Origin of the sequence: Marinovum algicola, from assembly GCF_900109145.1 — a bacterium.
GTDB lineage: Bacteria > Pseudomonadota > Alphaproteobacteria > Rhodobacterales > Rhodobacteraceae > Marinovum > Marinovum algicola.
This window is the reverse complement of the sequence record NZ_FNYY01000034.1, coordinates 1-45,191: the sequence shown is the minus strand read 5'-3', so window position 1 is coordinate 45,191 and position 45,191 is coordinate 1. Positions and strand designations below refer to the sequence as shown.

Annotated in this window: 40 protein-coding genes and 1 tRNA gene; 9 read left to right on the top strand and 32 right to left on the bottom strand. The window is 64.1% G+C overall.

Annotated features, from left to right (window positions below; genetic code table 11):
• Positions 1 to 165 precede the first annotated feature (165 nt).
• From tuf to rpsL, 4 genes are all read right to left on the bottom strand, one after another.
• The gene (gene tuf, locus BMW90_RS24760) at positions 166 to 1,341 is read right to left on the bottom strand and encodes an elongation factor Tu (protein ID WP_074835899.1); all 1,176 of its coding nucleotides are present in this window, start codon (positions 1,339 to 1,341) and stop codon (positions 166 to 168) included.
• Positions 1,342 to 1,432: 91 nt separating this feature from the next.
• The gene (fusA, locus tag BMW90_RS24755; RefSeq protein WP_074840296.1) at positions 1,433 to 3,550 is read right to left on the bottom strand and encodes an elongation factor G; all 2,118 of its coding nucleotides are present in this window, start codon (positions 3,548 to 3,550) and stop codon (positions 1,433 to 1,435) included.
• 18 nt (positions 3,551 to 3,568) lie between these two features.
• Entirely contained in the window at positions 3,569 to 4,039 is a 471-nt protein-coding gene (gene rpsG, locus BMW90_RS24750; RefSeq protein ID WP_048532943.1) for a 30S ribosomal protein S7, read from the bottom strand.
• 12 nt (positions 4,040 to 4,051) lie between these two features.
• A complete protein-coding gene (rpsL, locus tag BMW90_RS24745) occupies positions 4,052 to 4,423 on the bottom strand; it encodes a 30S ribosomal protein S12 (RefSeq protein ID WP_005862801.1) in 372 nt (123 codons plus the stop codon).
• Positions 4,424 to 4,795: 372 nt separating this feature from the next.
• Between rpsL and BMW90_RS24740 the strand changes: the two genes are divergently transcribed.
• On the top strand, positions 4,796 to 5,620 hold the full coding sequence (locus BMW90_RS24740) for a putative rhamnosyl transferase (protein ID WP_074840294.1): 825 nt from the start codon (positions 4,796 to 4,798) through the stop codon (positions 5,618 to 5,620).
• On the opposite strand, the gene BMW90_RS24735 is transcribed toward BMW90_RS24740, so the two are convergent.
• The 6 genes from BMW90_RS24735 to rplJ form a co-directional block, all read right to left on the bottom strand.
• Positions 5,567 to 6,454 carry a DMT family transporter gene (locus BMW90_RS24735; RefSeq protein WP_074840292.1) on the bottom strand — a complete coding sequence of 296 codons (888 nt, stop codon included), beginning with the start codon at positions 6,452 to 6,454 and terminating at the stop codon, positions 5,567 to 5,569. The genes BMW90_RS24740 and BMW90_RS24735 overlap by 54 nt on opposite strands.
• Before the next feature lie 180 nt (positions 6,455 to 6,634).
• On the bottom strand, positions 6,635 to 10,873 hold the full coding sequence (gene rpoC / locus BMW90_RS24730; RefSeq protein WP_074840290.1) for a DNA-directed RNA polymerase subunit beta': 4,239 nt from the start codon (positions 10,871 to 10,873) through the stop codon (positions 6,635 to 6,637).
• Between the two features lie 79 nt (positions 10,874 to 10,952).
• Positions 10,953 to 15,089, bottom strand: coding sequence for a DNA-directed RNA polymerase subunit beta (rpoB, locus tag BMW90_RS24725; RefSeq protein ID WP_048532947.1), 4,137 nt, complete (start codon positions 15,087 to 15,089; stop codon positions 10,953 to 10,955).
• A gap of 534 nt (positions 15,090 to 15,623) precedes the next feature.
• Complete coding sequence (locus tag BMW90_RS24720) at positions 15,624 to 16,265, bottom strand: PEBP family protein (protein ID WP_074840288.1); 642 nt, start codon at positions 16,263 to 16,265, stop codon at positions 15,624 to 15,626.
• Positions 16,266 to 16,440: 175 nt separating this feature from the next.
• On the bottom strand, positions 16,441 to 16,821 hold the full coding sequence (gene rplL / locus BMW90_RS24715) for a 50S ribosomal protein L7/L12 (RefSeq protein ID WP_048532949.1): 381 nt from the start codon (positions 16,819 to 16,821) through the stop codon (positions 16,441 to 16,443).
• Positions 16,822 to 16,892: 71 nt separating this feature from the next.
• On the bottom strand, positions 16,893 to 17,411 hold the full coding sequence (rplJ, locus tag BMW90_RS24710) for a 50S ribosomal protein L10 (RefSeq protein ID WP_074840298.1): 519 nt from the start codon (positions 17,409 to 17,411) through the stop codon (positions 16,893 to 16,895).
• Between the two features lie 403 nt (positions 17,412 to 17,814).
• Between rplJ and BMW90_RS24705 the strand changes: the two genes are divergently transcribed.
• Positions 17,815 to 20,085 carry a polysaccharide lyase family 7 protein gene (locus BMW90_RS24705; RefSeq protein WP_074840285.1) on the top strand — a complete coding sequence of 757 codons (2,271 nt, stop codon included), beginning with the start codon at positions 17,815 to 17,817 and terminating at the stop codon, positions 20,083 to 20,085.
• A 61-nt stretch (positions 20,086 to 20,146) separates the two neighbouring features.
• On the opposite strand, the gene BMW90_RS24700 is transcribed toward BMW90_RS24705, so the two are convergent.
• The 7 genes from BMW90_RS24700 to secE all read right to left on the bottom strand — a co-directional run bounded on the left by BMW90_RS24700 (position 20,147) and on the right by secE (position 25,539).
• Positions 20,147 to 21,964 carry an ATP-binding protein gene (locus tag BMW90_RS24700; protein WP_074840283.1) on the bottom strand — a complete coding sequence of 606 codons (1,818 nt, stop codon included), beginning with the start codon at positions 21,962 to 21,964 and terminating at the stop codon, positions 20,147 to 20,149.
• Positions 21,961 to 22,464 (bottom strand): putative pterin-binding protein, encoded by a 504-nt coding sequence (locus BMW90_RS24695; protein ID WP_074840282.1) that lies wholly within the window; start codon positions 22,462 to 22,464, stop codon positions 21,961 to 21,963. The genes BMW90_RS24700 and BMW90_RS24695 overlap by 4 nt, the downstream gene beginning before the upstream one ends.
• Before the next feature lie 129 nt (positions 22,465 to 22,593).
• On the bottom strand, positions 22,594 to 23,292 hold the full coding sequence (rplA, locus tag BMW90_RS24690; protein ID WP_048532953.1) for a 50S ribosomal protein L1: 699 nt from the start codon (positions 23,290 to 23,292) through the stop codon (positions 22,594 to 22,596).
• Position 23,293: 1 nt separating this feature from the next.
• Positions 23,294 to 23,719 (bottom strand): 50S ribosomal protein L11, encoded by a 426-nt coding sequence (rplK, locus tag BMW90_RS24685; RefSeq protein ID WP_048532954.1) that lies wholly within the window; start codon positions 23,717 to 23,719, stop codon positions 23,294 to 23,296.
• 163 nt (positions 23,720 to 23,882) lie between these two features.
• A complete protein-coding gene (gene nusG / locus BMW90_RS24680; protein ID WP_048532955.1) occupies positions 23,883 to 24,416 on the bottom strand; it encodes a transcription termination/antitermination protein NusG in 534 nt (177 codons plus the stop codon).
• A gap of 180 nt (positions 24,417 to 24,596) precedes the next feature.
• On the bottom strand, positions 24,597 to 25,238 hold the full coding sequence (locus BMW90_RS24675) for a hypothetical protein (RefSeq protein WP_074840280.1): 642 nt from the start codon (positions 25,236 to 25,238) through the stop codon (positions 24,597 to 24,599).
• Between the two features lie 103 nt (positions 25,239 to 25,341).
• Complete coding sequence (gene secE / locus BMW90_RS24670; RefSeq protein ID WP_048532958.1) at positions 25,342 to 25,539, bottom strand: preprotein translocase subunit SecE; 198 nt, start codon at positions 25,537 to 25,539, stop codon at positions 25,342 to 25,344.
• 178 nt (positions 25,540 to 25,717) lie between these two features.
• Here secE and BMW90_RS24665 point away from each other — a divergent pair, with 178 nt between their 5' ends.
• Together BMW90_RS24665 and BMW90_RS24660 are read left to right on the top strand one after the other, a co-directional pair.
• Positions 25,718 to 26,521, top strand: a complete 804-nt coding sequence (locus tag BMW90_RS24665) for an HAD-IIB family hydrolase (protein ID WP_074840278.1) — start codon at positions 25,718 to 25,720, stop codon at positions 26,519 to 26,521.
• The gene (locus BMW90_RS24660) at positions 26,514 to 27,740 is read left to right on the top strand and encodes a glycosyltransferase family protein (RefSeq protein WP_074840276.1); all 1,227 of its coding nucleotides are present in this window, start codon (positions 26,514 to 26,516) and stop codon (positions 27,738 to 27,740) included. Before BMW90_RS24665 ends, BMW90_RS24660 begins: the two co-directional genes overlap by 8 nt.
• Before the next feature lie 9 nt (positions 27,741 to 27,749).
• Here BMW90_RS24660 and BMW90_RS24655 read toward each other — a convergent pair whose 3' ends face one another.
• Both BMW90_RS24655 and BMW90_RS24650 read right to left on the bottom strand, forming a co-directional pair.
• Positions 27,750 to 29,495, bottom strand: a complete 1,746-nt coding sequence (locus BMW90_RS24655; protein ID WP_074840274.1) for a sugar phosphorylase — start codon at positions 29,493 to 29,495, stop codon at positions 27,750 to 27,752.
• A 235-nt stretch (positions 29,496 to 29,730) separates the two neighbouring features.
• Positions 29,731 to 29,806, bottom strand: a tRNA-Trp gene (locus BMW90_RS24650).
• A gap of 439 nt (positions 29,807 to 30,245) precedes the next feature.
• Between BMW90_RS24650 and BMW90_RS24645 the strand changes: the two genes are divergently transcribed.
• Together BMW90_RS24645 and BMW90_RS24640 are read left to right on the top strand one after the other, a co-directional pair.
• A complete protein-coding gene (locus BMW90_RS24645; protein WP_048532963.1) occupies positions 30,246 to 30,482 on the top strand; it encodes a hypothetical protein in 237 nt (78 codons plus the stop codon).
• A 381-nt stretch (positions 30,483 to 30,863) separates the two neighbouring features.
• Positions 30,864 to 31,514: a hypothetical protein gene (locus BMW90_RS24640; protein WP_074840272.1), complete on the top strand. Its 651-nt coding sequence runs from the start codon at positions 30,864 to 30,866 to the stop codon at positions 31,512 to 31,514.
• Between the two features lie 172 nt (positions 31,515 to 31,686).
• Here the strand turns inward: BMW90_RS24640 and rpsU are convergent, their stop codons facing one another.
• Positions 31,687 to 31,893 (bottom strand): 30S ribosomal protein S21, encoded by a 207-nt coding sequence (gene rpsU / locus BMW90_RS24635; protein ID WP_005614280.1) that lies wholly within the window; start codon positions 31,891 to 31,893, stop codon positions 31,687 to 31,689.
• 309 nt (positions 31,894 to 32,202) lie between these two features.
• Between rpsU and BMW90_RS24630 the strand changes: the two genes are divergently transcribed.
• The 3 genes from BMW90_RS24630 to BMW90_RS24620 are packed head-to-tail and all read left to right on the top strand — an operon-like array spanning position 32,203 to position 34,560.
• Positions 32,203 to 32,895, top strand: a complete 693-nt coding sequence (locus tag BMW90_RS24630; protein WP_048532966.1) for a COQ9 family protein — start codon at positions 32,203 to 32,205, stop codon at positions 32,893 to 32,895.
• A 10-nt stretch (positions 32,896 to 32,905) separates the two neighbouring features.
• Positions 32,906 to 33,892, top strand: a complete 987-nt coding sequence (locus tag BMW90_RS24625) for an NAD(P)H-quinone oxidoreductase (RefSeq protein WP_074840270.1) — start codon at positions 32,906 to 32,908, stop codon at positions 33,890 to 33,892.
• On the top strand, positions 33,889 to 34,560 hold the full coding sequence (locus tag BMW90_RS24620; RefSeq protein WP_048532969.1) for a class I SAM-dependent methyltransferase: 672 nt from the start codon (positions 33,889 to 33,891) through the stop codon (positions 34,558 to 34,560). Before BMW90_RS24625 ends, BMW90_RS24620 begins: the two co-directional genes overlap by 4 nt.
• Before the next feature lie 10 nt (positions 34,561 to 34,570).
• Here the strand turns inward: BMW90_RS24620 and BMW90_RS24615 are convergent, their stop codons facing one another.
• The 12 genes from BMW90_RS24615 to BMW90_RS24560 form a co-directional block, all read right to left on the bottom strand.
• Positions 34,571 to 35,182, bottom strand: a complete 612-nt coding sequence (locus BMW90_RS24615; RefSeq protein WP_074840268.1) for a hypothetical protein — start codon at positions 35,180 to 35,182, stop codon at positions 34,571 to 34,573.
• A 130-nt stretch (positions 35,183 to 35,312) separates the two neighbouring features.
• A complete protein-coding gene (locus tag BMW90_RS24610; protein WP_074840266.1) occupies positions 35,313 to 35,981 on the bottom strand; it encodes a phosphoribosylanthranilate isomerase in 669 nt (222 codons plus the stop codon).
• Between the two features lie 10 nt (positions 35,982 to 35,991).
• Positions 35,992 to 36,342, bottom strand: coding sequence for a LapA family protein (locus BMW90_RS24605; protein ID WP_074840264.1), 351 nt, complete (start codon positions 36,340 to 36,342; stop codon positions 35,992 to 35,994).
• A gap of 9 nt (positions 36,343 to 36,351) precedes the next feature.
• The gene (gene ihfB / locus BMW90_RS24600) at positions 36,352 to 36,633 is read right to left on the bottom strand and encodes an integration host factor subunit beta (protein ID WP_048533965.1); all 282 of its coding nucleotides are present in this window, start codon (positions 36,631 to 36,633) and stop codon (positions 36,352 to 36,354) included.
• A 324-nt stretch (positions 36,634 to 36,957) separates the two neighbouring features.
• Positions 36,958 to 38,637: a 30S ribosomal protein S1 gene (gene rpsA / locus BMW90_RS24595; RefSeq protein ID WP_048532974.1), complete on the bottom strand. Its 1,680-nt coding sequence runs from the start codon at positions 38,635 to 38,637 to the stop codon at positions 36,958 to 36,960.
• Positions 38,638 to 38,883: 246 nt separating this feature from the next.
• Positions 38,884 to 39,981 (bottom strand): hypothetical protein, encoded by a 1,098-nt coding sequence (locus BMW90_RS24590; RefSeq protein WP_074840263.1) that lies wholly within the window; start codon positions 39,979 to 39,981, stop codon positions 38,884 to 38,886.
• A gap of 4 nt (positions 39,982 to 39,985) precedes the next feature.
• A complete protein-coding gene (locus BMW90_RS24585; RefSeq protein ID WP_074840261.1) occupies positions 39,986 to 40,984 on the bottom strand; it encodes an aldo/keto reductase in 999 nt (332 codons plus the stop codon).
• On the bottom strand, positions 40,981 to 41,598 hold the full coding sequence (locus tag BMW90_RS24580; RefSeq protein ID WP_074840259.1) for a (d)CMP kinase: 618 nt from the start codon (positions 41,596 to 41,598) through the stop codon (positions 40,981 to 40,983). Before BMW90_RS24580 ends, BMW90_RS24585 begins: the two co-directional genes overlap by 4 nt.
• A 26-nt stretch (positions 41,599 to 41,624) precedes the next feature.
• Positions 41,625 to 42,974 (bottom strand): 3-phosphoshikimate 1-carboxyvinyltransferase, encoded by a 1,350-nt coding sequence (aroA, locus tag BMW90_RS24575; protein WP_074840257.1) that lies wholly within the window; start codon positions 42,972 to 42,974, stop codon positions 41,625 to 41,627.
• 218 nt (positions 42,975 to 43,192) lie between these two features.
• Positions 43,193 to 43,906: a tRNA (guanine(46)-N(7))-methyltransferase TrmB gene (gene trmB, locus BMW90_RS24570; protein ID WP_074840297.1), complete on the bottom strand. Its 714-nt coding sequence runs from the start codon at positions 43,904 to 43,906 to the stop codon at positions 43,193 to 43,195.
• 138 nt (positions 43,907 to 44,044) lie between these two features.
• The gene (locus BMW90_RS24565) at positions 44,045 to 44,665 is read right to left on the bottom strand and encodes a DUF998 domain-containing protein (protein ID WP_048532980.1); all 621 of its coding nucleotides are present in this window, start codon (positions 44,663 to 44,665) and stop codon (positions 44,045 to 44,047) included.
• Positions 44,666 to 44,882: 217 nt separating this feature from the next.
• Positions 44,883 to 45,191 (bottom strand): IS5/IS1182 family transposase (locus BMW90_RS24560; RefSeq protein ID WP_074840255.1); only part of this gene is annotated, 309 nt, incomplete at its 5' end.

Here is a 45,191-nt window from a genome sequence, read left to right as displayed (position 1 = left end):
ATCAGGTCCGGGACGGGGCTGCGGGTGGCCTCGCGTCCCGGCCCCGCGCCGGGGCCTCGTGGTGGGGATGCCGCACCTGGCATCGGGCACAAAAAAGCCCGGCGACCCGCAGGGGCCGCCAGGCTGGAAGTGCTGTCCCGGGTCAGGCCCGGGACGGGATCGCGATCACTCGATGATCTTGGAGACGACGCCCGAGCCCACGGTGCGGCCGCCTTCACGGATGGCGAAGCGCAGGCCTTCTTCCATCGCGATCGGGGCGATCAGCTCCACGGTGAACTTCAGGTTGTCGCCCGGCATCACCATCTCGGTGCCCGAGGGCAGCTCCACGGTGCCGGTCACGTCGGTGGTCCGGAAGTAGAACTGCGGGCGGTAGTTGGCAAAGAACGGCGTGTGACGGCCACCTTCGTCCTTGGTCAGGATGTAGCTTTCCGCCTCGAACTTGGTGTGCGGCTTGACCGAACCCGGCTTGCAGAGAACCTGGCCACGCTCGACGCCCTCACGGTCGACACCGCGCAGCAGCGCGCCGATGTTGTCGCCGGCTTCACCGCGATCGAGCAGCTTGCGGAACATCTCGACACCGGTGCAGGTGGTCTTCTTGGTGTCGCGGATGCCGACGATCTCGATCTCGTCGCCAACGTTGATCACGCCACGCTCGACACGGCCGGTCACAACCGTACCGCGGCCGGAGATCGAGAACACGTCCTCGATCGGCATCAGGAAGTCCTGGTCGACGGCACGGGCCGGCTGCGGGATGTATTCATCCACGGCCGCCATCAGTTCCTTGATCTTCTCTTCGCCGATTTCCGGGTTGTTGCCTTCCATCGCCGCCAGCGCCGAGCCGGCGATGATCGGAATGTCGTCGCCCGGGAAATCGTACTCGGAGAGCAGTTCGCGGACTTCCATTTCCACCAGCTCGAGCAGCTCCTCGTCGTCGACCTGGTCGACCTTGTTGAGGAAGACGACCATCGCGGGGATGCCGACCTGACGGCCGAGCAGGATGTGCTCGCGGGTCTGCGGCATCGGGCCGTCGGCCGCATTCACCACCAGGATCGCGCCGTCCATCTGGGCGGCACCGGTGATCATGTTCTTGACGTAGTCGGCGTGGCCGGGGCAGTCGACGTGGGCGTAGTGCCGCGCCTCGGTCTCGTATTCCACGTGGGCGGTCGAGATGGTGATGCCGCGGGCTTTCTCTTCCGGCGCGCCGTCGATCTGGTCATAGGCCCTGAAGTCACCGAAGTACTTGGTGATCGCCGCGGTCAGCGTCGTCTTGCCGTGGTCAACATGGCCGATGGTGCCAATGTTGCAGTGCGGTTTGGAACGCTCAAACTTTTCCTTTGCCATGGTAGTGGCTCCCTTGATTTGGTCTTGCGGTGCGCATCAATGCGCACCCTACGGGGGGTTGTAGGGTGCGCCTTTACGGCGCACCGCTCGCTTATGCGTATTTGGACTGGATCTCGTCCGAGATGTTCTGCGGCACCGGATCGTAGTGATCGAACTGCATGGTGAACTGGGCGCGGCCCGAGCTCATCGAACGCAGGGTGTTGATGTAGCCGAACATATTGGCCAGCGGCACCATGGAGGCGATTGCCACGGCATTGCCGCGCGGCTCCTGACCGGTCACCTGGCCGCGACGCGAGGTCAGGTCGCCGATGATGCCACCGGTGTATTCTTCCGGGGTCACCACTTCGACCTTCATGATCGGCTCCAGCAGCTTGGCGCCGGCTTTCTTCATGCCTTCGCGCATGCCCATGCGGGCGGCGATCTCGAAGGCCAGAACGCTGGAGTCCACGTCGTGGAATTTACCGTCAACCAGAGCCACCTTGAAGTCGATCACCGGGAAGCCTGCCAGCGGACCGGAGTCCATGACCGACTTGATGCCCTTTTCGACGCCGGGGATGTATTCCTTGGGAACGGCACCGCCGACGATGCGGCTCTCGAAGGAATAGCCTTCGCCCGGCTCGGTGGGCGTGATGATGAGCTTGACCTCGGCGAACTGACCGGAGCCACCCGATTGCTTCTTGTGGGTGTAGGTGTGCTCGACCTCGTGACCGATGGTCTCACGATAGGCCACCTGCGGCGCACCGATGTTGGCTTCGACCTTGAATTCGCGCTTCAGGCGATCGACGAGAATGTCGAGGTGAAGTTCGCCCATGCCCTTCATGATGGTCTGACCGCTCTCGATGTCGGTCTCGACGCGGAACGACGGGTCTTCCGCCGCCAGACGCGCCAGGCCGGCCGACATCTTCTCCTGGTCGCCCTTGGTCTTGGGCTCGACCGCGATCTCGATCACCGGATCGGGGAAGGTCATGGTTTCCAGCACCACCGGATCGGACTTGTCGCACAGGGTGTCACCGGTCGTGGTGTTCTTCAGCCCGCCAAGCGCGATGATGTCGCCGGCATAGGCTTCGGAAATCTCGTCCCGGTTGTTCGAGTGCATCATCATCATCCGGCCAACGCGCTCGGTGTTGCCCTTGGTCGAGTTCAGCATCGAGTCGCCCTTGTTGAGCACACCCGAATAGATCCGCACGAAGGTCAGCGAGCCGACGAAGGGGTCGTTCATGATCTTGAACGCCAGGCCCGAGAACGCCATGTTGTCATCCGCGCGGCGCGGGATGTTGCGGGTCTCGGTCTCGTCGCCGGGCTTGAAGCCCATGTAGTCGACCACATCCAGCGGGCTGGGCAGATAGTCGATCACGGCGTTGAGCAGCGGCTGGACGCCCTTGTTCTTGAAGGCGGAACCGCCCAGAACCGGAACGAAGGACAGCGACAGCGTGCCCTTGCGCAGCAGTTTGCGCAGGGTGGCCACGTCGGGCTCTTCACCTTCGAGGTAGGCTTCCATCGCGTCGTCGTCCATTTCGACGGCCGCTTCGATCATCTTGCCGCGCCATTCCTCGGCCACGTCCTTGAGGCTGTCGCGGATCTCTTCCTGGAACCAGGTCGCGCCGAGGTCTTCGCCCCGCCAGACCCATTCCTTCATGGTCACCAGGTCGATCAGGCCTTCGAGCTCGTTCTCGGCACCGATCGGGATGCCGACGGGCACGGCGGTGGCGCCGGTGCGGTCTTCGATCATCTCGACACAGTTGAAGAAGTCGGCGCCGATCTTGTCCATCTTATTGACGAAGACGATGCGCGGAACCTTGTAGCGGTCAGCCTGACGCCACACGGTTTCGGTCTGGGGTTCGACACCGGCGTTGGCGTCGAGCACACAGACGGCACCGTCGAGAACCGCCAGCGAACGCTCGACTTCGATGGTGAAGTCGACGTGGCCGGGGGTGTCGATGATGTTCAGGCGGTGCTTGGGGCTGTCGGGTTCGGTGCCGTTCTCGGTGCGCTCCCAGAAGGTCGTGGTCGCGGCCGAGGTGATGGTGATCCCGCGTTCCTGCTCCTGCTCCATCCAGTCCATGGTGGCGGCGCCATCGTGCACCTCACCGATGTTGTGGGATTTGCCGGTGTAAAACAGGATCCGTTCCGAGCAGGTGGTCTTGCCTGCGTCGATATGGGCCATGATGCCGAAGTTGCGGTAGCGGTCGAGCGGATAATCGCGTGCCATTGGATAAAGCCTCTGAATTTACCAGCGGTAATGGCTGAACGCTTTGTTCGCGTCGGCCATCTTGTGGGTGTCTTCGCGCTTCTTAACAGCAGAACCGCGGGAATTGACAGCATCCAGCAGCTCGCCTGCGAGGCGTTCTTCCATTGTGTTTTCGTTGCGGGCGCGGCTGGCGTTGATCAGCCAGCGGATGGCCAGCGCCTCGCGGCGCTCGGGGCGCACTTCGACGGGCACCTGGTAGGTGGCACCACCCACACGGCGCGAGCGGACCTCGACCGAGGGTTTGATGTTGTCGAGCGCTTCGTGGAACAGTTCCACCGGGGCGCGCTTGACCTTGCCTTCGATGCGGTCGAGCGCATTGTAGACGATCTTCTCTGCGACCGACTTCTTGCCGTCGATCATCAGGTTGTTCATGAATTTTGTCAGAACCCGGTCACCATATTTGGCGTCGGGCAGGACTTCGCGTTTTTCAGCGGCGTGACGACGAGACATATCCTGATCCTCTTACTTAGGACGCTTCGCGCCGTATTTCGAGCGGCGTTGCTTACGATCTTTGACGCCCTGGGTATCCAGAACACCGCGAAGGATGTGATAGCGCACACCGGGAAGGTCTTTGACACGACCGCCGCGGATCAGCACAACCGAGTGCTCTTGCAGGTTGTGGCTTTCACCGGGGATGTAGCTGATCACTTCGTAACCGTTGGTCAGGCGCACCTTGGCCACCTTCCGCATCGCCGAGTTCGGCTTTTTCGGGGTGGTGGTGTAGACACGGGTGCAGACGCCGCGCTTCTGCGGGCATTGTTCCAGGTGCTGCGACTTGGACCGTTTGACTTTCGGCTGCCGCGGTTTGCGGATCAGCTGTTGGATCGTTGGCATAGAGGTATCGTCTCCGCTTTCGCTCTCATTTCTTGCATGAGGGCGCCCCCATGCGGTGTTGTTCAGTCCCGCGCCCGCCTTCCCCGTGCATGCAGGGGGCTCACAAGCGCAAAATCCGCGATCACAGCCATTCCGAGGTCTGCGACGCGGTTGGTTATCAGAGGATCGGAGCGCTAACTGCCCGGATCTTGACCACTGCAATATGATGTCGGCACGCGGGATGGCCCCGAAACCGAGATGAGGGTGGCGTATAGGGGGAGTCGCAGGCCTTGTCAACAGCGCGCCCCGGGCGGTCCGGGCCGCTTGCCAAGCGCGGCGCGGCAATGCAAGGCTGCGGCATTGATTAGCACCCCCACAGGCGGAGAAAAAGCAGTGCAGGTCATTGGATTGTGCCGATTTTCCTATCCGGCGCTCGGCGGCTTCCAGGTCGAGCATGACAGCATCGAGGACCGCATCGCCTATCTCTACGCGCCCGCGCGCATGGAAGAGCGGTTCCGGCATTTCGAGGCGGTCACCCTGCCCGGCCTCAAGGCCCAGACCGACGGCGATTTCACCTTTCTGATCGTCGTCGGCGACCAGCTGCCGAAACCCCATGCCGACCGGCTGCATGACCTTGTCGCCGATTTTCCCCAGGCCCGGATCATTGCCCATCCGCCACGAGAGCATCGCCCGGTGATGGCCGAGGTGCTCAATGACGCCCGCCAGGATCTGGGCCAGCCCTGCCTGCAATTCCGCCACGACGATGACGATGCCATTGCGGTCAGCTTTGTTCAGCGCCTGCGCGAGGCGGCAGCCGATTGCCCCGGCCTGATGCGCGATCACCGGCTGGTGGGCTTCGACTTCAACCGCGGCTTCATCGCCCGGCCCGACAGCGGCGGCCTTCTGGCGCAGGAGACGGTCACCCCCTATTGGGGCGTGGCCCTGGCCATGGCGGTCAAACCCTGGGCGCGGCACACGATCATGAATTTCGGCCACAACCGGATCAACCGCTTCATGCCGACGGTCACCTTTACCCACGAAGACATGTTTGTCCGCGGCCACAACGACCACAACGACAGCCGTCAGGGCCGCAAGGTCACCAAGGTCGATCTCCGACGGCTCGACGGTGCCGGAGAGCGGCATTTCGAAACCACCTTCGCAATCTCATCGGACCGGGTACGCGAGATTTTTGCGGGAACGCCGCGCCTCGCGCCATAGGGTAAAGACCCCCATGGCCACCACGATGAAGGCCCCCAGCAGCGTCAGCGGCTCGGGCCAGTCGCCCCAGACCAGAAAGCCCAGGATCAGTGCCCAGATCAGCCCGGTATAACGAAACGGCGCGGTAAAGCTCACCTCGCCGACCCGCATCACCATCACCGAGCAGAGATAGGCCGCCAGGATGAAACCGGCCGCGACCACGATAAAGAGCGCGTTCAGCGGCGCGATCGGCTGCCAGCCGCCCGGCAGGCTGGCCAGCCCGGCAAATCCCATGACCGAAACCGCCCCCATGAACGACACCATGAGCGAGGGCACCTGAACCGACATCGCGCGCGTGGCCAGATCGCGCAGGGTGGAGCAGACAACCGCCACCAGAGCGAACAGTGTCGCGTCGGAAAACCCGTCCGGCCCCGGCCGCACGATCAGCAACATGCCGCCAAATCCCACCGCGATGGCGCTCCACCGCCGCCAGCCCACCGGCTCGCGCAGAACCAGCGCCGCCCCGAGCGCGACGCTCAGCGGCAGGATCTGAAGGATCGCGGTGACATTGGCCAGCGGCATGCGGAACAGCGCCGAGAGAAAAAACACCGTCGCCCCCACCTCGGTCAGCGAGCGCACGGCGACCAGGGCCCAGTCGCGCCGCGAGAGGCCGAGCCGCAGCGCGCCCAGGTACCGCGCCAGAAAGAACAGGAACAGGCTGGCGATCACCCCGCGCAGGAAGATCAGCTGAAACAGCGGCACCTCGCCCGCCGTCAGTTTCACGAAGGTATCGTTGAAGGTGAACCCCGCCATCGATCCCATCATCAACAGCGCCCCGCGCGTATTGTCCTGCATGTCTGCCCCTCGTCTTGCCCGATAAACGCCCGCAAAGGCCGCCCTTCCCGAGACGCGACGCTCGGGCCGGATCGGGCAGGCTCTTCCGGCTGAACCAGAACACTGCGCGCCGCTGACGCACAATGAAAAAACCCCGCCCGGTTCGCACCGGACGGGGCTGAAGCTGTCAGCGAGCTGCGATCAGTCGCGGCTGTCTTCGTCCATTACCGGCTGGGTAAAGGCATCGCCCCCCACCATGTCGTCCGAAGGTGCCGCCAGGGCGGCCGCCGCTTCCGCTTCCTCGCGGCGCGCGCCGATCACCACGTTGTCGCGGTCCTGGGCAATGCGGCGGACCTTCTGGGTCGCGCCACCGGTGCCCGCCGGGATCAGGCGGCCGACGATGACGTTCTCCTTGAGCCCCACCAGCTTGTCCTTCTTGCCCTGCACCGAGGCCTCGGTGAGAACGCGGGTGGTCTCCTGGAAGGAGGCCGCCGAGATGAACGACCGGGTCTGAAGCGAGGCCTTGGTGATCCCCAGGAGGATCGGTTCGCCCTGCGCCTCGCGCCCGCCTTTCGACAGCGCCTTTTCGTTGGCGGCGTCGAACTCGGCCTTGTCCACATGTTCGCCCTTGAGCAGCGTGGTGTCGCCCGAATCCTGGATTTCCCACTTCTGCAACATCTGGCGCACGATCACTTCGACATGCTTGTCGTTGATCTTCACGCCTTGCAGTCGATAGACGTCCTGGACCTCGTCGATCATGTAGTTGGCCAGAGCCTCGATCCCCATGATGGCGAGGATGTCGTGCGGCGCCGGGTTGCCGTCCATGATGTAGTCGCCCTTCTGGACGAAGTCACCTTCCTGAACCGGAATGTGCTTGCCCTTGGGCACCATGTATTCGACCGGCTCCAGGCTGTCGTCGGCGGGTTCGATCGCGATGCGGCGCTTGTTCTTGTAGTCCTTGCCAAAGCGCACATAGCCGTCGATCTCGGCGATGATCGCGTGGTCCTTGGGACGCCGGGCTTCGAAGAGTTCGGCCACACGCGGCAGACCACCGGTGATGTCCTTGGTCTTGGCGCCTTCACGCGGAATACGCGCCACGACGTCACCGGCCTTCACATCGACACCGTCATCGACCGACAGAATGGCGTCGACCGACATCGGATAGGTGATCGGGTTGCCCGCCTCGTTGCGCACCGGCTCGCCGTCGCCGTCGATCAGGATGATCTCGGGCTTGAGCTCGTTGCCCTTCGGAGCCGCACGCCAGTCGGCGACGATCTTCTGGGTCATGCCGGTGGCATCGTCGGTCTCCTCGCGCACGGCGACGCCGTTCACCAGGTCGACGTGACGGGCGATACCGTCCTTCTCGGCGATGATCGGCAGGGTATAGGGATCCCATTCGAACAGCTTGTCGCCGCGGGCCACCTGCTGGCCTTCCTTGACAAACAGCTTGGTGCCGTAGCCCAGCTTGAAGCTGGCCCGTTCGGCGCCGTGCTCGTCCTGGATCACCAGCTTCATGTTCCGGCCCATCACCAGGGTCTCGCCAAGGGCGTTTTCCAGTGTGTTGGCCGCCTCGAAGGCCACGACGCCATCGGTGCCCGCCTCCTGGAAGGACTGCTGACCACCCTGGGCAACGCCGCCGATGTGGAAGGTCCGCATCGTCAGCTGGGTGCCGGGTTCGCCGATCGACTGCGCCGCGATGATGCCCACCGCTTCGCCGGAGTTGACCATGGTGCCGCGCGCGAGGTCACGGCCGTAGCACATGGCACAGACGCCCTCTTCGGCCTCACAGGTCAGCGGGCTGCGGATGCGCATCTTCTGCACCCCCAGACCCTCGATGGTGTCGGCCATGCGCTCGTCGATCAGGGTGCCTGCCTTGCAGACCACGTCCTCGGTGCCGGGGGCCAGCACATCGTCGGCCGCGACACGGCCCAGGATACGCTCGCCCAGCGACGACACGATCTCGCCGTCGTTGACCGCCGCTTCCGCGGTGATCGCCCGGTCGGTTTCGCAATCGTGCAGACGCACGATGCAATCCTGCGCCACGTCCACCAGACGACGGGTCAGGTAGCCCGAGTTCGCCGTCTTCAGAGCGGTGTCCGACAGACCTTTCCGCGCACCGTGGGTCGAGTTGAAGTATTCAAGAACGGTCAGACCTTCCTTGAAGTTCGAGATGATCGGCGTCTCGATGATGTCGCCGTTCGGCTTCGCCATCAGGCCGCGCATCCCGCCCAGCTGCTTCATCTGCGTGACCGAGCCCCGGGCACCGGAGTGCGCCATCATGTAGACCGAGTTCGGCTCCATGACCGAGCCATCCTCGGCGTGACGTTCGGCCGAGATGGTCGACATCATCGCTTCGGTGACCTTGTCGTTACACTTCGACCAGGCATCGACGACCTTGTTGTACTTCTCACCTTGGGTGATCAGACCGTCCATGTACTGCTGTTCGAAGTCCTTCACCTGATCGCGCGTCTCTTCGACGATCGGCCATTTGGTGTCGGGGATGACCATGTCGTCCTTGCCGAAGGAGATGCCGGCCTTGAAGGCTTCCTTGAAGCCCATCGACATGATCTGGTCGCAGAAGATCACCGACTCTTTCTGACCGCAATAGCGGTAGACGGTGTCGATGACGCGCTGCACGTCCTTCTTCCGCAGAAGCTGGTTGACCAGTTCGAAGGGCGCCTTGGCATTCAGCGGCAGCAGACCGCCAAGCCGCAGGCGGCCCGGGGTGGTCTCGTAACGCTTCATCACCTCGAGGCCTTCGTCGTCGATCTGCTTGACCCGCGCGGTGATCTTGGCGTGCAGATGCACTTCACCGGCGCCGAGCGCGTGCTCGACTTCCTCGATCGAGGAGAAGGCCATGCCCTCGCCCTTCATGCCATCGCGCTGGATGGTGAGGTAGTAGAGACCGAGAATCATATCCTGCGACGGAACGATGATCGGCGCGCCGTTGGCGGGCGACAGGACGTTGTTGGTCGACATCATCAGCACGCGCGCTTCGAGCTGGGCTTCCAGCGAGAGCGGCACGTGTACGGCCATCTGGTCGCCGTCGAAGTCGGCGTTGAAGGCCGAACAGACCAGCGGGTGCAGCTGGATCGCCTTTCCTTCGATCAGCGTGGGCTCGAAGGCCTGGATGCCCAGACGGTGCAGCGTCGGCGCACGGTTCAGCAGAACCGGGTGCTCGCGGATCACCTCGTCGAGGATGTCCCAGACCTCGGGGCGCTCTTTCTCGACCAGCTTCTTGGCCTGCTTGACGGTCGAAGACAGACCCTTGGCTTCAAGCCGCGAATAGATGAACGGCTTGAACAGCTCGAGCGCCATCTTCTTGGGCAGACCGCACTGATGCAGCTTCAGTTCCGGCCCGGTCACGATGACCGACCGGCCCGAGAAGTCGACCCGTTTCCCCAGAAGGTTCTGACGGAAGCGGCCCTGCTTGCCCTTGAGCATGTCCGAGAGCGATTTCAGCGGACGCTTGTTGGCACCGGTGATGACGCGGCCGCGACGGCCGTTGTCGAACAGCGCATCCACCGATTCCTGAAGCATCCGCTTTTCGTTGCGGACAATGATATCCGGCGCGCGCAGCTCGATCAGCCGCTTGAGGCGGTTGTTCCGGTTGATCACGCGGCGATAGAGGTCGTTGAGGTCGGAGGTCGCAAAGCGGCCACCGTCCAGCGGCACCAACGGGCGCAGTTCCGGCGGGATGACCGGAATGACGGTCATGACCATCCATTCCGGGCGATTGCCGGATTCGAGGAAGCTCTCGACGACCTTCAGACGCTTGATGATCTTCTTGGGCTTCAGTTCGCCTGTCGCCTCTTTCAGATCGGCGCGCAGGGTCTCGGCCTCGGACTCGAGGTCGATGGCGGCCAGCATCTCGCGGATCGCCTCGGCGCCGATGTTGGCGGTGAAGGCGTCCATGCCATAGGCGTCCTGGGCGTCCATGAACTCTTCTTCGGTCATCATCTGACCGTAGGTGAGGTCGGTGAGGCCCGGTTCGATCACTACGTAGTTCTCGAAGTAGAGCACGCGTTCCAGATCACGCAGCGTCATGTCCAGCATCAGGCCGATGCGCGAGGGCAGCGACTTGAGGAACCAGATATGGGCGCAGGGCGCGGCCAGCTCGATGTGGCCCATGCGTTCGCGGCGGACCTTTTGCAGCGTGACTTCGACACCGCATTTCTCGCAGACGACGCCGCGATACTTCATGCGCTTGTACTTGCCGCAGAGGCATTCGTAATCCTTGATCGGGCCAAAGATACGCGCGCAGAACAACCCGTCACGCTCGGGCTTGAACGTGCGGTAGTTGATGGTTTCCGGCTTCTTGATCTCGCCATAAGACCACGAGAGGATCCGCTCGGGCGAGGCAAGAGACACCTTGATCTCGTCGAAGGTCTTGACCGGGGCGACGGGGTTGAACGGATTGTTGGTCAGTTCCTGGTTCATTTGATGTCCTCAAAACGGGAGGGTGCGGGGAAGGTCGGCAGGGCGGGCGTAGGGTGGGGTTTTACCCCACCGATGCGCCTCACTCATCCTCCTCCGCATCCAGGAGTTCCATGTTCAGGCCGAGGCCGCGGACTTCCTTGACGAGCACGTTGAAGCTCTCGGGAACGCCCGCCTCGAAGTTGTCCTCGCCCTTGACGATCGATTCATAGACCTTGGTCCGGCCGGCCACATCGTCCGACTTCACGGTCAGCATCTCTTGCAGGGTATAGGCGGCGCCGTAAGCTTCCAGAGCCCAGACCTCCATCTCCCCGAAGCGCTGGCCACCGAACTGCGCCTTACCGCCCAGCGGCTGCTGGGTGACGAGGCTGTAGGGCCCGGTCGAACGCGCGTGGATCTTGTCGTCCACCAGGTGGTGCAGCTTGAGCAGGTACTTCACGCCCACGGTGACAGGACGCGAGAACTGCTCGCCGGTGCGGCCGTCGAAGAGCACGGATTGGCCCGACTCCGAGAAGCCCGCACGCACCAACGCATCGTTGACGTCGCCTTCCTTGGCACCGTCGAAGACCGGTGTCGCGATCGGCACACCACGGGCGACGTTGCCCGCCGCCTCGAGCAGCCGGTTCTCGTCCATGTCCGACAGGCCTTCTTCATAGACCTCGTCACCATAGGCGATCCGCATCGCTTCGCGCACCGGGGTCAGATCACCCGAGCGGCGGTATTCGTCCAGCGCGTCGTCGACCTTGATGCCCAGACCGCGTGCGGCCCAGCCCATGTGAGTCTCGAGGATCTGACCGACGTTCATCCGCGAGGGAACGCCGAGCGGGTTGAGGCAGAAGTCGACCGGCGTGCCATCGGCGAGGAACGGCATGTCCTCCATCGGCACCACGCGCGAAATCACACCCTTGTTGCCGTGACGGCCGGCCATCTTGTCGCCCGGCTGAAGCTTGCGCTTCACCGCGATGAAGACCTTGACCATCTTCATCACGCCCGGCGGCAGGTCGTCGCCGCGGCGGACCTTCTCGACCTTGTCCTCGAAGCGGGCGTCGAGCTGGCGTTTCTGCGCCTCGTATTGCTCGTTCAGCGCCTCGACGATCTTGGCGTCTTCCTCGTCCTCGATCGCCAGCTGCCACCACTGGCCACGGCTCAGGCTGTCGAGCAGATCCTGGGTGATCTCGGAGTTCGGGCGCACGCCGCGCGGACCCTTGACCGCCACCTTGCCGAGGATCAGATCGCTGAGACGCGCATAGATGTTGCGGTCGAGGATGGCGAGCTCGTCGTCCCGGTCACGGGCCAGACGCTCGATTTCCTCACGCTCAATCTGCAACGCCCGTTCGTCTTTCTCGACGCCGTGACGGTTGAAGACACGCACTTCCACGACGGTGCCGAAATCGCCCGGCTTCACCCGCAGCGAGGTGTCGCGCACGTCCGAGGCTTTCTCACCGAAGATGGCGCGCAGGAGTTTTTCCTCCGGCGTCATCGGCGATTCACCCTTCGGAGTGATCTTGCCCACCAGGATATCGCCCGGCTCGACGTCGGCGCCGATGTAGACGATGCCCGCCTCGTCGAGGTTGCGCAGGGCTTCCTCGCCGACGTTGGGGATGTCGCGGGTGATCTCTTCCGGCCCGAGCTTGGTATCGCGGGCGGCGACTTCGAATTCTTCGATGTGAACCGAGGTAAAGACGTCGTCACGCGCGATGCGCTCGGAGATCAGGATCGAGTCTTCGTAGTTGTAGCCGTTCCACGGCATGAAGGCGACGATCACGTTCTTGCCGAGGGCCAGTTCGCCCATGTCGGTCGAGGGACCGTCGGCAATCACTTCGCCCTGCTGCACCGTGTCTCCCACCTTGACCAGCGGGCGCTGGTTGATGCAGGTGTTCTGGTTCGACCGCTGGAACTTGCGCATCCGGTAGATATCGACGCCGGGGTCGCCGACCTCGAGATTGTCGGTGGCCCGGATCACGATCCGCTGGGCATCGACCTGGTCGATAATGCCGCCACGGCGCGCGGTCACCGCCGCACCGGAGTCGCGGGCGACGATTTCCTCGATGCCGGTGCCCACAAGCGGCGCTTCCGAGCGCAGCGTGGGAACCGCCTGACGTTGCATGTTCGAGCCCATCAGAGCGCGGTTGGCGTCGTCGTTTTCAAGGAACGGAATGAGCGAGGCAGCGACCGAAACCAGCTGTTTCGGCGACACGTCGATCAGGTCCACGTTCTCGTTCGGCGACAGGGTGTAGTCGCCCGACTTCCGGGTCGAGACCAGATCGTTCACGAACTTCATGTTCTCGTCGAGGTTGGCGTTGGCCTGCGCCACGGTATGGCGCATTTCCTCGGTCGCGGACATGTAGTGCACCTCGTCGGTGACGGTGCCTTCCTTGACCACACGGTACGGTGTTTCGATGAAGCCGTATTTGTTCACGCGGGCAAACGTGGCCAGCGAGTTGATCAGACCGATGTTCGGGCCTTCCGGCGTTTCAATCGGGCACATCCGGCCATAGTGTGTCGGGTGAACGTCGCGCACCTCAAAGCCGGCGCGCTCGCGGGTCAGACCGCCCGGGCCAAGGGCCGAGAGACGGCGTTTGTGGGTGACTTCCGACAGCGGGTTGGTCTGGTCCATGAACTGCGACAGCTGCGACGAGCCGAAGAATTCGCGCACGGCGGCCGCCGCCGGTTTGGCGTTGATCAGATCCTGCGGCATGACGGTGTCGATCTCGACCGAGGACATGCGCTCCTTGATCGCGCGTTCCATGCGCAGCAGACCCACGCGGTACTGATTTTCCATCAGCTCGCCGACCGAACGCACACGGCGGTTGCCAAGGTGGTCGATGTCGTCGATGTCGCCACGCCCGTCGCGCAGATCCACCAGCGCCTTGATGCAGGCGACGATATCCTCGCGGTCCAGCGTGCGCTGGGTGTCGGGCTTATCGAGCGCCAGACGCATGTTCATCTTCACCCGACCAACGGCCGAGAGGTCATAGCGCTCGCTGTCGAAGAACAGCGTATCGAAGAGTGCCGAAGCGGCCTCGACGGTGGGCGGCTCGCCCGGACGCATCACGCGGTAGATATCCATGAGCGCGCTGTCGCGGCCCATGTTCTTGTCCTGCGCCATGGTGTTGCGCATGTAGGCGCCGACGGTGATGTTGTCGATGTCCAGCACCGGGATCTCGGTGACGCCCGCGTCGATCAGCTCTTTCAGAGTGCCGCCGGTGACATCGCCATCCTTGTCGACTTCCCAGGTCAGCTCGTCGCCGGCCTCGACGTAGATCGCGCCGTTTTCCTCGTTGATGATGTCCTTGGCGGCGAACTTGCCGACGATCTGCTCGAAGGGCAGCAGCAGATCCTTGACCTTGCCTTCGTCGATCAGCTTCTTGACCGCGCGCGGCGTCACCTTCTTGCCGGCCTCGCCGATGATCTCGCCACTGTCGGCATCCACCAGGTCATAGGTCGGGCGGGTGCCGCGCACACGCTCGGGGAAGAACTTGGTCACCCAGCCCTCACCCTTGCGCAGGGAATAGGTCACGGTGTTGTAATAGGCGTCCATGATCGCCTCTTGATCGAGCCCCAGCGCATAGAGCAGGGTCGTCACCGGCAGTTTGCGGCGACGGTCGATCCGGGCAAAGACGATGTCCTTGGCGTCGAATTCAAAGTCGAGCCAGGAGCCACGGTAGGGGATGATCCGGCAGGCAAAGAGCAGCTTGCCCGAGGAATGGGTCTTGCCCTTGTCATGGTCAAAGAACACGCCCGGCGAACGGTGCATCTGGGAAACGATGACCCGCTCGGTGCCGTTCACGACAAAGGTGCCGTTCGGCGTCATCAGGGGCATGTCGCCCATGTAGACATCTTGTTCCTTGATATCCTTGACGGATTTCGCGCCGGTATCCTCATCGATATCAAACACGATCAGCCGCAGCGTCACCTTGAGCGGCGCGCTGTAGGTCAGGTCGCGTTGCTGACATTCCTCGACATCGAACTTCGGCTTTTCCAGCGCGTAATCGACGAATTCGAGAACCGCGGTCTCGTTGAAATCCTTGATCGGAAAGACCGACTGGAAGACACCCTTGATGCCCTCGCCATCCATCGGCTCGAGCTGGTCGCCGGACTTCAGGAACAGGTCATAAGAGCTTTTCTGAACCTCGATGAGGTTCGGCATTGCGAGGACTTCACGGATTTTGCCGTAGTACCGGCGAAGACGTTTCTGGCCAAGGAAGCTTTGCGCCATGAGGGGAGTGCCCTTTCGATTTTCTCTGCCCGAACGCGCGCAGTGCCGGGGCTGCAACGGCGCATTCTCGTCAGTGACGGCGTGAAACGGATCCATTCTCGGCGCACGTCCCACCGCGCGTCACTCGATCTCGATTTCCCTGCCTTGGAAAACTCCCCGATCGGGGGGCTTGCCAAGAAGGGCCTGCGAACCATCTGTTTGGAAAGATCGGAATATGGGGGTTACTACGATGATTTCAATGCGTCGCCGCCACCTCATATTCAGAACGAAACACGCACGGGTTCGAATCGGTCGAACCCGCGGGAGACTTCCGAATATTCGGTGAACAGCGCGAACGCAAGACCCCTCAGGAGGGTTTCGCGTTTTCTTGACATCCGCCGAGTGTGACAAAAACCGGCCCGCTGGTCAAGCAGCGAGGGCCGTTGCATAGCGGCCCTGAACGCCAATGTTGTCGAAAATGCGCGTGATCTGACCGCGGCAACCGTCACTTTTCCGCTTGCGCGCCTCACGTGATCGTGACGTACGCCACAATGGTCACTTCACGCTCAACCGGCACAACAGGGTGTTGCTCTGCTCCAGGTCGGGGCCCCAGATCAGCGCCGCCTCTTCGGCCCAGTCGATCTCGTCATAGCCCTCTTTCGGGCCGACCTCCTCTTCGGAATAGACGCTGGCGGCGGTCCAACCCGAGGCATCGAAGCCCGCATGATCCCAGCCGACCGGCTCGTCCTCCGCCTCGAACCCGCAGGGCGCGCTGCCCGCCACCGGCGTTTCCTCGGCGGCACAGGATTTGTCGAGCGGCGCGGTATGGATGACGCGGCATTGCCAATCGGCGTCGCTGACCGCGACCATCTCGCCCGCCGCGTCGCGGATCTGAAGGATCAGCCCGCCGTCGCCCATCTGCTGCCGATCGGTGCCGATATACTCGAGACCGGTGTCATCCTGCCTGTAGTCCATCGCCACCACCCCGATCACGAAGGGCCGGTCGGCATCGAAGCTGAAGCTTTCGGCGTTGAAAGACCGTTCGGTGCTGGCCGGCACACTGTCTTCGGCAACGGTTTCGCCGTTGATCCGCATCTCGAACCAATTGTCGGCCCAGACATCGGCCTGGAATGTTTCAGCCGAGAGCGCGCCCGAGGACATGGCAAGCAGGGTTGCGGCGGCAAAAATACGGGTCATGAGGTCATCCTTGTCACTGGTGAGGGCCGGATACGCGGCTGTGCCCTGTTGACCCGAAACGATAGGTGGGACCGGCAAAAAAACAAGCGCCCCCGAAACGGAGGCGCTTGCGGTAATCCAACCCTGAGGCGGAGACCCGGAGGATGTCCGGCGTGACCCCGCCGTCAGGCCGCGATCACTTGAGCTCGACTTCGGCGCCAGCTGCTTCCAGCTTGCCTTTGATCTCTTCGGCTTCTTCTTTCGAAACCTGCTCTTTGACAGCCTTGCCGCCGGCTTCGACCAGCTCTTTGGCTTCTTTCAGGCCCAGGCCGGTGATGCCACGGACTTCTTTGATGACGTTGATCTTCTTGTCGCCTGCGGCTTTCAGGATCACGTCAAATTCGGTTTGCTCCTCAGCAGCCGCGGCGCCTGCGCCGTCTGCCGGGCCGGCCATCATCACTGCGCCGCCAGCTGCGGGCTCGATGCCGTACTCGTCTTTGAGGATGGTTTTCAGTTCTTGTGCTTCCAGCAGGGTCAGACCAACGATCTCTTCTGCCAGTTTCTTCAGATCAGCCATTTTTGACTCTTTCCGTATCTAGATGTGTTCCAACGTGTGGGCGCATGCCCCACGAAAGTCTTCGGTTTGCCTTACGCCGCTTCGGCCTTTTCCTCGATGGTCGAGAGGATGGAAGCGATGTTCGAAGCAGGTGCGCCAATGGCACCGGCGATGTTCGAAGCAGGTGCGCCGATCATGCCCGCGATGGTAGCAATGAGCTCATCACGCGACGGCATTTTCGACACGGCCTCGACACCGGCACGGTCCAGAGCGTTTTCACCCATTGCACCGCCAAGGATTTCGAACTTCTTGTTCTCCTTGGCGAAGCCCTCGGCGACCCGGGCTGCTGCCACGGGGTCCTCGGAATAGGTGAGCACGGTCATGCCCGAAAGGTAGTCAGCAATGCTTGCGCAGGGCTTTCCCTCAAGGGCGATCTTGGCGAGCCTGTTCTTGGCGACACGTACAGCACCACCCGCATCGCGCGCACGCGAACGGAGGTCTTGCATCTCGGCAACCGTGAGACCTTCGTAGTGGGCAACCACCACGACGCCAGAGCTTTCGAAGATCTGGCCGAGTTCGTCGACCAATTTCTCTTTCTGGGCTCTATCCACAGTTTCACTCCAATTGTGGGGGTTTCCCCCCGGCTCGGTTCTGCCGGGCTTGCACCCGGCGTTCAGGTCCTTTTTACGGGGGTCCGCCAAGAACGCCCGAGGCGCAAAGCCCTCGGCCAATCTGGTCTTCTCCCGTCTCAGGCAGGAAATTAAGCCGCGGATTTGACCCGGGGCACCCACCGTCTCGGACGAAATGTACCACGCGGCCCGAATCGGACCTGCGGCACAGGTGCGTGCAGTAAGACGGATCGGGGCCGGGATCAAGGCCCGAGTAGGCTCGGCGCCTTTCCGCCTCTGCCCCCCTGTCGTACAGGAAACCACTGGCGCCAATCCGCTACATCTGACAGTCTAGTATCCCAGATAGCTTTACCGCTATCTCGATCACAGCATTTGGGAGGACACTGTGAACCACCTTCTTCGGAATTCCATTCTGCTGGGCGTCGCCTCGGTTTTCGGGACGCAGGCCTTTGCCAATACCGCGTGTGACGGTATCGGCAGCCTGACCATCGTCTCGGCGACCGACGACGGCCTCTACGAGGAAACCCACGGCCCCGAGAATACCATCGATGGCAATTTCGACCCGGATTCGCGCTGGTCGAACCAGGGCCAGGGCACACCGAAAAGCCTGCTGCTCGATCTCGGCGCCGAGCAGACTGTGAAATCGCTGGCGATTGCCTGGTACAAGGGCGACAGCCGCAAATCCACCTTCGAAGTCGAAACCTCACCCGATGGGGCGCGCTTCGAAACCGTGCGGGCCGAAGGCCAGTCGGGCGGCGGAACGCGGGATCTCGAGCGCTACGACATCGCGCCGGTTCAGGCGCAGTACCTGCGCATCAACGCAAAGGGCAACGAGGCCAACGACTGGAACTCCATTGTCGAAGTGGCGGCCTATGGCTGCGGCACACCGGTGGACAAACCCGACCAGCCGGTGCTGACCGAGCGGCAGGGGGCCGGGCTGTACGGTCTCGACCCTGAAAAGACGCCGGGCGAGAATTTCGACCTCGCGGGCTGGTACGTGACCACCCCCGCCGATGATGACGGCGACGGCACGTCCGACAGCGTCTATGAAAACGAGCTTGCCGCCGGCTGGACCGATCCGCGCTATTTCTACACCGATCCGGCCACTGGCGGCATGGTGTTCCGGGTGACACCGGCGGGGGCCAAGACCTCGGCCAATACATCTTATACCCGCACCGAGCTGCGCGGCATGCTGCGCCGGGGCGATTATGCCATCCAGACCCGGATCGAGGGCGGATATCCCAACAAGAACAACTGGGTCTTTTCCTCGGCCCCGCTTTCGGCCCAGGCCGCATCGGCGGGCGTCGATGGCACGCTGCGCGCCACGCTCTCGGTCAACCAGGTCACCCGCCAGGGAAAGGCCTATCAGGTCGGCCGCGTGGTCATCGGGCAGATCCACGCCAAGAACGATGAGCCGATCCGGCTGTATTACCGCAAGCTGCCGCAGAACAAATACGGCTCGATCTATTTCGCGCATGACCCCGAGACCGGCAAGGAGGTCTGGGTGGACGTGATCGGCGGCCGGGGCGACCGGATTGCCAACCCCGAGGACGGCATCGCGCTGGACGAGATTTTCAGCTACGAGATCAAAGTCACGGGCAGGCCCGAGGGCGACCGGATCATTCCCATGCTGCACCTCAAGATTATCCGCGACGACGGGACGGAGGTGGTGGCCGAGCCCTTCGACATGCGCGACAGCGGATTTTCCGTCGAGGACGAGTTCATGTTCTTCAAGGCCGGCGCCTATACCGGCAACAACACCAGCCCCGCGCCCGAGACCGATTTCGACCGGGTGATCTTTTACGCGTTGGACTACACGCACGACGCGCCGCCGGCCGACGGACCGCCGCTGACCAAGACCACCGCGCAACGCTCCCCGGCGCCGGCTGCCCCGGCCAGCCCCGGCATCGTGTTTGACGACAGTTTCGCCGATGGCGGCCGCGACGACGGCTCTGACGCCAGCGACAGCAACTGGTGGACCACCTCGAACAGCAGTTCGATCGAGGTCTCCCAGGGCCGGCTGGGCCTGGTCTCCGGCGGCTCGGGCCGGGGCATCCGCACCACCTTTGCGCCGCAGATGCTGACCGAGGGGCATACGCTGAAGGCCAGTTTTACCTTCGAGACGCCGGCGACCACAGGTCACGACCGGGGGGCCGCCTTCCGCGTCGGGCTGTTTGATACGCTGGGCCGTGGCGCGCTCGAGGGCGACCTTTCGGCCTCGTCAAAAAGCCCGAATGCCACGTATGACGGGCTGCCGGGGTATCTGATCACTTACGACGTCAACACCGCCGAAGCCGCCAATATCGAGGTCCGCAAGCACAACGACCAAGCTCTCGGCCGGCTGCTCGGCGGGCTCGACGCATGGGACATGCTGGGCGAAGGCGGCGCGTCCTATCGGTTCGCGGCCGGTCAGACCTATACCGGCACGCTCGCGGTGGCAAAACGCGCCGAGGGCGTCGAGATCACCGGCACGCTGATGCAGGATGGCGAAGTGCTCAGCACCTTCAGCCAGATCGACCCGGGCAGTGATATCGACACCCTGGGCATGCTGGCCTTTCACGTGAACTCCAAGACCTTCGGCTCTTCCAAATCGCCGGGCGAGACCGACAATGGCCTCGATTTCACCAATGTGAAACTGGAAGTGCTGGCCGAGTGATCTGCCGCCAGGATCATGGCAAGGGCGCCCCTCGCGGTGCCCTTGCTGCACCCCAGAGAGCTCAGGCAGCGCCGGCAACCGCGGCGGGATCGGCCGGCGCGGCATCCAGCTTGGCCAGAAGCGTCTTTTTCGACACCGGCTTGCCGATCACGTCGTTCATGCCTTCTTCCAGGTAGCCGCGCCTTTGATGTTCCATGATATTCGCGGTCACCGCGATGATACGCACCGGCGGCCGGTCGTTTGCCGACTCGAGCCGGCGAATGCGGCGGGTGGCCTCGATCCCGTCCATCACCGGCATCTGGATATCCATCAGGATGATGTCAAAATCCGTGGCCTCGACCGTGGCCACCGCATCGGCGCCATCGGCGGCCTCGGCAATTCGGCTGGCCCGATCTTTGAGAAAGCGCCGCAGCAGCAGCCGGTTGGTGGCATTGTCATCGACCACCAGCACCCGCGGCCCGGCGCGCGATGCGGCGTCCGGCGCCGGCCCGGCGTCCACCGGGGCGGCGGCCGTATCGGCGGGGTCGACCGCGGGCAGATCGAGATCGAACCAGAAGATCGCGCCCTCGCCCACCGCGCTCTCGAGGCCGATGTCGCCGCCCATCGCCTCGATCAGCTGGCGCGAGACCGACAGGCCGAGGCCGGTGCCACCGTGTTTGCGGGTGATGCTGACATCGGCCTGGGTGAAAGGCCGGAAAATCATCGCCTGGTCTTCCGGCGCGACCCCCGGCCCGGTGTCACGCACCGATATGCGGATGCGGTCGGTGTCGGGCAGCCGCTCGGCGGTGATCCGAACTTCGCCCTCGGCGGTGAATTTCAGCCCGTTGCTGATCAGGTTGTGCAACACCTGCCGCAGCCGCGTGCCGTCGCCCATCACCCGGCGCGGCAGGTCCGGCGCAAGCTCGGTGCGCAGCCGCAGCCCCTTGTCCCGGGCGGTGGATCGATAGAGCGCATGGGCAACCCCGATCGCCTCGGCCAGATCGAAGGGGCGGCGATCGATCACCAGTTCGCCGGCCTCCACCTTGGCCAGGTCGAGCACATCGTTCAGCGTGTTCAGAAGCACCTCGCCGGATTGCCGGATGATCTTGACGCAGGCGGTCTGATCGGTGTCGAGCCGGGTTTCGGCCAGCTCGCCCGCCATGCCGAGGATGCCGTTCAGGGGGGTGCGGATCTCATGGCTGACATTGGCCAGAAAGCGGGTCTTGGCCTCGCTGGCCTGGGCCGCCGCCTGCCGCAGCCGCATCTCGCGCTTCTGCGCCACGCCGGCATAGATGATCTCGGCGATGACATACATCACCAGCAGGCCCATCAGCGCGACGATCAGCGTCTGCAACCGTTCGGAACCGGCATCCTCGAGCGTGCGCAGGGTCAGCTCGGCAAAGCTTCGGTTCTGGAAAGTGGCCAGCCAGATCACGCGCAACTCGCGTGCGATACCCGACATCTCTTCGGCGAGGCTGACCGCGACCCGCGGCGGGATCAGCGGCCGCTCGAAGATCGCCTCTTCCTCGGCAGCAAGCAGCGCGCGGAACCGGGTCAGGATCTCGCGCATCTCCTCGGTCGCTCCGACGGCGGTGTTGTCGACCACATCGACCCGGCTCCAGAGCAGCTCGAAGCTGAATTCCACATCGGCGCGCTTGACCTCGCCGGTGGCATGCAACCGCAACGCCATCGAAAAGCGCAGCGTCTCGAACACCAGCTCGCTGACCTTCCAGGAGGTCGCCGAAACCCGGTCCATCGCGCGCTCCTTGGTCCGGGTCATATCCGCCTGCTGCGCGACAAAGAGCACCGCAAGCGCCACGATCACGGCGACCGCCACAATCGCGCGGATGCTGCGCCCATGCTCGACCAGCGCGCCCTTGACCGCGGCCAGCCGGGTCACGGCCCGACGTGCACCTTTGCCAACTGCCAGACCATCTGGTTGTCAAACGGCGCATCCGCCGCCTCGGTCTCGGTCAGCGGAAAGACAATCCAGATCGGGCCCTTGTCGCGAATTCGCATCGGCCGCCCGGCATGATCCATCGCCAGCAGCGCCCCATGTCGCACCGCCAGATCGCGGGGAAAGGAAACCGCGTAATCGTTCAGCGCCGTCACCGTCAGAGTATCGCCACGGGCCTGCGCCGCCGCCAGCACCGATGCCAGGGTCGGCCCGGCAAAGACCTGCGGCCCCTCGGTGAAGGAGGTGAAGGTCTCGATCTCGCGCCAGTCCAGCGCCATGAGCATGTCGCGGTCGAACTCGGCCATGTCTTCGGTGTTGGTGGCCGAGATATCGCCGGAAACGGTAAGCAGAACCCGCCCCTCCGGCGCGGAAAGCTCGGCCCGGGCGGCGGGCACCGCGCAGGCCATGGCCAGAAACAGGGTTGTCAGGATCTTGGGTAACATGGCGCAGCTCTCCTTTGTCGCCGGTGTCGAAAACGCCGGCAGGATGCGCGCAATTGCCTAAGAAACCCTTGCCCAAAAACGAAAAAACGCGCCCCAAGGGACGCGTTTTTCCTTAAATCTTGAAACGGATTATTCGGCGTTGGCCGATTCCACCGCCACCGACACGCCCGGGCCCATGGTCGAACTGAGCGAGATCTTCTTCATGTAGGTGCCCTTGGCGCCGGCCGGCTTGGCTTTCGACACGGCACCGACAAAGGCGCGCACGTTCTCGGCCAGTTTCTCGGCATCGAAAGAGGCTTTGCCCACGCCAGCGTGCACGACACCGGCCTTCTCGACCTTGAACTGAACCTGGCCGCCCTTGGCGGATTTGACCGCTTCGGCCACATCCATGGTCACGGTGCCGACCTTGGGGTTCGGCATCAGGTTGCGCGGGCCCAGAACCTTGCCCAGACGGCCGACGATCGGCATCATGTCCGGGGTGGCAATGCAGCGATCGAACTCGATCTTGCCGGATTGCACGGTTTCCATCAGGTCCTCTGCACCGACGATGTCGGCACCGGCGGCTTCGGCTTCCTCGGCCTTGGCGCCACGGGCAAAGACGGCGACGCGCACGGTCTTGCCGGTGCCGTTGGGCAGGCCGACGACGCCGCGGACCATCTGGTCGGCGTGGCGCGGATCGACGCCGAGGTTGACGGCGATTTCGACGGTTTCGTCGAATTTCGCGTTGGCATTGCCCTTGATCAGGTCAATCGCCTCTTCGACCGAGACGTTTTCCTTGCCGGCAAAGGCTTCGCGGGCGGCGCGGCTGCGTTTTCCAAGTTTCGCCATCTTACTTCACCTCGATGCCCATGGAGTTGGCCGAGCCAACAATGATCTTCATCGCCGCTTCGATATCGTTGGCGTTGAGATCCTTCATCTTCGCTTCGGCGATTTCACGCACCTGCTTGACAGTGACCGAGCCCACGGTTTCCCGCGACGGGGTCTTGGCGCCGGATTTCAGCTTGGCGGCCTTCTTCAGGTAGTAAGACGCGGGCGGCGTCTTGATGTCCATGGTGAAGGACTTGTCCTGATAGTAGGTGATCACGGTCGGGCACGGCGCGCCGGGCTCCATGTCCTGCGTCTTGGCGTTGAACGCCTTGCAGAATTCCATGATGTTGATGCCGCGCTGACCGAGCGCGGGGCCGACGGGCGGCGACGGGTTGGCTTGCCCTGCGGGCACTTGCAGCTTCATGCTGCCGACGAGCTTCTTGGCCATTGGCCTTCTCCTTTGTCATCGGTGGGTTTGAAACCCACCCTATGAGCCCGGAACGCGTTCCGGGCTCCTGCTAGCGTGGTGGGGCTCCGGCACGCGTGCCCTTGCCTCCCACGAACGAACGGACCTTGCGGCCCGCAGGGTGGGTGTTCAACCCACCGCTCCCTCAGCCCTGTTTCGAGACCTGAGTGAATTCCAGTTCCACCGGCGTCTCCCGGCCAAAGATCGAGACCGACACCTTGAGGCGCTGGTTGTCCTCGTCGACCTCTTCGATCATGCCGTCGAAATCCTCGAACGGCCCGTCCGAGACCTTGACCTTCTCGCCGACCTCGAAGTGGATCAGCGTGCGCGGCGTCTCTTCGCCTTCGGCAACACGGCCCAGGATCGCCTCGACCTCGGCATCGCGCATCGGCATCGGGCGGCCCTGCGGGCCGAGGAAACCGGTGACGCGGTTGATCGAGTTGATCAGGTGGTAGCCCTGATCCGACATTTCCATCCGCACCAGCACATAGCCCGGCATGAAACGGCGTTCGGTTGTCACCTTCTTGCCACGGCGGACCTCGATCACCTCTTCGGTGGGCACCAGAACCTCTTCGATCTGATCCTCGAGCCCCTGCTCTTCCACCGCTTGCTTGATCTGTTCGGCAATCTTCTTCTCGAAGTTCGAGAGGACGCTGACCGAATACCACCGTTTTGCCATCTGGCGCTCACCTTGCGTTGACCCGGCCTGCCCGACCGAAAGCGTTTTTGTTCATTGCCATGGGCCTGGCCCGGCATGAGTCCCAGAAACAAAAAATCGGCGCGTGAACCGAATCGCCACGCGCCAGATGTCTTGGGATGGCGGCTGTTTACTGCCCCATCGGAACGATTTCAAGGGGGCTTACCCCAGCCCGAGCCGATACATGACGGCCTTGATCCGGTCCTTGCGGCGCCACATGTCGCCGGCCACCACCCGGCGCATCTCCTTTTCGGAGATCTGCCAGGTCGCAAAGCTCACCCGGTTCTTGGCCGCCGGCAGCCGTACCACGGTGGGAAAATGCATCGCAATGCGGGCCTGCCACCACTCCGGCGGCTGCACCGTCGCATGGGCGTTCTCGCCACTGTCGAGCACCTTGGAAGCCGGTGCCGTGGCGATATTGAAATAGGCATGATCGGTCAGCCCACGCACATCCGAGATCAGCAGGTCCACCTCGGTCTCGTCGAGATGCTCGAGCACGTCGGTGTTCATCACCAGATCGGCCTGCGCCACCGGAAGCGTCTCGAGGCCGGGAATGGCCGGATCATAAAGGTAATGCGTCAGCCCCAGCTTTTTTGCCACCCGCTCGGCCGCCTGCGATTTGCCGCAGCCGAAATCCAGCAGCGTCTTCGGCTGCCAACCCGGGGTGGTGGCCTGACCGGCGCGCACCGCATCGGCGATCAGCCCGACCAGCTTTTGCGACGAGCGGCCGTACCGCGGATCGGTGCGGTGAATCTCGCGGTAATGGGCCAGATTGCGCGTTGCGGAACTCTTCAGATCTGCCATGGGACCTCCTTGACCTGATGGAATACCCAGCCTCCCGGGCGCAAGGCCCGGACCGGCTGGCAGCTGACATGCCCCGGCCGCCGCGCGGCGCGGGAGCGGGAGGTCAGCCGAACATGTTCAGGACAGCCTGAAGCCCGCCGCGGATTAGCAGATCGACGATGGCAAAGAAGATCGCCGTCAGGGTCGCCATGATGAATACCATCACCGTGGTCAGCAGCACTTCGCGGCGGGTGGGCCAGACGACCTTGGCGATCTCGGCGCGCACCTGCTGAATGAACTGAAGGGGGTTGGTCATTGCCATTGGTCTGTCCTTGCAAGGGTCAGGGGGCGACTTACGCGCCTCGCCGACAGATTTCAAGGTCCGCCGCACCGGCTTTGCCGGCGAGGCCTGCCTGTTTTCTAGGCAGCGACGGTCAATTACGCGCCAGAGACACCCGCCATCTGTGGCGCCTTGGCTGCCGGCTGCCTAGTCTTTGAGCATGACTCGCGCCCTGCCCCTTCTCGTGTTCTCCGATCTCGACGGCACCCTGCTCGATCACGAAAGCTATTCCTTCGCCCCCGCCCGGGCCGCGCTGGCCGCGCTGGCAGAGATCGGCGCCGGCGTGGTTCTCGCCACCAGCAAGACTGCCGCCGAGGTGGCACCGCTGCGCGCGGCACTCGGCCTCGCCGGCTGGCCCGCCATCGTCGAGAACGGCGCCGGGCTGCTTGCGGCGGGTGCCGAGGAGGGCTTTGACGACAGCGTTTATCGCGCCATCCGGAAAACCCTGCGTCAGTTGCCGCAAGGGTTTTGCGCCTTCGACGGTTTTGGCGACATGAGCGACGCCGAAGTCGCCCGTGTCACCGGGTTGCCGCGCGCGCAGGCCGCCCTTGCCCGGCGCCGCGAATTCAGCGAGCCGGGGCGCTGGACCGGCACGCCGGCCGGGCTGGAGAAGTTTCTCGCCAGCGCCGGCAAGGCCGGACTGCACGCCCGGCGCGGCGGCAGGTTTCTCACGTTTTCCCACGGTCAGACCAAGGCCGACCAGATGGCGGCGCTGATCGCGCAATACACGCCGCGAATGACGCTGGCGCTCGGCGATGCGCCCAACGACATCGAAATGCTGGAAGCGGCCGATCGCGGCGTCATCATCCCCAACCCGCACAGCCGCCCCCTGCCGCGCCTGCCGGGCGAGGACAGCGGCCGGGTGCGCCGCGCCGAAACGCCGGGACCGGAGGGCTGGAACGCCGCCGTGCTGGCCCTAGTACAAGACGTGAAGCACAACAAAGAGGCGCCTTCAGATGGCTGATTTCCACCAGAACGGCAATATCACCACCCTGCACAATCTGCGCACCCGCGAGTTGCACGATCTCGAATACGAGCTGACCACCTATGCCCAGACCCGGCGCATTTCGCTGATCCTGCCGTCGCTCTATTCCGAGCTTGAAGGCACGGCGCTGCCGCACATCCTCGAAGAGCTCTCGCATGTGCCCTACCTGCACCGGATCATCATCGGTCTCGATCGCGCCGACGAGACCGAATACCGCCATGCCCGCAAGTTCTTTGACCGGCTGCCGCAGACCCATACTGTGATCTGGAACGACAGCCCGCGGATGCAGGCGCTGGATGCAAGGCTGACGCGCCACGGGCTGGCGCCGCAGGAACAGGGCAAGGGCAAGAACGTCTGGTCCTCGATCGGCTATCTCATCGCCTGTGCCGACAGCGCAGTGCTGGCACTGCACGATTGCGATATCCTGACCTATGAACGCGAGATGCTGGCGCGGCTGGTCTATCCGGTGGCCAACCCGTCGTTCCCCTACCAGATGTCCAAGGGCTATTACCCTCGAATCGGCGGCGACAAGCTGAACGGCCGGGTCACGCGGCTGCTGGTATCGCCGATCCTGATCGCGCTGAAAAAGGTGATCGGCGACCGCGACTATATCGACTACCTGCGCTCCTTCCGATATCCACTCTCGGGCGAGTTTGCCATGCGCACGCCGATCCTGCCCGACTTGCGCATTCCCTCGGACTGGGGGCTGGAGATCGGCACGTTGTCGGAGGCCTGGCGCAACCTGGCGCCGAAATCGGTCTGTCAGGTCGAGATCTCGGACGCCTATGACCACAAGCACCAGGATCTCTCGCCCGAGGATGCCAGCAAGGGGCTGAGCCGCATGTCGACCGACATCTGCAAGGCGATCTTCCGCAAGCTGGCGGCCGATGGCACCGTGTTCACACCCAATGTCTTTCGCACGCTCAAGGCCACCTATTACCGCACGGCGCTCGACCTGCTCGACAGCTACGCCAATGACGCGACGATGAACGGGCTCAGCTTTGACCGGCATCGCGAGGAAAAGAGCATCGAACTGTTTGCCGAGAACATCATCTCGGCCGGTCAGGTCTTTCTCGACAATCCGCACGAGACGCCCTTTATCCCCACCTGGCACCGCGTCCACGCCGCAGACCCGAGCTTCCTGGCTGATCTGCGCACTGCCGTCTCTGAGGACGAGGCCGAATTCGACCCGGCCTGAGGCGCCCCCCTACCAGCGGTTGGTGATCCAGCGGCATTGATAGGGTGCAAAGACGATATCTTCGCCGTTGGCGTCGATCTCTTCGCCTGTCAGCAGATCGAGCCAGGTCTCGCCTTCGATCAGGTTCACCGCCGTGGGCGAGACGCGCAACTCTTCGTCGCTGACATTGTGCAGCGCAAAGATCGACTGGTCGCGGTCGAGGCTCTGCCGCCAGAGGCCGAAAACACGTTCGTCCAGCGACAGGGTGAACTGGGTGGCATTGGGGTGGAAAGCCGTCTGCCGGGCACGCAGCTTCAGCCGCTCGGACATCCGCCGCAAGACCTCGGAGCTTGTACTCTCGGGATCGTCGAGCTTCTCCAATAGCGTCGGGTAATCCCAGCGATGCCGGTTGATCGCCCGGTTCATGCCGCGCCGCGCGACCGCCTCGTGATCGTTCGGTGTGGCCAGCATCGAATGGATATAGAAGGCCGGGATGCCTTCGAGCGACATGACGATGGTCTGGGAACAGAGGAAACGGTCGATGTGATGCTCGTCTTCGCCCTTGAAGGTGCGGCGCACCGCCTCGAAGAAGGCACAGTTCAGTTCGTAGGGCTCCTGGCCGCCGCCAGGCAGCGAGCGCATCGAGACCAGCCCGCCGGCGGCCTGCGCCGTCTCGATCATGCGTGCCTTTTCCTGCGCCGGCAACACGCCGTCCGCCGGGCGCATGCCGATGCCGTCATGGCTGGCGGTGAAGTTGAGATAGGCACAGCCCAGTTGCGCCGGCGGCATCGCGGTCTGCCAGCGGTGCAGAAAGCGGGCACTGCCGGATTGCATCGCATGCAGGATCAACGGCGGCAGCGGGAAGTTGTAGACAACATGCGCCTCATTGCGGTTGCCGAAATAGCTCAGGTTCTCGGTCCGGGGCACGTTGGTCTCGGTCAGGAGCACCACTGTCTCGGTGGCGAAATCGCACAGCAGCCGCATCAGCTGCACCACCGCATGGGTCTGGCGCAGGTGGATGCAGGAGGTGCCGATCTCCTTCCACAGGAAGGCCACCGCATCGAGCCGCAGGATGCGCACGCCATTGTCGATATGCAGGCGAATGATCCGCAGCATCTCGATCAGCACCTCGGGATTGCGGAAATCGAGATCGACCTGATCGTGGCTGAAGGTGCACCAGACATGGCGCGGGCCTTGCGGCGTCTCGATCTCCTGCAACAGCGGCGTGGTGCGCGGGCGGACCACTTCGTTCAGGTCGTCCTCGGGGCTGGCCTCGAAGAAATAGCGATCATAGGGCGCCTGCCCCTGCCGATAGGCATTGAACCAGGGACCTTGCGAAGAGACATGGTTCAGCACCAGATCGGACATCAGATGGAATTCATCGGCGATGCGCCGGATATCGGCCCAGCCGCCCAGTTCGGGATTGACCGCGCGATAATCGGTGACGGCAAAACCGTCGTCGGAGGTATAGGGAAAGAACGGCAGGATATGCACGCCGTTGACCACGCCCTTCATCTTGCGCAGCAGGAAATCATGCAGCAGGTCGAGCGGCTTGTGCTGACCGTCGACGATCGAATTTCCATAGGTGATCAGCACCGCGTCATGTTCCGACCAGAGCTTGTTCGACGGCACCCGGCCGCGTTTGCGGCGGTGGGCGTCGTCGGGCCAGAAGGCCTCGATGATCTGGCTCGATAGGATATGCGCGTCGAGATCGGGATAGATTTCCTGGACCAGCTTGGTCAGTCGGGTGGAGAATGTGGCGGAGGGGGACGCCATGCGCTGGTGATCTCCTCTTGATTACCTCGGGCGGTCAGCCTTTGCCGAGGATTGACGCCCTTCGGCCGGGTGGAGTCAATTCCGGCGCCAAGAGACCGCAACCTGAGCGGGCAATGTCGCGGCAATTCCTTCGCGCTGCTCAGATTTTCAGCGTAGTGGCCGCTCCGGTCGAGTGCAAGCCAACGCCTGGCGCACTGCGCTCGGACCGGTCCGCGCATCGCATGTCATGGGAAATTGGCAGGGGCAGCAGGGTTCGAACCCGCGACCTACGGTTTTGGAGACCGTCGCTCTACCAGCTGAGCTATACCCCTGTGGCCGGGTGACCGGATACTACCGGCGAGATTCGAAATCAACCCCGATTTTTCCGCCGGAGACCCGCGAGACCGACAATATGTAACGTGCCGACGCTCACTTTCCGTCGCTGCGCGTCACCGCGCCGTGAGAAGTTATTTCAGAATTCCATGTGCATGAGTGCACAAATAATGTTTACGCCTCATGACAGCCGGCTTTCCGGCCTTTCGGTTCACGCTCCGGTCTCCCGTCTGTGCCACCAGATCGTGAAAAACCGCTTGTTTTCACCCCCTTGGAAGCCGTTGTGCAAGTTTCAAGTCCACAAGTTGGTGAGCCGGCGTGAGCCAGAGCGTGATTTGAGAACCGCCGCGGCATCCCCCAGTTTGATTGGTGTCGGAGGCGACCACCGACTTCGAACAGAAACGCCCAGACGGGCACCATTGAACTGAGGAAACGACAATGAAAAACATCATCGCAATCACCGCTCTCGTTCTGGCAGGGGCTGCCACCACCGCATCGGCTGCAACCGTGGCCAACTCCGTGGCAGAACGCACCATCCAGCAATACGCGCCGAACGCTGACCTGTCGCAACTCTCCGAGCGCCAGATCCTCGTCATCCTGAACGCGATCAACTCCGATGAATCGCGCAGCGAAGTCACCTCGACCGTGCGCTCGCTGGTCAACAACGCAGGCTGACCCCCTGCCCTCGATTGCCGTTCTGCCGGAACTCCCCCGGCAGAACAGCCCCAAAAACCGGCCCCTCGGGCCGGTTTTCTAGTTTCGGGATACTGGTTTAGCCCGGCCTCGGGTTGCCCGTCCGAACGCTACAGGTCTCTTGCCAAAACTAATCTGTATCGCAATGGTGAGAGCATCGTTTCCTTTCAAAATCAGCGCATTACCCCTGTCTAGTGCAGATACTGAACACGGCCACAAACATTTTGTTTACCGGGCTTTGGCGGCATTTGCATTGAGACCGGCGCCGAGCGCGCCAGTTCGTGGTGGGCTGGTGGCACTCAACGGCCGCCAAACGAGTAACCAAGTTCCGGTCCTCTGGGCCGTTTACCGAAAGGACAAGACATGAAACGCATTCTCTACGCAAGCGCCATCGTTCTCGCCGGTGCGTCCGGTGCGACCGCCGCCACCATCGAAGCGACCGAGCAGAACCTGCTGGCGATTCAGAATTTCGTGCCCGAAGCAACCATGGCCGACCTTCAGGCCATGACCGATACCGAAATCCGGGTGATCCTGAACGCGATCAGCTCGGGCGACTCGGGCAGCAACAAGGCTTCGACCGTGCGCTCGCTGTTCGAAGACTCCAGCGCAATGGATATGGACAGCATGGCGACCAGCGAATTCGCCAACGAGACCAACCTGGCCAAAATTCAGGCGTATGTGCCCGAGGCCACATTGGCGGATCTCCAGGCGATGGAAAACGAACAGATCGCCGGCATCCTGAATACCATCTCGTCCGGTGAAGATGGCGGGGACAAACGCTCCACCGTGCGCGCGCTCTTCGAGGGCGACGACTCGATGATGATGAACGCCGAAGCGACGAGCGATTTCGTCAACCAGACCAACCTGGCAAGGATTCGGACCTTTGCGCCCGAGGTCACGCTTGCCGATCTCGCGCGCATCGGTGACGAGGAAGTCGCCGTGATCCTGAACATCCTGTCCAGCGACGCAAGCGAAGGCGACAAACGCCAACGCATTCAGGCGCGTTTCGAATAACGCCAGCCATATTGCGCCCGGCGCCTGACGCCCGGGCATTGAGCAAGGGCCGGCCTCCCGACGGAGGCCGGCCCTTTGCGTCTGCGTCCAGCCGCGCCAAGCACCGGACAAAGAAAAACCCCCGAAGCGCACGCCCGGGGGTCCAATTCTCTTGTGTCCAAAGCTGGGTTGCTCAGAGCAAACCTTCGCGCTGGGCTTTCTTGCGCGCCAGTTTCCGGGCACGGCGGATCGCTTCAGCTTTCTCGCGCGCTTTTTTCTCGGACGGCTTCTCGAAATGTTGCTTGAGCTTCATTTCGCGGAATACGCCTTCACGCTGCAGCTTTTTCTTCAGGGCACGAAGCGCCTGATCGACATTGTTGTCGCGAACACTAACCTGCATGTGGTTTTCACCACCTTTCTAAGTTTGAGTTGCAAGGAAATTGCAGGAAGTCGCCATATAACAAGCCCACCCCGCTTTGTCCAGTGGCGCGGTGCCGCAGCCGCTGGCTGGCTTGCAGCAGGGAACAAGCCCCGCCCTCGCATGGTTGAGCCAGTCCCCGCCTGACGCGGGAAGAGGCCAATCCAGGTCAGCGGTCCGCCCGACACCGCCGCCGCCTGGCAGCGATGGCCAGTCCGGCCAAGCGGCGCAGGATGCGGCTTTCGCTGCCGCGCCGGGCGCGATAACCTCGGCCCGACAGGAGATCCAGAGATGACGCAAACCCCGGTGGAAGACAGGCTGTTGGCGGCAATGACCTCGCATGTGCCCTTTGACGGCTGGAGCGAACCCGCCTTTCGCGCAGCGATCGCGCAGAGCGAAGTCAACGAAACGGTGGCCCGCGCGCTTTATCCGCGCGGCGCGGTGGATCTGGCGCTGGCCTATCACCGCAAGGGCGACAGCGCGATGATCGCGCGGATCGAGCAGGCCGACCTCTCGGCGATGCGCTTTCGCGACCGCATCGCCTTTGCCGTTCGCGCCCGGCTCGAGGCGGTCGAGGACAGGGAACTGGTGCGGCGCGGGATGACGCTGTTTTCCCTGCCCAACCATGCGCCCGAAGGCGCCCGCGCGATCTGGAACACCGCCGATGCGATCTGGACCGCGCTTGGCGACACATCAGACGACGTCAACTGGTACACCAAGCGGGCCACGCTGAGCGCGGTCTACAGCGCCACGGTGCTCTACTGGCTGGGCGACGACACGCCCGACCACCATGCGACCTGGGAGTTTCTCGACCGCAGAATCGACAACGTGATGCAGGTCGAGAAGGTCAAGGCGCAGGCCCGCGGCAACCCGGTACTGTCCAAGCTCATGGCCGGACCGGATATGCTGCTGTCGCGCCTGCGGGCGCCGAAACCGCCGTCAGGCTTTCCCGGGCGCTGGCGGCCACAAGATACCGAACATTGAGGGACACGAGATGACCAAGATGATGCAGGCGGTGGAAATCACCGCCCCCGGCGGACCGGATGTTCTCCAACTCACCGAGCGCCCGGTGCCGGAACCGAGCCCCAACGAGGTGGTGATCCGCGTGGCCTGGGCCGGGGTCAACCGTCCCGACGCGCTGCAACGCGCCGGCTCTTACGCGCCGCCGCCCTCGGCCAGCGACCTGCCAGGTCTCGAGGCTTCGGGCGAAATCGTGGCCATCGGCACCAATGTCAGCGACTGGGAGGTGGGCGACCGCGTCTGCGCGCTGCTGCCCGGGGGCGGCTATGCCGAATACGTGGCGACACCGGCCGCACACTGCCTACCGATCCCAAAGGGTATGGAGCTGAAACAGGCCGCCTGTCTGCCGGAGACCTATTTCACGGTCTGGTCGAATGTCTTTCGGCGCGGCGGCTTGCAGGCCGGCGAGCGGTTTCTCGTGCACGGCGGCTCTTCCGGCATCGGTACGACGGCGATCCAGCTGGCGCAGCACTTTGGCGCGCGGGTCTTTGCCACCGCCGGATCGGCCGAGAAATGCCGCGCCTGCGCCGATCTGGGTGCCGAACGGGCGATCAACTATCGCGAAGAGGATTTTGTCGAGGTGCTGCGCGCCGAGGGCGGGGCCGACCTGATCCTCGACATGGTGGGCGGCCCCTACATCGTGCGCAATCTCAAGAGCCTGGCCGAGGACGGGAGGCTGGTGCAGATCGCCTTTCTGCAAGGGCCCAAGACCGAGGTCAACTTTGCGCCGCTGATGACGCGCCGGCTCACGATCACCGGTTCGACCCTGCGGCCGCAGAGCGATCTGGCCAAGGCGCGGATTGCCGAGGACCTGCGCCGCGAGGTCTGGCCGCTTCTGGACACCGGCCGCATCGGCCCGGTGATGGACAGCGATTTTGCCCTGGCCGACGCCGCCGCCGCCCATGCCCGGATGGAGGCCGGCGGCCATATCGGCAAGATCGTCTTGCAGGTTGCCGGATGAGCGACGACCAGCCCGAGCGCATGACGCCGCTCACGCTGTTGCAAGAGCACGCAGTGCGCGACAGCTTCGAAACCTTTCGCGAGGCGATGACCGGCGCCATGCTGTTTCCGCGCAAGGCGGGGCTGAGGAAATATTGTGCCAAGCAGGCCTTGGCCACCCATGGCGCCCGCAGGCTCTATGCCGAGTTCGGCGTCTGGCGCGGCCATGGCGTCAACCTCTTCGCCCGGATGCTGGAGCCCGAGGGCGGCCATGTGACCGGCTTCGACAGCTTCGAGGGGCTGGAAGAGGATTGGACCGGACATTCCCGGGGTGGCGAGGCCGGGCGCTACAATCTCGACGGCGTGCTGCCGGAAGTGCGCAGCAACGTGACGCTCGTCAAGGGCTGGGTGCAGGACACCGTGCCGGGCTGGCTGGTGCAGCAGGGCGAAACGCCTTTCGCCCTGGCGCATTTCGATATGGACACCTATACGCCCACCGCCTTCGTGCTCGCGCAGATCAGGCCGCGGCTGGTGGCGGGCTCGGTGCTGCTCTTCGACGAGCTCTACGGCTATCCCGGCTGGCGCCACCATGAATACAAGGCCCTGCGCGAAGCGCTGCCCGAAGACAGCTATCGCTTTGTCGGCTTTTCCGAACAGGCCGTCGCGATCGAGATGACGCGCGCGCTGTGAGGCACCCGGGTCAGGCCAGGGCGGCGCGGGTCACTTCCTGGCCTTGGGTCTGGCGGCGAAATGCGGTCCAGACCACGATGCCCACCTGGGGTTCGATCAGCGCGATCAGCGCCGCCAGACGGCCCGATATCCGGCGCCGCCGCGAAAGCCCCATCCGACGCAGGAAGAACCGCACCTCGACCGACGACAGCGGCGCGGCGGCGGCATCCTCGACCGTGACATCGAATCGCGCGCGGCCCATCAGCAGATTGCGGCAGAGCGCCCGGATCTCGGCCCGCCGTTTCCGCAAGGCGTCACAGGCGGCCCAGGCCTCTCTGGCGCAGGCAAAGGCCTGCGCCGGATCATGCGCCACCGCGTGAAACGCCAGCGGCCGCTGGATGTGCTTGACCAGCCAGATCATCTGGCCGTCATCGGTCACGCCGCGCCGGGCAAACATCATGCCGCTTTCGGAGAACACGCAATAGGACATGTCCACAAACATCCGCACCCAGAGCTCTGATTGCCAGTCCATGTCGCCGGGCGTGGCCTGAAACCCCGGATAGCCGGCCGGGAGCAGCCTGCGCTCGACCGCGAGCCGCGCCCGGCGGGCTGCGGCCTTGTTGGCCTTGAAAAATCTTTGCATTTTATCACCTCGAAATATCATGCGCCGGCCGCCGGGAATGAACGGGTAATTCCGTTCAGGCCGCCTGCGCATGGAGATCATGCAAGACTTGGTGAAAATAATCCAGTCAGGGATTCCCGACCGTGCCCGCCTAGCGCAGCTTGGGCGGCACGTTTCGGGGCGCATTGGCGGCGCGGACAAAGGCGGCCATCTTTTCGGCATCCTTGATACCCGGCGCGCTTTCCACGCCGCTGGCCACGTCGACCTGGGTCGCCCCGGTCATGGCGATGGCGTCGCCCACATTGTCGGGCGTCAGCCCGCCCGCCAGCATCCAGGGCACCGGCCAGCGCCGCCCGGCGATCAGCCGCCAGTCAAAGGTCAGCCCGTTGCCGCCTGGCAATTCAGCGTTCTTCGGCGGCTTGGCATCCACCAGAAGCTGATCGGCGACCCGGCCGTAAGCCTCCAGCGGCGGCAGGTCCTCCGCATCGGCCACGCCCAGCACCTTGATCACCGGCAGGCCGTAGCGCGCCTTGATCTCGGTCACCCGCTCGGGGCTCTCCTGCCCGTGCAGCTGAATCATATCGAGCGGCATGCCGCCGGTGATGGCATCAAGCAGCGCGTTGTCGGGGTTCACCACCAGAACGACCTTGGCGATCCCCGGCGGCACATCCAACGCCAGTTGCCCGGCGCTGGGAATGTCGAGGTAGCGGGGCGATTTCGGAAAGAAGTTGAAGCCGAGGTAATTGGCTCCGGCCGCGGCGGCGGCGGCCACGTCCTGCGGCCGTGTCAGGCCACAAATCTTGGTGCGGACATCGTTCATGCGCGGTCGGTCAGCTTGCCTCGTCGAGCAGGGCAAGCACCTCGTCCTCGCCCGCATGCTTCTCGGCCCGAAGACGCCGGAGCTGACGCTTGAGCTCCTTGATCTCGCGGTCCTTGCGGGCGCTTTCGGCGCGCTGCCTGAACTCGCGCAGCCATTCCCAGACAAAGCCGATCAACAGGCCGGCAGCCACCCCGGCAATGATCACCACAAAGAGCGGCAGATCGATCGCCTGGTTCATGCCGGCCAGCGCCGCCAGCCCCGAGGGCAGCAGCGTCAGGGTGACGATATCCCGGTTGGCCACGGCCACGGCAACCAGCGCCGGGGCCACGATCGCCAGAAAGGCGTATTTGATGTACCGCATGGTGTGACTTTACTTTCCGTTCAGACGATCCCGCAGCAGCTTGCCGGTCTTGAAGAACGGCACATGCTTTTCCTCGACTTCAACCGCTTCGCCGGTGCGCGGGTTGCGTCCGGTGCGCGCATCGCGTTTTTTCACCGAGAAGGCACCAAACCCCCGAAGTTCGACCCGATCGCCGCGCGACATGGCGCCGGTGATCTCTTCGAACACGGTGTTTACGATGCGCTCCACATCGCGTTGATAGAGGTGCGGGTTTTCATCCGCAAGTTTCTGGATCAGTTCTGATCTGATCATGTACGCCATCCCCCCTGAACCGGTCCGCGCGTGAAGTCTCACATTCGCGACTATAGATAGATTGTCGTGTTTCGCAAACATGCGCGAGGGGCAAACTCCCTGAAAATTCGCGATTTTTTTGCATTCCGGGGCGGCCGCGCGCACAAACGGGCGGCAAATCGGCAGCAGTTGGGGATTGCCGGCCTGTCAACCCTGACCTTTGATTCGCTGCGATTTTTCGCGCAGGCGCCTGGCCGGGCCCGGCCCGTGGCACCGCCGAAGGGGGCAAAGAAAAAGCCCCGGCGCAAGGCACCGGGGCTTTCCGAGTTCGGATCAGCGCGAGGCTTACTCGTCGCCGCCCTTCAGGGCCGCGCCGAGGATGTCGCCCAGCGATGCGCCGGAGTCGGAGGAACCATACTGCTGCACGGCCTCTTTCTCTTCGGCGATCTCGCGTGCCTTGATCGACAGGCCGAGCCGACGGCTCTTGCTGTCGACGTTGGTGACGCGGACGTCGACCTTGTTGCCGACCGAGAAGCGCTCGGGGCGCTGTTCGGCACGGTCACGCGACAGGTCGGAGCGGCGGATGAAGGATTTCATGCCTTCGTATTCCACCTCGATGCCGCCATCCTCGATCGCCGTCACTTCGACGGTGATCACGGAGCCGCGCTTCACGCCGCCGATCGCATCGGCAAACTTGTCGCCGCCGACGTTCTTGATCGAGAGCGAGATGCGCTCCTTGTCGATGTCGACCTCGGAGACCACGGCCTGCACCACGTCGCCCTTGCGGTAGTTCTGGATCGCGTCTTCGCCACGCTCGTCCCAGGACAGGTCCGACAGGTGAACCATGCCGTCGATTTCGCCCGGCAGGCCAACGAACAGACCGAATTCGGTGATGTTCTTGACTTCGCCTTCGACGACGGTGCCTTCGGGGTGGGTTTCGGCAAAGACTTCCCAGGGGTTGCGCATCGTCTGCTTGAGGCCAAGCGAGACACGGCGTTTTGCCTGGTCGATCTCGAGCACCATGACTTCGACTTCCTGCGAGGTCGAAACGATCTTGCCGGGGTGCACGTTCTTCTTGGTCCAGGACATTTCCGAGACGTGAACGAGACCTTCGACACCGGGCTCCAGCTCAACAAATGCACCGTAGTCGGTGATGTTGGTGACGCGGCCCTGGTGCACCGATTCCAGCGGATACTTGGCGGCCACCAGATCCCACGGATCTTCCTGAAGCTGCTTCATGCCGAGCGAGATACGGTGGGTTTCCTTGTTGATCTTGATGACCTGGACCTTCACGGTCTCGCCGATCGACAGGATCTCCGAGGGGTGGTTCACACGACGCCATGCCATGTCGGTGACGTGCAGCAGGCCGTCCACACCACCCAGATCGACGAAGGCGCCGTATTCGGTGATGTTCTTGACCACGCCGTCGACCGCCTGACCTTCGGCCAGGTTGGCGATGACTTCGGCGCGCTGTTCGGCGCGGCTCTCTTCGAGGATCGCGCGACGCGAGACAACGATGTTGCCACGGCGACGGTCCATCTTGAGGATCTGGAAGGGCTGCTTCAGACCCATCAGCGGGCCGGCATCACGCACGGGGCGCACATCGACCTGCGAACCGGGCAGGAAGGCCACGGCGCCGCCGAGATCGACAGTGAAGCCACCTTTGACGCGGCCAAAGATCGCGCCTTCGACGCGCTGGTCGTCGGCATAGGCTTTTTCCAGGCGGTCCCAGGCTTCCTCGCGGCGGGCCATCTCGCGCGAGATGACGGCTTCGCCACGGGCGTTCTCAGCCGCGCGCAGGAAGACTTCGACTTCGTCGCCGACGGTGATGTCGGGCTGTTCGCCGGGGTTCGCGAATTCTTTCAGCTCGACGCGGCCTTCCATCTTGTAGCCGACGTCGATGATGGCCTGGCCCGCTTCGATCGCGATGACCTTGCCTTTGACGACAGAGCCCTCTTCGGGGGTGTCCATTTCGAAGCTTTCATTCAGGAGGGCTTCGAATTCCTCCATCGATGTGTTTGCCATGTGGCGGTTGGTTCCTTTTTCAAGTCACTATTCTGGCCGGGTGGTTGTCTCCACCGGTCTTACATGATGCGCCGCCTCTCGACGGAGCTTTGGTCACGCGGGCCTCCGCAAAACGAAAGAGGGCCGGAGAAATTGCCCGACCCTGCCCGATCTCTTGTTCTGCGGCGTTTATCGCCTTGTCGACGGGGCGTCCTTACACCTCTGCGCCCCGAGTTTCAAGGCCCTTCGCCAGCGCGGCCGGGCGGGTCAGCCCTGCCCGGGCAACCCGCGCAGCACCTCGGCCGCCACCGCCGCCTCGGGGTCCGGCACGGTGTCCTGCGGCACCTGATCGCGCTTGAGGCTTTTCCAGCCTGTGGTCAGGCTGCGGCAATGCAGAAACGACAGGTCGGCATGGGTCCGGCGGCGCAGGAAGGGCAACCGTTCCATCCCATGCACATCCCAGCTGAACCCGCCCAGCCGCCCCGAGGGCACCAGGCACCATTTCGGCGGACAGGGGCGCGGCGGCGCGGCTGTGTGGCTGTGATCGGCGTGGCTGAACGGCCCCTCCGCGCCGGGCGCCGGATAGACCCAATGCCCCGCCACCTGAACGAAGCCCAACCGCGCGGCGCAGGCGGCATCAAACACGCTCTCGCCCCGGGTCACGATCAGCTCGTCGACGTCGCAATTCAGCACCGCCCGGGCCTGCCCCAGAAAGCGCAGCCGCAGCACGTTGAACAGCGCCGTCTGCATGTATTTCTCGGTTCGGCGATAAGGCTTCCGCCCGACCGGCCCGTATTTGAACGGCACATCCAGCACCGTCAGCCGGGACAGCCCCACCCCCTCCAGCGCCGCGCGCAACTCGGCGATGCCGTAGGCGGTCGAGCCATTGTCCATCACGATCAGCGCCTCGAGCCCATGGGCGTCGCGGTGATAGCGCGCATGGGTCACCAGCCACTCGATGGGATTGTCGCGGGACATCACGAACGCCGTGTTCAGCCCGGCAAACTCCGCATGCGCGGCGCGGCTCACGCCGCTGGTGCCGGTCCAGCCCTGAAGCAGCACCGAAATCTCCGCGGGACAGTTCGGCGCATCCAGCTCGGCCACCTCATGGCGCGCATAGCGCCGCAACCGGCGGAATTTCAGCACCCGGTCATCGCCGCGAAACACCGCCTTGCGAAAGGCCGTGCGGAAATTGTTGAGCGGCGGACAGACCAGGAAAAGCCGCCCCTCCGACCAGATCGCATCATACCACAGCGTTTCACGGTCGAGCGCCGCGAGATAGCCCTCGGGCTGGTATTTCGCCGCCAGCACCGAGCTGCGCTGCATATGCGCGGGCAGGCGCAGGGAGGCGAAATCGCCGCTCATCGGCTCAGCAATACCGCTCGGGCCCGACGTATTGCCCGACGCTGTAGCGGTCGCCATGGGCCCAGCCCACCGGCAGCGCCTCTTCGATCCGGGCCAGATCCTCGGTCGAGAGCGCCAATTCGGTGCCGCGCACGCATTCGCGGAAATGCGCAACCGACCGGGTGCCGGGGATCGGAAGGATCTGCGAGCCCTGCGCGAGAAGCCAGGCAACCGCCAGCGCCGCCGCCGGTTCGCCCATGTCGGCCGCCAGGGCGCGGAACCGGTCGGTCGCGGCGATATTGGCCTCGTAGTTGGGCGAGAGAAATCGCGGATTGCTCTTCATCCAGGCCAATGTCGGCACCCGTTCGGCCTCGATCGGCCGGTCGGTGAGAAAGGCCCGGCCCAGCGGCGAAAAGGCCACCAGCGCGGTGCCCTGGCGGGCGCATTCCTGCACCAGACCCAGTTCGGGCGCGCGGGTCGCCAGCGAATATTCCGATTGCACCGCCGCCACCGGGGCCACGGCGGCCGCCCGCCGCAACGAGGCGGGCGCGATCTCGGAAAAGCCGAAACCCTTGATCTTGCCCTTGTCGCGCAGCGCGACCAGCGTCGCGGTCACCTCTTCGATCGGCCGGGCCTCTTCGCGCCGGTGCACGTAAAACAGATCGACCGCCTCGATCCCCATGCGCGACAGGCTGCGGTCGAGCTCGGCCTCCAGATGCTCCGGCGAATTGTCGAAACAGCGGTTGCCCGCGGCGTCCTTGGAAATCCCCGCCTTGGTGGCAATGTGGAACACCTCGCGCGCCGCACCGTTGCGGCGCAGATAGGCGCCGATCGCCTCTTCCGACCGGCCCATGCCATAGACGTTGGAGGTGTCGATATGGGTCACGCCCAACTCCATCGCCGCATCCAGAACCGCCCAGGAGTTTTCCTCGGTGGTCGGCCCGTAGAACTCGGCAAAGGACATGGCGCCCACCCCCATGGCCGAAACCTCGGCGCCGGCGATCTTGCGTGTGGGGCGGCTCATGTGCGGGCCTCCTGCCGGGCCCGGACCGCACCCAGCGCCGCGGCGATGGCGGCCTCGATGTCCATCGCGGTGGTGTCGATATGCACCGCATCCTCGGCCGGCTTCAGCGGCGCCTCGGCGCGGCCCATGTCGCGCTCGTCGCGGGCGCGGACATCGGCGAGCACCGTCTCCAGCGTGGTCTCGATGCCCTTGCCGGTCAGCTCCTTGAAGCGCCGCTCGGCGCGCACCTCGGCGCTGGCGATGACATAGAGCTTGGCCTCGGCCTCGGGGCAGATCACCGTTCCGATGTCGCGGCCATCCAGCACCGCCCCGCCATCGCGGCGGGCGAAGGCGCGCTGGAAATCCACCAGCGCCGCGCGGACATCGCCCAGCACCGCCACCTTCGAGGCCGCCTGAGCGACCTCGGGGGTGCGCAGGCTCGGATCGTCCAGCGCCTCGGCGGTCAAGGCCTGCGCCGCCGCCAGCGGGTCGGCGCCGTCCAGCACCTGGCGCCCAACCGCGCGATAGAGCAGCCCGGTGTCGAGGTGGGCATAGCCCAGCTGTCGCGCCAGCGCCTTGGAAATCGTGCCCTTGCCAGAGGCCGCCGGGCCGTCGACTGCAATGGTAAACGCCATGAATATTCGTCCTTTCCGCTGCCGGATTACGCCTCGCGGCGCACGTCGGCGCCAAGCTGTGCCATCAGAGGTTCGAAGATCGGGAAGGAGGTGGCGATCGGCGTGCCGTCATCCACCCGCACCGGCTGCCTGGTCGACATCCCCAGAACCATGAAGGACATGGCGATCCGGTGGTCGAGATGGCTGGCGCAGGTCGCCCCGCCGCTGACCGTTCCCGGCCCCTGCCCGGTCACACGCCACCAGTCCGGCCCGTCCTCGACCGTGACGCCACAGGCGCGCAGGCCGGTGGCCATCGCCTCGATCCGGTCGCTTTCCTTGACGCGCAGCTCCTTGACGCCGGTCATGTTGGTCACGCCGGTGGCATTGGCGGCCACGACCGACAGCACCGGGTATTCGTCGATCATGCTGGCGGCGCGCGCCGGCGGCACATCGATGCCTTTCATGTCGGGCGAATATTTCGCACGCAGATCGGCCACCGGTTCGCCGCCTTCCTCGCGCTGGTTCTCGTAGGTCAGATCGGCGCCCATCTCTTGCAGCGTGGTAAAGAGACCGGCGCGCGTCGGATTGAGCCCGATGCCCGGCACCAGCACGTCCGAGCCGGGGGTGATCAGCGCCGCGCAGACCGGGAAGGCCGCCGACGAGGGATCGCGCGGCACGGCGATCACCTGCGGCGTCAATTCGGGCTGGCCGGTCAGGGTGATGACCCGGCCTTCGTCGGTCTCTTCGGTGGTGATCTCGGCGCCGAAACCGGCCAGCATCCGCTCGGTGTGGTCGCGAGTGGCCTCCTTCTCGATCACCACGGTCTGGCCCGGCGCACACAGCCCGGCCAGCAGCACCGCGGATTTCACCTGCGCCGACGGCACCGGCACCTGATAACGCACCGGCACCGGCTCTGCCGCGCCCACCAGCGTCATCGGCAACCGCCCGCCGGAGCGGCCGACCGCCTGGCAGCCGAAGAGCGCCAGCGGATCGGTCACCCGCGCCATGGGCCGCTTGTTGAGGCTGGCGTCGCCGGTATAGGTGACCGAGATCGGCGAGGTCGCCGCCGCGCCCATGATCAGCCGCACGCCGGTGCCGGAATTGCCGCAATCGATCACCTGGTCGGGTTCGGCAAAGCCGCCGACACCGACGCCGTGCACATGCCAGGTGCCATCGTCATCGCGGATCACCTCGGCGCCGAAGGCACGCATCGCCTTGGCGGTGTCGAGCACGTCCTCGCCTTCGAGCAGCCCGGTCACCACGGTTTCGCCCACCGCCATGGCGCCCAGGATCAGCGAACGGTGCGAGATCGACTTGTCGCCGGGCACCTCGGCGACGCCGGACAGCGGGCCGCAGGGCGTGGAAATCATTGGAATGGGCGTGCCGTGGCCGGACATGGGCGGGTTCCTTCGTTATCGCTCGCGCCCTCATAGCAAGCGGGTTGAGGGGGGTCCATCCCGCGGCGGAAGCGCCCGGAGGAAAACTGCCCGTCGCCGCTGCGCCACCGTCCCCGGCCTGCCCCGGGCCCCCACCGCCGGGCCCGAGGGAGAGGCGCCGGATCAGGTCCGGCGCGCGCGGGGAAACCCCGCCAAGCCGCGTCGGCCATACAGCCCGCCTAGGTCTTCCGAAACGTCAGATAATGGGGCACCCGGCCCTCGCGCAGCGCCTTCTGCTCGTAGCGGGTGGAGATCCAGTCCTCCCAGGGCCGGCGCCAATCCTCGGGCCGCTCGGCCAGCCATTCGAAACCGTGCCGCGGCACCTGCTCCAGCGTCTGGCGCACGTAATCAGGGATATCGGTCGCGACGCGGAACTCCGCGCCGGGCTTCATCAGCGCCGACAGCGGCGCCAGATGCTCCGGCGTCACGAAGCGGCGGCGGTGATGGCGTTTCTTGGGCCAGGGATCGGGATAGAGCAGAAAGGCCTTGGAGACCGAACGCTCCGGCAGCACGTCAAACAGATCGCGGGCATCGCCGGGATGAATGCGCAGGTTGTCCACGCCGGCCTGCCGCACCTTACCAAGAAGCATGGCGACGCCGTTGATGTAGGGCTCGGCGCCGATGATGCCGACGTCGGGATTGGCGGCCGCCTGATGCACCAGATGCTCGCCGCCGCCGAAGCCGATCTCCAGCCAGAGATCGCGGCCGCCGAACAGCGCCCCGAGGTCCAGCGGCGCGCGGTCGGGGTTCTCGTCCCAGCCGACCGGGCCGGGCGACAGCGCGGCCAGGTCCTCGTCCAGATAGCGTTCCTGCGACTTGCGCAGGCCCTTGCCCTTGAACCGGCCGTAAAAATTGCGCCAGGGCGCGCCTGATGGGTGTTTTGTCTCGCTCATGGGGCGCGGGTTTAGCCGGGCTTGGCCATCGGCGCAACGGCCGCGCGGCGCCTTATCGACGCGGCGCACCCCGTCGAGCAAGCGCGGTGCCCCCGCGCCCTGCACCACCGCCCCCTTTCGGTCAGGTGTTGGCCGGCCCTAGCGGCAGAGCCGGTGAAACAGATGCGCCAGCGTCACCACCATCGCCATGGCAATCACCCCGAGGTAGCGTTCGTACAGCCCGTCGATCCCGGTTGGCAGGAAAAAGAACACCGGCGCGGAGACCAGCCAAAGCGCCGCCAGCGCCACCAGGATGCGGCCATGCGGGCCGCCGTGCCGTCCCGCGCCCCGGGCCATGCCGAGCGGCACCAGGAATTGCAGCACGCCCAGCGCATAAACCAGATAGACATGGATGACCGCCCCGTCCTTGTCCTGATCGCCGTATTCGTTCCGCGCGCCGACCAGAAAGACGATCAAGGCCAGCACCGCCAGCCCCACCAGCCCGAAGCTCCATCCCCGGCCGCCCGGATGCAGATGCGCGGCCACAAGTGCGGCGGCGATCAGCGCGGCGGCAAAGGCATAGATGCCGATATCCACGATGTATTCGTATTTGCCGGCGCCGAGATCGCTGATCGTGTCGGCGATCCAGTCATGATCGGGCACCACGAAATCGGCGATCAGGATGCTGACGGCAAAGATCACACAGCCCAGGCAGGCATAAAGGCTCAGCGCGGTCACAAAGCCGCGCCGGGCCTCGGGGTACAGGGTCTCGCGGGCCATCTGCATCGCCTTCTCTTTCCGGGTGCGGCACCGGAATGCGCCGCACCCGGAAAGAGGTAGACTGGGGCGGGGTGTTGTCGACCAGGGGGTCGGCGGCAATGACAAAGCCGGCTTTGCCCTGATGTCATCTCAGAATGATACGTAACTGCGGTTCTGTATAAAGTCTCGGCGCGGGCCCAGTGGACCGTAGCGTAAGTGCCTTGGCTAGGGTCAGGACTCATAGCCAGTAAATGACGAGTGCGGCGAGAGCGATGGCTGACAGGAAGACCTTCGGGCACCGGTCGTATCGGGTCGCCACACGCCGCCAATCCTTCAGCCTGCCGAACATGATTTCGATCCGATTGCGGCGTCTGTAGCGGCGCTTGTCGTACTTGACGGTTTTCTTGCGCTGCTTGCGACCGGGGATGCAGGCGCGTATCCCTTTGTCTTTCAACGCTTCTCGGAACCAGTCGGCGTCATACCCTCGATCTCCGAGCAGCCATTCCACCTTTGGCAAACTGCTCACCAAGGCGCGGGCACCGATATA

Coding starts and splice junctions, on each gene's coding strand:
- BMW90_RS24695 (WP_074840282.1), bottom strand. CDS start 22,464: ATGTTACCCAAGATCCTGACAACCCTGTTTCTGGCCATGGCCTGCGCG.
- fusA (WP_074840296.1), bottom strand. CDS start 3,550: ATGGCACGCGATTATCCGCTCGACCGCTACCGCAACTTCGGCATCATG.
- rpsU (WP_005614280.1), bottom strand. CDS start 31,893: ATGCAGGTTAGTGTTCGCGACAACAATGTCGATCAGGCGCTTCGTGCC.
- rpsL (WP_005862801.1), bottom strand. CDS start 4,423: ATGCCAACGATCCAACAGCTGATCCGCAAACCGCGGCAGCCGAAAGTC.
- rpsA (WP_048532974.1), bottom strand. CDS start 38,637: ATGGCAAACACATCGATGGAGGAATTCGAAGCCCTCCTGAATGAAAGC.
- rpsG (WP_048532943.1), bottom strand. CDS start 4,039: ATGTCTCGTCGTCACGCCGCTGAAAAACGCGAAGTCCTGCCCGACGCC.
- aroA (WP_074840257.1), bottom strand. CDS start 42,974: ATGTCCGGCCACGGCACGCCCATTCCAATGATTTCCACGCCCTGCGGC.
- BMW90_RS24585 (WP_074840261.1), bottom strand. CDS start 40,984: ATGAGCCGCCCCACACGCAAGATCGCCGGCGCCGAGGTTTCGGCCATG.
- rpoC (WP_074840290.1), bottom strand. CDS start 10,873: ATGAACCAGGAACTGACCAACAATCCGTTCAACCCCGTCGCCCCGGTC.
- rplL (WP_048532949.1), bottom strand. CDS start 16,821: ATGGCTGATCTGAAGAAACTGGCAGAAGAGATCGTTGGTCTGACCCTG.
- BMW90_RS24615 (WP_074840268.1), bottom strand. CDS start 35,182: ATGCAAAGATTTTTCAAGGCCAACAAGGCCGCAGCCCGCCGGGCGCGG.
- BMW90_RS24565 (WP_048532980.1), bottom strand. CDS start 44,665: ATGGCCCGCGAGACCCTGTACCCCGAGGCCCGGCGCGGCTTTGTGACC.
- nusG (WP_048532955.1), bottom strand. CDS start 24,416: ATGGCAAAACGGTGGTATTCGGTCAGCGTCCTCTCGAACTTCGAGAAG.
- BMW90_RS24735 (WP_074840292.1), bottom strand. CDS start 6,454: ATGCAGGACAATACGCGCGGGGCGCTGTTGATGATGGGATCGATGGCG.
- BMW90_RS24625 (WP_074840270.1), top strand. CDS start 32,906: ATGACCAAGATGATGCAGGCGGTGGAAATCACCGCCCCCGGCGGACCG.
- BMW90_RS24665 (WP_074840278.1), top strand. CDS start 25,718: ATGACTCGCGCCCTGCCCCTTCTCGTGTTCTCCGATCTCGACGGCACC.
- rplK (WP_048532954.1), bottom strand. CDS start 23,719: ATGGCCAAGAAGCTCGTCGGCAGCATGAAGCTGCAAGTGCCCGCAGGG.
- BMW90_RS24660 (WP_074840276.1), top strand. CDS start 26,514: ATGGCTGATTTCCACCAGAACGGCAATATCACCACCCTGCACAATCTG.
- BMW90_RS24630 (WP_048532966.1), top strand. CDS start 32,203: ATGACGCAAACCCCGGTGGAAGACAGGCTGTTGGCGGCAATGACCTCG.
- tuf (WP_074835899.1), bottom strand. CDS start 1,341: ATGGCAAAGGAAAAGTTTGAGCGTTCCAAACCGCACTGCAACATTGGC.
- rplA (WP_048532953.1), bottom strand. CDS start 23,292: ATGGCGAAACTTGGAAAACGCAGCCGCGCCGCCCGCGAAGCCTTTGCC.
- BMW90_RS24675 (WP_074840280.1), bottom strand. CDS start 25,238: ATGGCAGATCTGAAGAGTTCCGCAACGCGCAATCTGGCCCATTACCGC.
- BMW90_RS24645 (WP_048532963.1), top strand. CDS start 30,246: ATGAAAAACATCATCGCAATCACCGCTCTCGTTCTGGCAGGGGCTGCC.
- rpoB (WP_048532947.1), bottom strand. CDS start 15,089: ATGGCGCAAAGCTTCCTTGGCCAGAAACGTCTTCGCCGGTACTACGGC.
- BMW90_RS24640 (WP_074840272.1), top strand. CDS start 30,864: ATGAAACGCATTCTCTACGCAAGCGCCATCGTTCTCGCCGGTGCGTCC.
- BMW90_RS24610 (WP_074840266.1), bottom strand. CDS start 35,981: ATGAACGATGTCCGCACCAAGATTTGTGGCCTGACACGGCCGCAGGAC.
- BMW90_RS24720 (WP_074840288.1), bottom strand. CDS start 16,265: ATGACCCGTATTTTTGCCGCCGCAACCCTGCTTGCCATGTCCTCGGGC.
- BMW90_RS24620 (WP_048532969.1), top strand. CDS start 33,889: ATGAGCGACGACCAGCCCGAGCGCATGACGCCGCTCACGCTGTTGCAA.
- BMW90_RS24580 (WP_074840259.1), bottom strand. CDS start 41,598: ATGGCGTTTACCATTGCAGTCGACGGCCCGGCGGCCTCTGGCAAGGGC.
- trmB (WP_074840297.1), bottom strand. CDS start 43,906: ATGAGCGAGACAAAACACCCATCAGGCGCGCCCTGGCGCAATTTTTAC.
- ihfB (WP_048533965.1), bottom strand. CDS start 36,633: ATGATCAGATCAGAACTGATCCAGAAACTTGCGGATGAAAACCCGCAC.
- BMW90_RS24605 (WP_074840264.1), bottom strand. CDS start 36,342: ATGCGGTACATCAAATACGCCTTTCTGGCGATCGTGGCCCCGGCGCTG.
- BMW90_RS24655 (WP_074840274.1), bottom strand. CDS start 29,495: ATGGCGTCCCCCTCCGCCACATTCTCCACCCGACTGACCAAGCTGGTC.
- secE (WP_048532958.1), bottom strand. CDS start 25,539: ATGGCAATGACCAACCCCCTTCAGTTCATTCAGCAGGTGCGCGCCGAG.
- BMW90_RS24590 (WP_074840263.1), bottom strand. CDS start 39,981: ATGAGCGGCGATTTCGCCTCCCTGCGCCTGCCCGCGCATATGCAGCGC.